The sequence below is a fragment of the Microcystis sp. 49638_E5 genome (assembly GCF_021300285.1).
Lineage (GTDB): Bacteria > Cyanobacteriota > Cyanobacteriia > Cyanobacteriales > Microcystaceae > Microcystis > Microcystis aeruginosa_C.
The window spans coordinates 115,344-167,551 of record NZ_JAJTDH010000013.1; the positions used below are offsets into that span (position 1 = coordinate 115,344).

A 52,208-nucleotide genomic window follows, 5' to 3' on the forward strand; every position below is an offset into this window, starting at 1 on the left:
GTCGCTTCAATCACATACCAATCTGCTAATTGATTCGGTTGGGAGGATTTGGAGACAAAACGGAGGATTTTTTTATCAAAACGGGGAGAATTTTCGTAGCGATAGATATCCTCCATTTTTTGCGATAAAAACTCGGTATTTAGGGGAGGAGTACCTTTTGCGGGACTATGTTGAATAGCAATTACACTGGTAATCTGTTGACCGGTGCCGCGATTGGGTAAAGTTTCAATATTTAATTCTTTGACTACCGTGGAGGGAAACCATTTCAGGGTTCCTTTGCCTTTTTTGGCAGCATCTTCTAACTGTTGAAATAATAATTTATGTCCATCAAAAGGGAAAAAACAAGACCCACTTACCCAACATTCCCCGGGGTTGCGTTTGCCGTAATGCTTTCTAATTCTTTCCCTAAATTCTAGATAACCTTTCGGGAAAAATAATTTTTCTCTTTGTGTGCGTCTTTCATCTAACGCTGAGGTTCCTTGAGAAGATATCTGTCCCCCCACCCAGTCGGTAATCTCGGTTAAACAGACGGTTTTTCCTAATAATAAAGCTTCGTAGGCCGCACCGGCACCGGCTAAACCACCACCCACCACCAGAATATCACAGCCGACGGTTTGATCCGGTTCTCGCGGAGGGGCTGCTAGGGTGAGGGGAGTGAAAGCTTGCAGGAGAAATAATCCCAGAGAGAGGGATTTGAGGGGAGTAAAGTGATGATTGAAAATTTTAGGGGACATTATTGACAAATATCAATGTTGTGACTGAGAGTTTCCTCTTTATTTGAAGAAGTAGCCAGAGAATCTGTTCCTGAAATCCTGATGGTTTTTTTGGGCGATATTGAGAACTTTGTAGCTTGATGCTGGCTTTTCAAAGATTATACACCTTCAAGCTGACAATCGATCGCTTTTCTGGAAATGTCTTGACAAAATAGAGATAGCCTGATTCGGTGTCATTCCCTTTGTTATTCCCTGTAATCCTTCCTAAGTTAAATGCAAAACAAATCCGGGTAAGACATCTTCCCCGGATAAAATCGCAGGTAAATTAATAATTTCCACACCGTCATTTAGTCGGTAGATTTCCACCTGCTGCTGTTGAGGATTAATCAACCAACCCAAACGTAAACCACTGGCTAAATATTCGCGCATCTTTTCGCGTAAAGAGGTTAAGGAATCAGTACGAGAACGTAATTCAATCACAAAATCAGGACACAAAGGGGGGAACTTTTCTCGCTCTTCTGCGCTTAAAGCTTCCCATCTCTCCCGTTTTATCCAAGCAACATCAGGAGAACGATAGCCTCCCTTTGGTAAACGAAAAATTGTCGAAGAACTAAACACCTCACCAAGTTGAGTTTGCTCGTTCCATACCCCCACTTTAACAATCAAATTAGCTTCCTGTTTACCAGTATTTCCACCCACGGGAGGCATAATTAATAATTCTCCTTTTTGATTACGTTCTAAATTCCATGTTTGATTAGCCTGACAGAGATGATAAAATTGTTCATCAGTCAAATTAACTGTCTCTAGATTTAACACTACAGTTTCCATCGCTTCTCCTTCTTGCTACTTTATAAGAATGGCTATATCATTGGGTGCATCTCAACCTATTTACCTAATTGACTCTCTAAAAATTCTGGACAATTGGGGTTAGTAGTGTCTAGGGAAATTAGATAGGGTTGTTCTTTTTCATGAAAAGGTTCTGTTTGCTCAATTTGGGCATTTAAAACCTCGATAGTAGCGTCAGAAATATCACCTTTTCTAGCGGCAATCCGTTGTTTTAAAACTTCTATCGGTGCGTGACAATGGACAATATGAAAAGGAATCTGTAAATTTTGGGCATAGGTTAATAAGGGTTCTCGCCAAGCATATTTATCGTAGCGTGCATCGAGAATAACCGGATAACCTAAAGTTATTAAAATTCGGGCTAATTCCGCCAGTCTAGCGAAGGTTTTTTGACTCATTTCGAGACTATATATGTCTAGACTTCCTGTTTGATTTAAGTCAATTCCAGCCAAATGTTTGCGAACTGCATCGGAACGAATCTGAATAGCATTAAGATTTTTAGCAATTACTTTCCCTATGGTACTTTTACCCGATGCAGAAAATCCCGACATCAGAATTAATCTCGGTTTCTGCGGTTGTGTGTAATGCCAAGCTAATTGATAATAATCCTGTGCATTGGCTTTAATTTTCTCGGAAAAAGTGTCACCATCAAGCAGAAAACTATTGACTTTTGCCCTCACATATGCTTGTCTGGTCAGGTAGAGAGGCAAGACTTTTAACCCCTCCCAGTCGGCGGTTTGTTCTAAATAAGTATTGACAAATAAATTAGCGAAATCTTCTCTCCCTCTAGCGGTTAAATCCATCGCTGTAAAAGCAATATCATACATGACATCAACGAAGCGAAAAGATTCATTAAATTCTATGCGATCAAATAATTGTATTTCTCCCTGCCACTGACAGATATTATTTAAATGTAAGTCGCCGTGACATTCGCGAATCATCCCTTTTATTTGTCTTTCCTCTAACCAATCTCGGTGTTCTGCGAAGAATTTATCTGTATAAGCTTTTGTTTCATCGTATTGTTTTTGGGTTTGGACAAAATTAATATATTTCTCGGTTTGTTGGTAGTTTTCATCAAAAGCTTGTTTAACAATTTCCAAATTGCCAAATTTAGTAATATAGGAATTAGTCACAGCTTGCCGATGAAATTGCGCCACTTTTTCAGCCAAAGATTTTATAGCTTTTTCCGTTAGTTCTCCCCGTTCAAAAATTTTACTCAGTAAACATTCTTGGGGAAACTGATTCATTTTTAAGATGTATTCGATCGCCCTTCCTTCTCCATTTAAACTTATGCTACCCTGTTCTTCATTAATTGACAAAACTTCCAGATAGATATTAGCGGCAACTTTTTTATTTAACTCTAGTTCCTGTTCTAGATAATATTTTCTCTTTTCTAAAGTGGAGAAATCTAAAAAATTATAATTAACCGGTTTCTTGACTTTATAGGCATAATCTCCTGTCAAGAAGATAATTGAAGCATGGGTTTGGATAATTTCAACGGGAATTTTGACAGAATGAGGATAAAAGTCGGGATTTTTTAATTCTTCGATTAATTGGTTGCTATCCATAGCAAGAACTCCTCTGGGGTGCATCTTATTTTTGTAAATCTACTAAGTTGGGATTTTTAAAGGGAACCCCTCGGTTAAAATTGGGCGTTATTTCTGATTTTAAGTAGGTAGGTGTTAAAAGTTGTCAGATGCCCCCCTTATTAAGGGGGGATTAAGGGGGGATCCCCCCGCCTATCGGCACCCCCCTTATTAAGGGGGGATTAAGGGGGGATCGGCACCCCCCTTATTAAGGGGGGACTAAGGGGGGATCGGCACCCCCCTTATCAAGGGGGGCAGGGGGGATCGAACCTAAAATCCATTTTTAATTTAATTATAACCAGCTACTTAACAGGTCGCGCAGTTTCAGATGTCCGTGCAGGAAGTACCTCTTCCAAACGCTGGAAAGCATTAGCTTGACAAGTGGGATGCTGACACTTGGGCATACATTTGTACCAGTTTAAGGATCACTGATAAGTAGTCGTGCAAAATTAATTTCCTAGTCGAGACTCCGAGACTCCGAGACTCCGAGACAGCTATCAGGGATCAGATTTGAGTTTTTAGTTCACTGTTTACTGATCACAGCAAAAAGCGTTCAACTGACGGCTTAGATGTGTAATTAATTTTGCTTAGGTACTTAATTGCTGATTGTCGGTAAACTGTTGACTATCTAAATTACTCGTTAAGACTGCATGGGAGCGGGGTCAGCTTTAAGCGAAGGAATTAGGGGTACAGTTAGCTGGAGATAATTTTGGCACCGGCTATTCCTACTTAAGTTATATGGCTCTCTTATTCTTTGTGTGATAGGTTTAACTTAATATAGAAGCGATCAATCTTTGTGTCCTTTGTGTCTTTGTGGTTCGTTCCAGTCGCTCACTAGCAGGACTGTGTCTTAGAATATATTTTACCCACCAAACCCAAGAGAGCCGTTATAATTATAAGTCCCCCCCCCAAGAGTTTGAAGATCGATCGAACTCTTATCCAATATTTACCATCAAAAACCAAGCATTGAGCCATGTCAACGACTATGATCAGCCTAGGGCAGAATTTGAAGAAGTACAAGGATTTTGGTTTACCCAGGCCTTGAAACCAGAAGATGTGACACAATTACTGTTAAGTAACAGTTCCGAATCACACCTAACACTTTATTCAGAAGATAAATTAACTTCAAGACGAATAAGCCATGACTTTTGAGGGATAATATTAACTTATATTTTTAGTTTTGTCGAGGTGCCGAAAAAATGATTAATAGTTCATCTAATTCCCGTTATCTCCTCATTGTGGAAGATCCTCAAGGTAGAAGAACAATTCCCCTAGAAGAAATGAAATATTCTCTCGGACGTAAGTCCGATAATCAAATTGTTCTTCGCTCCAAACACGCGTCTCGCTATCATGCGACTTTAATTAAAAAGAGTATTGATCGCCAAAAATTTTCCTATTGGATTCTTGATGGTGATTTAGAGGGAAATAAAAGTCATAATGGCATTTATGTCAATGGGTCTAAATGCTTAGTTCATGAATTAAAAGATGGTGATTTAATTAACTTTGGCTGTGATATAAATGCCAGTTTTCATTTAATAGCCAGTCAAGAAAAAATAGAGCAAGAACCATTTAAAAGTCTAGGATATTCACAAGGGAAAATGACGGAAAATGAAACCCATTCTAGCCCGAATGACCTCCATGCAAAAAGTACCTTAATTCTCCATCAATCCCCATCCAAAATCATTAGTTTTGATAGCAAGATTCAAGAGGAATATTCTTCGGTTGTTCTCACGGATTTACCTAACCGTTCTCTCTTTAATGAATATCTCTCAAGTGCTATTAATAATGCCCAGAAAAATAATAAACTGATCGGACTGTTATTAGTGGACGTAGGGCGGCTAAGAAATGTCAACAATAAACTAGGTTATCGACTGGGAGATAAACTATTAAAAATCTTAATTGAACGTTTAAGAAAAAGTTTGCGATTAGAGGATATGGTCGCCCATTGGAGAGGGTATGAATTTATTATCTTGCTGCCACAAATTAATGCTGCTAATGATTTAGAAAAAGTTAGTCAAAGAATTATTAAAACCCTAGAAAGTAATTACGAAATCGAAAATCACTCCCTAGTCGTGCGATTAAGTTTAGGTTCAGTTATCTATCCCACCGACGGCACAGACAGGAAAGTCATATTACAGAAACTGGAGGAAAATTTAGTAGCAGTCAAGAATAATATAAATAATAACTCCCAGATAGAGTCAGTTAATGTTCACCCCAAAAATAATCGTAGTTCTAAAGTTGAATATTTTCTCTATCAGGCAATGAGAAATAATGAATTAGCTCTTTACTATCAACCGCAAGTTAATATTACTCAGGGGCAAGTGGAAGGATTAGAGGTATTATTGCGCTGGTTACACCCTCAATTCGGATTAATCGCGCCTAATCGTTTTTTACCCTTAGTCGAAGAAAGCGAGTTAATCCTTGAGCTTAATCGTTGGGTGCTAAAAAATGCCTGTCAACAGGCACAAATATGGCAGCAGCGAGGGTTATTATACACTCCCATCTCGATCAATCTCTCCCCACACCAATTGCGCGATCCCCAGTTGTTCACCACCCTAAAAGAAGTCTTGACTGAAACCAAAATCGGGCCTTTCTTTCTGGAGATGGAAATAACCGAGACAAGTTTACTGGAAAATAGCCGCGAAACTGGTCGAATTCTTGGGGATTTGCAGAAATTGGGTATTAGTATTACCCTCGATGATTTTGGCAGCGGCTACGCTTCGATCGCCTATCTCGGTCAATTTCCCGTGAAAAAACTGAAAATAGAGCAATCCTTAACGAAAAAACTGACTAATGCTCCCCAAGATACCCGTTTTATCTCGTCATTGCTGGCGATAGCGAAAATTTTTAACTTAATAGCGATCGCCAATGGAGTAGAAACCCAACAACAATTAGAAATCCTGCAAGAATTAGGTTGTGAGAGAATGCAAGGCAATCGCATCAGTTGCCCCTTAGCAGTGAAGGAAATGACTACATTTCTCCACACCCACCGCACCCTCTCAGTTGGGGATTAGGAGTCAGGAGACAGGGGAGAGGAGACAGCTTTTGTGTATTCTCCCCACTCCCCAATTCATAATTCATAATTCCCACTGATAACTGATTTTGGTCACTGATTCCGGTATGATCTGAACAGATTATCTAGTATCAAATACCTACTCATTCTAGCGTGAGGCTCTTGCCAAACCTGTCAGCAGCAGAAATTTGTGGCGGCGGGGTACTGCTCGATCCAGAGTCTGGTTTAATTACATACTATAGGGTTAACAATTAGTTGTGTATTTAGAGGGAAACTATGGCCAATAAGCCAGAGCGCGTGGTTCTAATCGGTGTAGCTGGGGACTCCGGTTGTGGGAAATCTACTTTTTTACGTCGTTTGACCGATTTATTCGGGGCCGAGTTTATGACAGTGATCTGTTTAGATGACTACCATTGCCTCGATCGCAAACAGAGAAAAGAGGTGGGTGTCACCGCACTCAATCCGAAAGCGAATAACTTTGACCTGATGTACGAGCAGATTAAAGCTCTCAAGGGAGGTCAAGCCATTAATAAACCTATTTATAATCATGAAACGGGGATGATCGATCCCCCCGAAATCATCGAACCGAATAAGGTAATCGTGATCGAGGGACTACACCCCTTATATGATGAACGAGTCCGGTCTCTATTAGATTTCAGCGTTTATCTCGATATTAGCGATGAAGTCAAAGTTAACTGGAAAATTCAACGGGATATGGCCGAGCGCGGTCACACCTATGATGATGTGATGGCGGCCATTAATTCTAGAAAACCCGATTTCAGTGCCTATATCGATCCCCAAAGACAGTACGCTGACGTGGTGATTCAAGTGCTGCCCACCAAATTACTTGAAGATCACGAAAGTAAATTACTGCGAGTCCGTTTAATCCAGAAAGAAGGGGTAGAAAACTTTGAACCCGCTTATCTGTTTGATGAAGGTTCCACCATCGATTGGCGGCCCTGTGGTCGTAAATTGACCTGCACTTATCCCGGTATTAAACTCTACTATGGTCCAGATGGCTTCTTGGGCAATGAAGTGTCGATTCTGGAACTAGATGGTCAATTCGATAACCTAGAAGAAATGATCTACATCGAAAGCCATTTGAGCAAAACTGGCACTAAATACTACGGTGAAATGACCGAATTACTGCTCAAACACAAGGATTATCCCGGTTCCACCAATGGTACGGGTTTATTCCAAGTATTGGTCGGTCTCAAAATGCGTGAAACCTACGAAAAACTAATGGCAGCCGAAGCAAAAGTGGCAGCGTCAGTCTAGTTTCTAGTTTTCACCGAACTGGCATCCTATATGGTTAGGATGCCGGTTTTTTTTAATCCACTAATCCCGATCGCAGGGCCAGCACTGCCGCTTGAGTCCGATCATCCACAGAGAGTTTATTTAAGATATTGCGGACATGGGTTTTCACCGTGCCGATGGTGATATAGAGTCGCTCGGCAATCTCGGCATTACTACAACCGGCGACAATCAGATCGAGAATTTCTAGCTCTCGTCCCGTTAGGGGCGCATTTTCCAATAATTGACGATATTCTGGGTCAAGGCCGTGAATTGCCACTGTTTTCGACCTAGCAGCCACACCCACGGGAACTGTTTGGCGCACTTGTTTCAGGATAATATTGGCGATCGCTGGGTCAAGCCAATGATTGCCTTCGTGGGTGGAATAAATCGCCTCGATTAACTTATCAATACTAATATCCTTCATACAGTAGGAATCAGCCCCAGCAGCAAAAGCCGCTAAAACCTGTTCTTGGATTTTGTGCATGGTTAGCATGAGGATTTTCGTGGCCAGGGGGTCTTCGCCCCGATTTTGTTTGAAGCGTCGCACTAACTCGATCCCATCGATCATGGGTAAACCTATATCGATGATCGCCACATCGGGTTTAGTCTCCTCTAGCAGTTTCAGTCCCTGTAATCCACTGATCGCTTCCCCTACGACTTGAATTCCCTCCCGATGCTGGAGAGCCGCCACTAACCCCATGCGCGTTAGATCGTGATCTTCTACAACGACAACCCGCACTATATTCATATTTTTTGACCAGTTTTGCCGAAGTAAGTGATGATTTGATAATTTTGGCTTTTCGATTATTCGAGCCGCTCATTAACATTGACTTCACTCTTTTACTCCTTCTCTGAATTCCGCTTTCTTATTCTTCATTCGGCAATCCCCTTTTTCCGGTTGATTTTATTGATACTTACTAAAAGCAGAGATGGCAAATATACTTAGCCTCCCCTAAAATATACTCAAATCTACCCAAATCACCCAGAATTTTCTGCTTTAATTATTTCTTTATAATATCATACAAATCTCGATTATGCAAGGATTTGGCTTTTCTGGTTTCTGTGTGGAAACGAGGCCTATACTGATAGTTGATTTATTCACCAAAATAGCCCTAAAAGTCTTTCCCAGTAAACATTTCAGAATTTCATCGGCAAAAAATGTCACACAAAGTCGAGAAGAGCCAAGATAATTTTAAGAAGAATAGATCTTTGAGCTGCTTGGATTTTCATAGAATAGAACCAAGCTCTGGTTTAATTAATTGGCTCTCCCAGCTTTGGTGGGTAAAATGTATTCTAAGATACATTTCTCCTAGCGAGGGGGTGGAACGAACCACAAAGACACAAAGGACACAAAGATCGATCGATCCTATGTCAATAAATAATTTATGGTTTCTTGATTTAAGTAATCAATCATTAATTCAAACTATTCTATTGATAACTAGATAGTTTCTCAAAATTACTCTAGTCCTTTAGTTTATGGATAGAGGTAGTTTTTGTCTATTTTTCGCCCTTGGCCGTCACCTCCAATGGGATTGAGGCGGAATTTTTCCCCACTGTGCCAATGGATATAAACAAATAAAAATGGTGTCAGTAGGGAAAAAGCTTACCCTCTAGGAATCCTGTAAAAAAATTAATTCAGCCGGTGTTACCGCTCCTTTTTCCGTGATGATAGCGGTGATTAAAGCGGCGGGAGTAACATCGAAAGCGGGGTTATAAAAGTTAACATCTCTAGGGCAAACGGTAGTTGTCCCCACCTGATAAATTTCGGCACGATCGCGCTGTTCGATCGGTATCCCCGTACCATCCTTAAGGGAAAAATCCACCGTCGATAGGGGGGCAGCCACATAAAAAGGCAGATTATGAGCTTTTGCCAGCACCGCGAGGGAATAGGTGCCGATTTTGTTAGCCGTGTCCCCATTGGCCGCAATGCGATCGGCCCCAACAATCACCGCATCGATCAGTTTTTGCTGCATACAGTGGGCCGCCATGCTATCGGTGATCACGGTGACGGGAATTCCCTCCCGCAGACATTCCCAAGCGGTTAATTTTGCCCCTTGCAACCTTGGCCGGGTTTCGTCTGCATACACTTGTATTAATCTTCCCGCCGTCCAAGCGGAACGAATTACCCCTAAAGCAGTACCATAACTGGCCGTGGCCAGGGAACCAGTGTTACAGTGGGTTAAAATTGTCAGTTTTTCTGGTTGATCTGGCAGCGCCAATAAACCATGATTACCGATCGCCCGACAGGTTTCCACGTCTTCTTTTTGGATATTGTGGGCAGTTTCCAGGAGATTTTTGCTAATTATTGCCACTTCTGAGCCACTTTCCCTGGCCACTTTTAACATTCGCTCGATCGCCCAGAATAAATTCACCGCCGTCGGCCGGGTTTGGGCTAATCGATCGGCTATTCTAGTTAAATCGGCCAGAAACTGCTCTTTCTGGTTGGTTTTAATTTCCTGCGCTCCTAAAACCATACCGTATGCAGCCGCTACCCCGATCGCTGGGGCGCCGCGGACAATCATCGTTTCGATCGCCCGGGCCATGGCTTCACTGCTGGTGATCTCAACTTCCCCATACTCCATGGGTAAACGGGTTTGATCGATCAGCCAGACTTTGTTATCTTGCCAACGCACGGGATAGATTGAGTTACTCTCGGCAGTGTTTGTGGTCATAATTAGTAATCTCCGTAATAGTTGAAAAATTGGTTTTTTTTAAGAGGTCTAGTCCCGTGCGCTCTAGTTACTTTAAGCGAGCGAGCTTGGATTCTGGTTATAGCTAGATTAGGGTTTAATCTTATACATCCCGAATTTTATCCTTTTTATTCTTGTCTAAGTTTTTGGACTCTTTCTATCTCTTTTCTGGTCGGTTGTAGAGTTTTTTTTGCGGGTGATTCTCAAGCGTTCGGCTATTCTTGCCACTGTGGCCACACTTAACACTATACCGGTTCTTTCTAGGAATAGTTTCGATAGTTCGGCTAGAGTTGCGTCATTATTTTCCTCAATCAAATCACCAAGGGCGATCATCTGTTCTGACGTAAGTTTTAAATGACGGCCACATCGATAAGTCTTCGGTCGAATATCTCCCGTTTCTCGAGATTGCTTCAAAAGCTTTTGTACGAAACTTAAGGTTACGCAGAATCTTTTCGCTAATTGTCTTTGAGAGATGGGTTCGTTATAATAACAGTCTAGGATTTTCTGACGGAACTCTACTGGATAGGATTTCATTTTTTGTACAATTTAGCTATCGATAACATTATACTCATTGAAGACATTATGCTGCTGGGTCGATTGTACCCAGTAATCAGTAGTTCAAAAGTCAATACAAGTGCTTTAGGGTAAGGGTTTGCTGATTTTTATGCAGGAAGTTCGGGAATCAATAAAAATAATCTCCTGTCTCCTGACGGCCGACAACTGATGTTTACTTTTCCTCTTGTCTTCTTGCTGCTAATTGGTCTAAAATTTCGGCGTGAACTTGGCGAGTAATTGGATAAAAATAGGCAAGAATTAAGCTAATGATCAGAAAAAATGCCGGTAAAGGCGCAATTGCTAGGCGAATTGCTATTAAAGCACTATCCGGCTGCAGGGGAATTGCTTCTCCTGGTATTCTTGGTTTAAAACCCGATGTTTCTAGAGCAATACCGACAAGAAATAACCCCAAAGCTAAACCAATTTTTTGCAAAAGTACCATGAAAGCATAAAAAATACCTTCTCGACGTTTTCCTGTTTCTAATTCGTCTAATTCAATCACATCAGGAACCATTGACCAAGGAATTAAATAGGCCACAGATACGCCAAATCCTGCCAAAACTGCCAAAGTATACATTAAAGTTATTTCTCCTGGTTGGAGCAAAAATAAACCGATTTGGGCAATAATCCAGAATGTCATCCCTAAAAAATAGACTATCTTTTTGTCTAATTTCTGACTAACTGCTTGCCAGAAAAATAACATCACTAAAGCTGTTCCCTGTACTGCTAAAGCGACTAAACCCGATTCTGCTTCCGATAGTCTCATGTAGCTGACAACGTAGTAAACCAAAATCGAGGCGGTTAATTGTACTCCCAACCAAGCACAAAGATAGATGCCAATAACGTATAAAAAGGGACGATTACCAAAAACTATTTTTAATTGTTCTTTCAGGGGAATAGTTTCGGTATTATTATCTGCTTCTCTCTGTTTAATTGCCGCACCATCCCTGAGATGATTTTCAGTTTTACCATAGTAAATATTTAACCCAGAAACTATCCCTTCTATTCCTAATAAAATTGTAGAAATAGCGATAAAATCTCTGGGATTAACCCCAATTTTTCCTACTCCATAGACAAAGGAAAGCGCACCGATAACTATAAAAGCAATTGCCAAAACTTTTTTCCGAGCGGGATTAAGAATCGCTTTTGCTCCTCGTTCTTGTAAAACTAAAGCGCACCAAATAACTGCTATAATCGACATTAAAGCACAAACTACACCTAACAATAAAAAAGCTTTATGGAGATCGTTGGCATAGGAGGATGAGACGAGAATATAGAGAATTAATGAGAGAATGCTACCCCCGATCGAAAAGGCAAAACGAAAACTATTTAAGCGGGTTCTCTCATTATAATCATGAGTTAATTCAGGGGTGAGAGCCTGGTAGGGAAGATTGACTACCGTGTAGGTTAAATTAAAAATAATGCCGATAAAAATATAATATAAAAATAACCATAATTGGTTATTAGTCGGGATTAACCACAGTAAAAAATAGCTAATTCCGAAGGGAATCGACCCCAATAACATCCATGGTAAGCGACGACCCCAGATAGTACGAGTTCGATCGCTCCACATCCCAATGATCGGATCGTTAATAGCGTCAAAAATTCTCACCACCATCAGCACACTACCGGCTAATCCTGCCGATAATCCTGCCACATCAGTCAGGAAAAATAGCAGGTAAAATACCGAGATATTGGCAGTGATAGCCGGTCCCAAATCACCAGCACCATAGGCGATCTTTGTGGTTAAATTGAGTCTTTCAGAAGTCAAGTGAGCCATAAAAGCAATTACAGAGATTAAGTAGGTAGGCACAATTATTTGTAGGATGGGTTAGCGGTAGCGTAACCCATGCGGGCGTTGGGTTTCATGCTTCAACCCAACCTACGTTCATTTTATATTTAATTCCACCACCGGGGAAAGAGAAATAGCTTTATCTTTGGCATCCGAGAAAATTCTGACTATTCTATCGCCTTGGTCAGCATTATGAGCTAAACTGGCTAATATCAGTTATTTTAGCTATCAGCATCCGAATTTCCCTGATTCTGGCAGTTACACGCAAGAAGAGCCACAAGATTGTTCTTTTTCGGACTGTTAGCGGTTAGGATCTATTACTTGGGAAACGATCGAAATAGATCAAGAAAGTGTGATAGTACAGATCAAAGATCGGGGAAAATTTTTTCGCCAAACCCAAAACTTTTTGACACTGACGTTCTATGATGCCTCATATATTCCTATTTTTAGAGATTTTTTCCCAAGAAGGTGGTATTCAATCCTATATTAAGGATGTTCTGCAAGCCTATCTCACTTTACCCGATTCTGAAGCGGCCGAGGTTTTTTTACTGCGGGATGCCCCTGATTGTCCTAATCCTTTTAAAAATCAAGGTATTACCTTTCATTACCTGAAAAATAACTCAGCAACTCTCGGACGCATCCAATTAGCCCTTAAGTTTTTAGTTTCTCTCCTCCAGAAACGTCCCCAACAGGTTTTTTGTGGTCATATAAATTTAGCCCCCCTCACCCGTCTTTACTGTCAAGCTTTAGACATACCCTACACCGTCCTCACCTACGGCAAAGAAGTCTGGGAACCTTTACCAAATTCCCAAAAACAGGCCCTGCAAGCGGCCGAATCGATCTGGACAATTAGCCGTTACAGTCGCGATCTTATGTGTAAGGCTAACGCTATCGATCCCAAAAAAGTAGCAATTCTCCCCTGTGTGGTGGATGAGGAAAAGTTTAATTTAGGTGAAAAGTCCTTGACATTAATCAAAAAATATGATATAGAAAATGCCAAAGTTTTATTAACAGTGGCCCGATTGTGGTCGGGGGATATCTATAAAGGGGTAGATGTTACCATTCGGGCCATGCCGACAATTCTAGAGACTTATCCCGAAGTAAAATATCTAGTCATCGGACGAGGGGACGACCTCCCAAGGTTAGAAGCTTTAACCAAGCAGTTAGGAGTGGATAAACAGGTAATTTTCGCCGGTTTTGTCCCGACGGAGGAATTAGCGGACCATTATCGTTTGGCCGATGCTTACGTTATGCCTTCCCGGGAAGGGTTCGGGATTGTTTACCTAGAAGCGATGGCCTGCGGTATTCCCGTGATTTCTGGAGATGAGGACGGTTCAGCAGAGCCGCTCCAGGATGGTTTGGTGGGGTGGCGCGTTCCCTATCGAGATGCCGAAAAGGTGGCTAAAGCTTGTTTAGAAATTTTGTCAGGTCAGGATCAACGTTGTCACCCGCAATGGTTGCGTCAACAAACTCTAACTAAATTCGGGAAAAAGACTTTACGAGCAAAATTAGAGCAGTTAATCTAAATCCCTATGCTCTATGTTAGTGCGGGTTTTGAGGCGCATCCCAGAGCTGCACGGGTAGGAGACCCGTTTTACATAGATTCTCTAATTTTATCTGTGGGCTAGGCTTCTAGCCCGTCCTTCCTGTCATTCAACCAGTTTACCTAAATTACACTAAATCCGGTTATTAAAAACTGCTGATTGTCGGTATTCCTGCAAATGTAAGATGCACCAGGTCAATTTATTGCGGGGGAACCTAGGAGCGAAGGTGATAATTTCGGTCAAAGAAATAAGTAGAGGTAGAACCTCGCTTATCTGCGTTGCCAGCTATAACCTTGCAACCAGTCAAAAATATTTATATAACCCATAACTATCTTAAACATAAAAATCAATAAAAAATGATGATTAAATACCCCTTGACGTCCCCCCCCTTTGTGATATTTTTTGCTGTGGGATATTGGCGCAAAACTAGCGTTAAATATGACCATAATTTTCTCCTATTACTGTCATCGAATCCATGAAAAAATTACTGACAATGTTAACCCCCTTGACTCTGATGGGGTTGGCCGGGGTTACTCCTGCTCAAGCGGCAATAGTAGCTGGTTGGAATCAATTTACCACTGATGGGGCATCTTACCCCAAAGCGGCGGATACGGTTGGCACGAATATAACCAGCACTGGGTTAAACACCGCCGGGATACGTCATTTATCCTCACAATTTGTAGGGTTCAATTTTGCTCTTGGCGGTTTTGGTACTGCTTCAGATGGCTCAACTGGCTCATGGAATACAGGTAGCACTGTTAATACCAACCAATACGTCGAATTTGCCGTACAACCCGGTGCAGGTTTTCAGGTCGATTTTACTAACTTACAACTCAATGCGAAGCATGATGACACGCAGCTAGATTTGGTCTTGCGCTCTAGTGTTGATGGGTTCACCAGTAATTTAGGGACAACAGTTAGCTTAACAACTGCCTCTAATACCTACAGCTTTGACCTAAGCAGTTTAGCACCCCAAACCGGACCGGTGCAGTTCCGTCTCTATGGACTGAATGCTGACTCCTCCACTGTCTTCTTCTTTGGTGAAAACTCCACTAATGTTGCCGGTGGTGGGTTTGTGGCTCTTAATGGGGATATCACTCCTACTCCAACGGTTTCAACCCCGGAACCTAGTGGTATAGTGAGTTTAATCGCTGTTGGTGCGTTGGGTGCTGCTTCTCTTCGTCGTCGGGGATAAATTATCCTTGGCAGGGGCAACTACAGAGGGTTTGCCCCGATATCTTGATATAATCGGGAGTGATAGGTCAATTATCTTTTCTGAATAGAGGAAATATGCAGATAAAAGACATGACTCCCCAAGAGTTACAAAGTTTAATCCGTAATACAGTAGATGATACTCTAGATGAATACTTTGGTGATCCGGATGAGGGAAAACAAGTTAAAGAATCTTTTAAAGAAAAGTTATTAGAAATCCAACAAAAAAGACTACAAGGAAGAGCGACTATTCCCGCAGCTGAGGTGGATAAAAGATATGGGATAGAACCTTAAATGAGCTATTCTGTTACTTTTGAACCAGAGTCGATAACTGATTTAGATTTGATCACAGATTTTAAGTAGCTGGTTATAATTAAATTAAAAATGGATTTTAGGTTCGATCCCCCCTGCCCCCCTTGATAAGGGGGGTGCCGATAGGCGGGGGGATCCCCCCTTGATAAGGGGGGTGCCGATAGGCGGGGGGATCTGAAAGTTTTTAATACCTACCTACTTATCAGACTGAGGATTCTTAATAAAATTAAATGGTTAGCCATCAACTTTGAACAGATAACCCCCCTTCCTCTTACGAGAGAATGGTCAGGGTTTTACAAATTAAGAGTAGGAGATTATCGGGTTATTTATGAATTTGATCGAGAGAGTAGGATAATTATTATTATTAGAGTAGGTCATAGAAGTGAAGTTTATGACTAAATACTTACTAAAATAATTGGGATCAGCAATAAGCTAATACCCATTTTAAACGCCTATCCTTAGAATAGCGAGATTATTTTCTAGTAAAAATTGCCAAAAATAGCCCAATTATTGACAAAATTATGGCAGCATAAATCGAGCGGTAGCCCTGATTAATTACGGCACGGCATATAATAAAAAACGGTCTCCCTAAACCAGTTGCTAAAATCGCCGCCATGGACAGTCAATTACTCGATAAACTCGGACAATTACAAAACCTCTTAAAAACCAGCGAAAAAGCGCTGATTGCCTATTCTGGGGGCGTGGATAGCACCCTAGTGGCAAAAGTGGCCTATGATTTGCTAGGGAGTCAAGCATTGGCAATTACGGCGGTTTCCCCCTCCCTACTGCCGGAAGAATTGGAAGAAGCGATCGCTCAGGCCGATTATATCGGTATTCGGCATGAATTGGTGGAAACCGAGGAAATGAATAACCCCAATTACACCAGTAATCCCGTTAATCGCTGTTATTTCTGCAAAAGTGAGCTACACGACACCCTTAAACCGCTCGCTCTCGCTCGTGGTTATTCCTACGTCATCGATGGCGTTAATGCTGATGATTTAAGGGATTATCGTCCCGGGATCCAAGCCGCTAGAGAACGCGGCGCTCGTTCACCTTTGGCGGAAATTGCTATCACAAAAAGCGAAGTTCGTCAACTATCTCGTTACTTAAATTTACCTTGGTGGGATAAACCGGCGCAACCCTGTTTAAGTTCCCGTTTTCCCTACGGGGAGGAAATTAGCCTGGAGAAATTGCAAAGAGTCGGACGGGCGGAGATTTATCTGCGAAAATTAGGTTATCGTCAATTACGGGTGCGATCGAGCGGCGATACGGCACGGATTGAATTACCGGCAGCAGAAATCCCCGACTTTATTAATCGGACAAATTTAAGCGAATTAGTCGCTGATCTGCAAAAATTAGGCTTTATCTATGTCACCCTCGATCTAGAAGGTTATCAAAGCGGCAAGCTTAATCGAGTCCTCTAGGAGGGAGGTGATGGGGGAGTGGGAATTATGAATTATGAATTATGAATTATGAATTGGGAAGTGCGGGGAATAAATCAAAATAATCTCCTGACTCCTGAATACTGGCTCCCGTCTCCTGTCTCCCGTCTCCTGATAACTGGTCACTGATAACTGATAACCGGTCACTCGATCGGATATATTAAAAAAGTGTTAAAAAGCTGGGGAGCAGACTGATGAACCTTTTTCTAGGGTCCCTAAGTCTTTACCCTTAAACCTCTAATTGCCAAGGCGAGGATAGATGAGTCAACTACAAAATGCCTTTACCCTATTCCTGAGCCTGTTGGTGGAAGCGATGCCTTTCTTGCTGCTAGGGGTGATTCTCTCTAGTATTCTTTTAATATTTGTCGATGAACGTCGCCTAGTTGCCTTGATGCCTCGCAATGCTGTTTTAGGAGCATTTGTGGGGGGATGTATTGGGTTTTTGTTCCCCGTCTGCGAGTGTGGCAATGTACCCGTGGCGCGACGTTTACTTGTGCAAGGAATGCCGAATGCAGTAGCGGTTAGTTTTCTCTTAGCAGCGCCGACAATTAACCCGATTGTTATCTGGTCCACTTGGGTAGCTTTTCGCGATCAACCGGAAATTGTTTTCTATCGAGTTATCTTTTCTTTGTTCATCGCTACGGTTATCGGTATTATCTTTAGTATCCAAAAAGATCCCCGACCGCTCCTCCAAACCTCTTTGGCAAAAAGCCTCAATTGGCAACCGGAAACACCGGAAAAAGAATCTATCCCACTACTACTACAATCCGGTTCTTTTCTGATCGGTAATTCTGGCAAAACTTTGCGCTTAGATGAAAGTTTTGCCGCTACTGCTGTCCTACCAGCAGTGCAAGCAATCCCGATGAAAAGGCGCTGGTTAACTTTTCTGGAAAACGTGGTGATGGAATTACGCGAATTAGGAGGAGTGTTAATCTTAGGAAGTGCTATAGCGGCCGGTTTACAGGTGTTTGTTCCCCGGGAATTTGTTCTTAATTTGGGTCAGGATCCGATTACTTCGATCTTGGCCATGATGCTGTTAGCGGTAATTGTTTCGATTTGTTCCACGGTTGATTCTTTTTTTGCTCTCTCCTTTGCCTCTAGTTTTACCAGTAGTTCCCTACTGGCTTTTCTAGTGTTCGGTCCAATGATTGACCTGAAAGGTATTGGTTTAATGTTGTCTATTTTTAAACCGAGAATGTTAATTTATCTCTTTGCTTTAGCAGCGCAAATGACTTTTTTACTCACCTTGGCTCACAGTTATTTATTTTAGGTCAGTACCTGGATAGTTTTTCCCATGAATTCATCACGTCTAAAAATAATCGTCCCGCAATTTATCGATATTATTGCCCTAATCGGTTGGGGTTCATTACTATTTAAATACTGGATAACTGGACAGTTAAATTTACTGATCCATCCTAATTATTTTTTTCTGGTTCTCATCACCAGTATTGCTTTATTTATTCTGGGAATAGTCAAGCTTTGGACATTATTAAAGCAGTGGCAAAAAAAGATTAATTTAGATAGTAACGATAATCGATCGCATATTACCATTCTTCCTAAACATTTTGGCTCAGGTTTATTAGTAATAACTGCCCTTTTAGGTCTATTTATCGCCCCGCAGCCCCTCAGTAGTCAAATCGCATTACAGAGGGGAATTAGTGAATCTTTACCCCTAACTCGCGTGCAAACTCAATCCTTTGGCACTACCGTTAAACCAGAGGAAAAAAGTTTAATTGAATGGGTAAGAACTTTGAATGCTTACCCCGAACCTGATGCCTACACGGGACAACCGGTAAAAGTCACAGGTTTTGTGGTACAATTACCCCAACTACCCGATAATTATTTATTAATTAGTCGCTTTATTCTTACCTGTTGTGCCGTGGATGCTTATCCCGTGGGTTTGCCAGTGAAACTATCAGGAAGTCGCAGTCAATATCCCAATGACACTTGGTTAGAAATCACTGGAGAAATGACCACGGAATCCTTACCCGTAGAGGTGGGAAAATCAACCACCAGAAGACAATTAGTAATTAAGGCTAAATCGGTGAAATCTATACCCACTCCTGTGGATCCCTACGGATATTAACAGTTAACTGTTATCAGTTGTTTCTAACCATCTACTATAATGATCAAGACCTTACAACTACAACCGATTGATAAATTAGCGATAACATTAATTGTATCCCTAACTTTAGTAATTGGTGGCTTAATTTGGTTGGGTAATAGCTGTGGTAATCAATGTCTTTTACAAACTGGTCCAAGAGTCAAGGAATTTAGCTGGGAAAATCGAGAAATTGGTGCGGAAGATCAAGCATTTATTATCACTTTTGATCGCCCCATGGATCATGCTAGTGTAGAAAAAAATCTAGTGATCGATCCTCCGCTGCCGGGGAAGTTTAGTTGGGCCGGAAGACGATTAGCTTATACTCTCACTTCTCCCATTCCCTACGGAGAAAAATACCATCTGCAAATTGAAGGTGCGCGGGAACAATTTCCCAGCGGTAATCGATTAGGACAAACCCTAGCAATCTTTGAAAGAGAATTTAAAAGTCGCGATCGAGCTTTTGCCTATATTGGCACTAATGGGGAAGAACAGGGAAGATTAATTTTTTATAACCTGACCGAGGAGAAAAAAACCCTCTTAACCCCCGCAGATTTGACCGTTATGGCTTTTGAATTTTACCCTGATGGTAAAAAAATTCTCTTTTCGGCCGTGGCGAAAAATCAGGGAGTACAGGGAATTCGTGAACTGCAGCTTTACCAAGTTGATAGCAGTCAATCCCCTGCAAAAATTGAGTTAGTGCTAGACAATAAAGATTATCAAAATAATCACTTTGATTTAGCTAAAGATGGGGAAACTATTGTCGTGCAGAGAATTGAGCGCCGCAATCCGATTAACTTCGATTTATGGGCAGTTAAATTGGGGGAAAACCCCCAACAATTAAACATCCAAGGCGGGGAATTTTTGATTGCACCTGATAGTAAAACTTTGGCTGTCACCCAGGGGGAAGGAATTGCGCTTTTGCCTTTAAAATCAGAAACAAAACCCCTAGATTTTTTACCAAAATTTGGGCGAATTTTGAATTTTTCTGCTGATGGTACGGCTGCGGCAATGGTGAATTTTAATACTGATAATGCCAAAATGCGTTATATTCGATCGCTTTTTTATGTCAATAATCAAGGATTACAAAAACGCTTACTCAATCTACAAGGTTCGATTATAGATTGTCAATTTAATGCCACTGGTAGTGATTTATATTGTTTGTTAACTGAGTTAGTTACTAACAGTCAAGAGTACAAAGAAAAACCCTATTTTGCTAAAATAGATGTGAAGACTGGTCAAGTGACTCCCCTACTGGAATTAGCCGATTATCGTGATATTCACATTAGTTTATCTCCCGATAGTTTAGCGATTATTTTTGATCAACTTCGCACCAGTTATGATACTAATCCGACTAATCCCTTGACTACTGACTCAGGAGAAACAATTATCAGTGGTCGTTTGTGGATGTTAATTCCTCCCCTACAAGATGGAGTGAAAGCAAGTAAATCTGATTTAATGGAATTACCTCTAGCGGGAATTCGTCCCCAGTGGATGCCATAGAATTACCATCATTAACTTAGGAATTATTTCGATGCTGTCAAACTCAGAAAAATTAGCCAAATTGCGTCAGTATTTTGCCAGTGGTTCCACTCGTTCTTATCAATTCCGTCGTCAGCAGTTAGAGAAGTTAAAACAGGCAATCATTAAATATGAAGCAGAGATATATCGAGCTTTATATAGTGATTTAAAGAAAAGTCCCGAAGATTGTTGGATTACTGAAAATGGCTTCCTTTTGGTGGAAATTAATACCGCTTTAAAAAATTTGCGCTCATGGATGCAACCCAAAACCGTTAAAACTAATCTTTTAAATTTTCCCTCCTCCAGTCAGATTATTCAGGAACCTTTAGGAGTGGTTTTAATTATTGCTGCTTGGAATTATCCCCTCCAATTGTTATTAGTGCCTTTAGTCGGTGCTATTGCTGCTGGTAACTGTGCGGTATTAAAACCGAGTGAATTTGCCTCAGCGACGGAAAAATTAGTAGTTAAAATAATTGAAGAAATATTCCCAGAAGAATATGTGTTAATTGTCTCGGGAGATGGTGCGGAAGTAATTCCGAATATGTTAGACAGTTTTACCTTTGATCATATATTTTTTACTGGCAGTACAAGGGTAGGAAAAATTATTTATCAACTAGCGGCAGCAAAGTTAATTCCCGTTACTCTAGAATTAGGGGGAAAAAGTCCCTGTGTTATCGAAGCTGATGCTAATATTTCCGTGGCAACCCGTCGCATTGCCGTGACAAAATTCTCTAATTGTGGTCAAATGTGTATCGCAGCTGATTATGTTTTGGTACATCAATCCCAGCAGGAGAATTTGATCAGAGAATTAGCTAATACTATTGTTAATTTTTTCGGTGAGAATGCCAGATTAAGTGCTGATTATGGTAAGATAATTAATGAGAAACAATTTGATCGCTTGATTGACTTGCTCCAAGATGGTGAGATTGTTTTTGGAGGCAAAACCGATCGAGAAAATTTATATATTCAACCAACTTTATTAACTAATGTTTCCCTCGATGCTCCTATTATGCAAGGAGAAATATTCGGTCCAATTTTACCGATCATTGCCTTTAGCACTTTTGAGGAAGCTTTAGCAATTATTGCTAAAAACCCTAACCCTCTAGCTTTTTATCTGTTTACTACCAAGACAAAAACCGAAAAGAAATGGTTAGAATCAGTCCAGTTTGGGGGAGGTTGTATTAACAACAATAGTTTTCATTTTACTAATCCTAGTTTACCCTTTGGTGGTCGGGGAAATAGCGGTATTGGTAGCTATCATGGTCGTTTTTCCTTTGAGAATTTTAGTCACCAAAAAGCGATTATGAAAACACCTCTTTGGTTCAATCCCGCTTTAAAATATCCGCCTTTTAAGGGTAAATTAGGCTTATTTAAGTTATTAGTTCGGTGAAAAGCTATAGTTTAGGTTAAGGCTTTTAAGAGAGCTTGAAATTTAAGCTGAATTTCTGCTAGTTCTTTTTCCGGATCGGAACCGGCAACAATACCCGCACCGGCGTATAATCGCGCTCGATCGCCTTTAATTAAGGCCGAACGAATACCAACAATAAACTCACTATTATTTTGACAATCGATCCAACCCAAAGGAGCGGCATAAAGAGAGCGATCAAAGGTTTCATAATGACGAATTTGTGCTAAAGCGATCTCGGTGGGAACCCCAGCAACAGCAGGAGTGGGGTGTAGTTGGGCAACAATTTCGAGGGGATGGATGGAGGGTTTTAGTTTGGCATGGATAGGAGTCCAGAGATGTTGAATATTGGAGAGTTTTAACAATCTAGAAGGAGAATTTTGCGGATTTAAGCCAATTTGTCGCAGTTTTTGGTTAATAAACTCACTAACGGCCCGATGTTCCCGTTGTTCTTTTTCACTAGCGAGGAGTTTATTGGCAAAGAGAGCATCTTCGATCGCATTTTCTCCCCGGGGAGCGGATCCCGCTAAAGCATCGGTGATTAATTGCCCCTGATGGACAGTTAACAAGCGTTCGGGACTAGCGCCGATAAAATGATCTCCCCGTCCATTGCCGAGGGAAAAAGTGTAGCAATCGGGATGACGCTGACGCAAATTATCGAGACAGTTTACCAGATGAAAAGGACGGGGAGAAATCACGTCAAGAGCGTGAGCAAGGACAATTTTGCTCAAATTTTGAGCCTGGATAGATTGGAGTGCATCGGCAACAGCCGCTTGAAAATTATAGGTAGGATGAATATAGTAACTACAGGAATCCTGGTGGGGATTTTGTCGGCAATTGCTCGAGTTATTTTGGATAATTTTGAGGTTATTAATAGTTTCTTCGAGGGAGTTTTCTATTTCTTTTTCGCTGGTGATTAGGAGATTGGTCAGGAAAAAATATTCCGACTGTTTTTTGATAATTTGAAACTTAGGCAGGGTTAGGGTAGCTGAGGGAAAGGGGGTAGCTATTTCCGAGTCGAAAAAAGTGAAACTACAAAAGATGCGGGGAGTAATCTCGCTATAGTTATCAATTTTGATAATTCTTTGTTGACAGTTTTCAATAAATTTTTGAGCTTTTAAAAAACGTTGTTTACCGTGGAAAGTGGCAGTAAAGGCGATTCCGTAGCCGAGAAAAGCGGTTTCTTGTTCGGGATTTTCCCAATAACAATGGGTGGGATAGCTAGGGGCAATCCGAGAGAGAATTTCTAGGGGATCAAGGGGGGAAATTTTTTGACAAAAACTAACGATCGACGGATTTCCCTTTTCTGCGGCTAACAGTTGCGGGTTGAGGATAAAGTCATAGAGGCCGCGAAGATCAGCAATCGGACTATCAGGATAGGAAAGGCGAGGAACGGCAGAAGTCATGTCAAGTTTTTTGTATTTTTTGCAAAAAAACCATGATTAATGGTATGTAATCCCCACAGATGTGGCCAGAGTCAAGGCTCTCTTTTTAACTATGATATCGGAGAAAGGGTCTTTAGGCAGAAAAGGAGCGAGATATTTGTGACGATTAACCGCGTTGGAGACAAATGAAGGCTTAAAATCTCCAGAGATGGCTATTATTTAAATGGGCAAAAAAATTAATTTAATAACTGCTACTTTACAAGTTTGTGGAAATTGCCGCCACGGGACAAGTGGGGATACATTGTTCACAAACCACACAACGGGAACGCAAAAACTTAAGACGAAAACTTTCCGGATCAAGGGTTAAAGCTTCCGTGGGACAAACTCCCGTACATAAGCCACAATCGACGCATTTTTCTTCATCAATGACGATTTCGCGACTAACTTGGGAAACGCCAATATTTTGTAATTGTAACCATTTGATCGCCGCTTCTAACTCATCGATATCTCCCGATAATTCTAATACTAATGTTCCCACTTGATTGGGGGCAACTTGGGCGCGGATAATATTAGCGGCGACGTTAAAATCCTTCGCCAGTCGATAGGTAACGGGCATATGGACGGCTTTTTTGGGAAAAGTGAGAGTAACTCGTTTTTTCATGAGGATAGGATAGGATAGGAATAATTTTTGAGAGACTATCCATGACAGCCACCACACCCACCAATAAAATCAGAAATCTGCTGCTGGCAGTAACGGCAGTTATCCTTAGTGTAGCGATTTTCTTCGGGTTTCAAACCACCGCTAGTTCTGTATCTTTGGAAGCGCAAGCGGAAAAAGCGACACCTTTCGATCTTGCCCTCAGTAATGGTAAACCCACCCTAACAGAATTTTATGCTAATTGGTGTACCAGTTGTCAGGCGATGGCCGCTGAAATTGCCGAAATTAAAAAACAATACGGTAATGCCATTAATTTTGTCATGCTCAACGTTGATAATAATAAATGGTTGCCGGAAATTCTCCGTTATCGTGTGGATGGTATTCCCCATTTTGTCTTTTTAAATAATCAAGGACAACCAGTTGCCCAAGCGATCGGAGAACAGCCAAAATCAATTTTAACTGCTAATTTAGAGGCACTTTTAACTAATTCTACCCTACCCTATGCCACCACTACGGGACAGACTTCTGATTTTAATGTCCTTGTGGGTGCTAGTCAAACCGATCCTCGCAGTCACGGCAGTCAAGTTAAGCAGTAATCAGTAATCAGTTATCAGTTATCAGTGGAAAGCTTAGGGCTGAAAGCTATCATTCAAAAGTTAACTATCAATATAGCGCTTTTCACGTTACTGAGGTATCGACAAGTTTTGCCAACAAAGGGTTTAAGTCCCTTGCCCATGCCTCATTCTGATGAAAGCTGCTATAAGTACATTTCATTGACTGAATTTTTTAACTATGGCGATTATTGTTCAACATTTGACCACAGGTAACGAATATATATTCCTAGGAGTTAGTGGGGGTGAAAGTAAGAATATTTTACCCACTAAAATGTTAGGAGATTTCTTCGCAACTGAGACTCCAGATAAATCTCGATCGCTGACGGTTTGTGACGATCAAGGACGGATTCTTTGGTTTCCCGTCACAGAAATGATCGTGGTGGAGGTAGATGGTCAAAAACCCGAAGAATTATTACCAGAAATTATCCCCCCCGAACCAATACCTTTACAATTAGATAAAGAGAATCAACCTCAGTCCCCAGAAAATCAAGGAAACATCGATGAATTTGCCGAAGATGACGATTGGATCTAAAATTAAATACCTAATTTTAGCGGGAATAATTGCCCTATTTACCATTGGCTTTAATTCCCTCTATTCTGTTTCTCAAAACTCGATCGCTTCCTTCCCCGTTGCCGAAGTTAAACCCCAATATCTTAACGATTGGACACTGGAATTAGAGGCAGAATTTCAACAAAGGGCTAAGGAAGTTATTAACCATTTTGCTCAGGCAGAAAGTTATGGCAATTTGTGGGGAGAAAACGAGAAAAGATCCTATCCTATGGCCATGTTTGATTTCTTGGCAGGAAACCAGCAAAAAGCCCTAGATTTCCTGCAACAGGATGACCCACAAACACAAGAACAAGCCCACACTGATTATATAGATTATTATTTTTCTTTTACCCTGAAAGGACAAATTAGAAAATATTTTCTTCTCGGAAAGTATCTCGATCCAGTTTATCGTCAGAGAATGTATAATGCGGCGAAAATTTGGACAGAAACCGACCCTTTACAACGGCCCCACCCTGTCCACGGTACCGGCCAAGGAACGGGTAATGATTGGAGTATAACAAGACGGGGTTTATGGGTAGATAGTCGCAATACTGATAACCTGCGGGCGATGCGCGAAACATCAGTTTATCTGATGGCCGAAGAAACCGGAAATGAAGCAACTCGTCAAATTTATAAAAGTAAAATTAAGCGTTACGTTTCAGCTTTATATAACATCGGGATGGGAGAATGGGATTCAGAAGTTTATCACGGTCACACCTTTGCTCCCTATCTCAATCTCTACGATTTTGCTCAAGATACGGAAGTTAAACAATGGGCAAAAATGACCTTAGATTGGTTATCCATGGCCGCTAGTGTTAAATATTATCGCGGCGGTTGGGGTGGCCCTGTAAAACGTGATTATGGTGGTAGTAATGGGGTAATGCGATCGGATTCTGCCCGAACTTTTTGGTTATACTTTGGTGATACCCCCGTCGCTAATAATCGCCCGGAATTAGACTCTCTTTATCTAATTACCAGTGGTTATCGTCCTCCTTTGGCAGTGATGGAATTAGCCCGAAAAAACTTTAATAAACCGGTAGAAATTCTCGCCAGTAAACCCCTGTATGAACACTGGAAACCGGGCAATAATCAAAGTCCGGGTTATTGGGAAACTCAATTTATTGGGGCTAGTTATCAAATGGGTAGTCTGGCGGGAACTTTCCCTGATGGCGATGTGGCCCCGTTTAAATTAATGGCCTTTAATCAACACAAAGGTGTGGATTTTTTTGTGGCTAACACCGGCAAAAATGGCGTAAAACCGGGCAAAAATCCCGGGGATGAAATCGGACAATATCGCAATCTTTTAATCTGGTTACGACCAGCAGATCAAGCTTTTTTCTGGCAATTACCGAAAACTGCCAAGGTAGAAAAAGATAATAATATCTGGTTTATTCAATTAGAAAAAACTTGGTTAGCCCTGAGATTAATAAATCTTTCTTCTCCTGAAATGATCGAGATTCCTAATTCCCCTTATCCCGATGATAATACTTACCAAGCTTTACCCACAGGTAACAATTATGCGGGTTTTGCTCTGGAAGTGGGGGAAGCGGCAACCCAGGGTAGTTATGAGAATTTCAAGAGCATATTTAAGCAAAAAAGTCAAGTAAATTTAACTCAAATTAACCAAGGCAGCCTCTTATTTAAAGGCAGTCAGGGACAGAGTTTACAATTTACCTATAATCAAGTCAATTTACTGCCGATGTTAATTCGTAACGGTCAAAAGCACGATTGGTCAAAAAATTTCGCCCTTTATAACAGTTTAAGTCGAGATAACTCTCCCGTTTCTTTGGGATGGAAAGAGGGCAAATTAACCGTCAAAGCAGGGAAATATCAATTTTCTAATGCTTTGATTCTGTCTTCTCCTTAAGTTAGATATTCTGGACTATTTATGAGGATTGCTGGATAAATCTAAAAACCTTTTTGGCTAATACTTTTAGACTTTTTGTCAATCAAAAAGTACCAGTTCTGGGAGTGATCGGGGGAAAATTAAGGTACTTTTTCTCTGAAAATTAGGTAATTGATCAGATGAGAATCTGTAAAAACCTACACCCCACACCCCACACCCTGTCCCCACGAAAAACTTTTTCAGCAGACCCTGTTTATGAGGATTGATCAGACCATTTGCGCTTGATTTAAGAATTCTTGCAATTCTTCTCCTTCGATTACTTCGGTGGTCAAAAGATTAGCAGTAATGGACTCTAATAAATTGCGGTTGTGACTGAGAATTGCTAGGGCTTTTTGGTAACTAGCGTCGATAATTTGTTTAACTTCTTCATCGATCGCTTTGGCCGTATTTTCCCCGATCGAACGGCGGGGACTACCCTGATTATTACCTAAAAAATTAGCCTGTCCTGTTTTATCGTAGGCTAGGGGTCCCAGGGATTTACTCATACCATACATTGTCACCATTCTTTCAGCAATATCCGTCGCCCTTTGTAAATCATCGGAAGCGCCATTAGTGACACTGCCAAAGATTAATTCTTCGGCTGCCCGACCGCCCAATAACATAGTAATTTGTTCTTTAAATTCGGTTTCTGTCATCAAAAAACGGTCTTCCGTGGGAATTTTCAGGGTATAACCCAAAGCGGATAAACCCCGGGGAACGATAGAAATTTTCTCGACGCAACCCCCCCCCGGCATGACAGCACCAACTAAAGCATGGCCAACTTCGTGATAAGCGACGATTTTCTTTTCTTTTTCCGATAAAACCCGACTTTTCTTTTCTAAACCAGCGATAACTCTTTCTATCGCCTCTTTAAAATCAATTTGACTGACTTTTTCCCGATTATTGCGGGCAGCCAAGAGAGCGGCCTCATTGACGAGGTTGGCTAAATCGGCACCGGCAAAACCAGGGGTTTGGGTGGCGATCGCTTTGAGGTTAACATCTTCACCCATCTGGACTCGTTGGGCGTATATTTCCAAAATTGCCAATCTTCCCGCTAAATCGGGACGATCCACCAAAACTTGGCGATCAAAGCGCCCCGGACGCAATAAAGCGGCATCAAGAGTCTCTGGGCGATTGGTGGCGGCTAAAACGATGACAACGGCCTCTTTGGGGCTAAAACCGTCCATTTCCGTCAAAAGTTGGTTTAAAGTCTGCTCGCGCTCATCATTGCTGCCGCTAGTTCCCGATCCCGAACTTCTCGATTTACCGATCGCGTCCAATTCATCAATAAAAATGATGCTAGGGGCATTTTTCTTCGCTTGGGCAAATAGATCCCGTACCCGGGCTGCCCCGGTCCCGACAAATAATTCCACGAATTCCGAGGCCGAAATGCTAAAAAAAGTCACTCCTGCTTCCCCCGCGACCGCTTTTGCTAAGAGAGTTTTTCCCGTCCCCGGCGGTCCGACTAAGAGAACACCCTTAGGAATACGCGCCCCAATTTTATTAAAGCGCTCGGCATCCTTGAGAAATTCGACAATTTCCTTTAACTCGGTTTTTGCTTCCTCGGCCCCGGCCACATCACTGAAGGTAATCGGATATTTTTCGTCGTCTCCGTAAACTTTAGCGAGATTTTTATTAAAAAGCAGCGATTTACGCGTGTCATCGTTGCGATAGAACAGAAACTGCATGGCGGCGACTAAAATTAAGGGAGGAACCACCCAAGCGAGGAGAGTGCTGATCCAACTGTTTTCGGCTACGGGAATCGCCTCGAAGATTACGCCTTTTTGCTGTAATAGTTGGGGTAATTGGGGGTTATAAACTGGAATCGTGGACAAGACTCGTCCGGAGACTAGATTACTGCTTGGTTTGCTGGCCAGAGAACTAGAATCACTGTGAAAGGGATTACTTGATTCTGGGGGATTAACGGGGGGATTACCCGGAATAGCCAGGGATTCTAAAGGATTTTTTAATTGATAAAAGATGACTTGATTGCCAATTCTGACCCTACTGATGTCGCCCCGTTCCACTTTATTGATAAATTCGCTGTAGGGTTCGAGGGGAATATTGGATAATTCTGAGGGACGAGGGATAAGAAAATAGCCTAAAGCGGCAACACCAGAACAAATGATCAGGATTTTGCCTAACAGAGGCAAACCCGACCAGGAAAATTGATTATCTTCTTGATTAGTCATAATTTTTAGGGTGGGTGAGAGTGAAAATGCAAAGTTCATACTAACAATTCCCTATCTCGATCGCCTTACCGATGGGATAGGATAGAGGATGGAATACTTGGTAGCGAGCGAGCGACAAACGAGAGAAATCCCATGAATTTAGTTAGCTTAGAGAACTTTCTCGATAACACTTCTTTTTTAGTCCTGTTTTTAACCATGCTGGTTTATTGGGCTGGGGCAGCCTTTCCTAGCATACCTTTGTTGCCGGGCCTGGGCAGCACGGGAGTGGCCATCGCTAACCTCTGTATCGCCGCTTTATTGGGAGCGCGTTGGTTAGAAGCGGGTTATTTCCCCATTAGCAATCTTTACGAATCTTTATTCTTTCTCGCTTGGGGTGTAACTGCGGTTCATTTAATTGCTGAGTACACTAGCCGCAGTCGCCTGGTGGGGGTGGTGACGACTCCTGTAGCCATGGGGATTACCGCTTTTGCCACTTTGTCTTTACCAGGAGAAATGCAAACTTCGGCACCCTTGGTTCCGGCTTTAAAATCGAATTGGTTGATGATGCACGTTAGCGTCATGATGTTAAGTTATGCTGCTTTGATGGTGGGTTCCCTGATGGCGATCGCTTTTCTGATCGTTACTAGAGGTCAAAATATCGAGTTAAAAGGCAGTTCCGTGGGTACGGGAGCCTATCGTCTGCAAAATAAGTTATCTACCACTCTTTCGGCTCCAATTTTCGTGGAAACGGCTAACGGTGGCACAACCGCCCTTTTAACTCCCACCTTAACAGCGATGGCGACTCTTTCGCCCCAACGTCTTAGCTTGGCGGAAACCCTCGATAATATCAGTTATCGGGTCATTGGTCTCGGTTTCCCCCTTCTCACCATCGGTATCATCGCCGGGGCGGTTTGGGCCAATGAAGCTTGGGGTTCCTATTGGAGTTGGGATCCAAAAGAAACTTGGGCGCTAATCACTTGGTTAGTTTTTGCTGCTTATCTCCATGCCCGCATTACCCGGGGATGGCAGGGAAGAAAACCGGCTATTCTAGCAGCCAGCGGTTTTGTTGTGGTTTGGGTATGTTATTTAGGGGTGAATCTTTTAGGTAAAGGTCTTCATTCCTACGGTTGGTTTTTCTAAATCAGTTATAGGGGGGCAAACCTGCCCCTCCTGACTTGAAAGAGGGTGTAGGAATTATAAATTATGAATTATGAATTATGAATTATGAATTGGGGTGTGGGGTGTGGGGAGTTTTCTCAGTGAACTGATAACTGATAACTGATAACTGATAACTGATAACTGTCTCCTAACCCCACCAAGAAACTTTTTCAGTAAACCATAAATAATTACAACTTTTCAAAAATTATAAAAAATGATCGAGCAGAAAACTACTATTAAAAATCTGGCTTTAATTGCCGGTGTGCATGGCAATGAACTAACTCCCGCTTATTTGGTTAAATACCTGCAAAACTCAGCTAATCTCCTGGCCCGCATCAGTTTTCAATCCCACAGTCTCATCGCCAATCCCTTGGCCCTAAAGCAACGGGTTAGATATGTCGATACGGATTTAAATCGTTGTTTTAACCGAGCAGATTTAGCCAATCCTAATTATCGGCAACACGAGCAACTAATAGCGAAATATATCTATCAACAAATCCAAGAAAAATCCATTGATTTATTAATAGATATTCACAGCACCACATCTAACATGATGCTGGCGATTATTTATTCTAACCCCCATCCTTGGCTATTAAAACTCTTTACCTATCTGACTAAAATTAATCCTGAGGTGCGCTTAATTTATCATCCCGTCAGCGAGGAAGAAAATCATTTTCTTAAAGGAATTTGTCCCCTAGCTTTTACCCTAGAAATCGGTCCAATTAACCATGGTGTCATCTGTCCCTATCTTTTTCGTCAAACCGAAACACTCATCTATCAAATCCTAGACTATATCGAACAGGAAAATTATCTCGCTGCCCATCTCGATACTTTCGGCGAATCCCTAACAGTTTACCAACGTTTAGGCTCGATCGATTATCCTCGGGATGAACAGGGTGAAATTAAAGCCATGTTACATCCTCAGATTCTCCAACGAGATTATCAGGCAATTCAACCCAATCAACCGATTTTTCTAGGATTTGATGGTCAGGAAATTATCTATCGTGGGGAATCTACATTATATCCTATCTTTGTTGGAGAATCTTCCTATAAAGAAAAAGGAATCGCCCTTTGTTGGACAGCAAAAAAACAAATCGATATTAATTAGTACCTCCACAGCAGTTTTCCTGACAAAAAACAGGTCTAAATAAGGGAAAAGCCAACATGACCTTTACTTCTGATTCTCTTTTAGCTGAACGTTACCAACTGCAACAACGCCTAGGCAATACCGCTATCGGTCGTCAAACCTGGTTAGCTACTGATCTATTATCCCAAGAATCGGTAATTATTAAACTCCTCGCTTTTAGTCCCCAGATGGAGTGGGAAGAATTAAAATTATTTGAACGGGAGGCAGCCGTCTTAGCTTCTCTCCATCATCCCCGTATTCCCCGCTATCGCGATTATTTTTCCCTCGATAAAAATCAAGGTGACGGGATTCCTTGGTTTGTGCTTGTACAAGATTATATACCGGGAGAATCTCTAAGCGATCGCTTAGAAAGGGGGCAACGTTTCACCGCTACGGTAATTCGAACTATTGCCCAAGAAGTTCTCGAAATTCTCATCTATTTGCAGGAATTATCGCCCCCAGTATTACATCGAGATATTAAACCTAGTAATTTAATTATTAACTCGGAAAATAACGTTTATTTAGTAGATTTTGGCGCAGTCCAGTCCCGCGGTGCAGTAACAGGAGTTACTTTTACCGTGGTGGGGACGAGTGGTTATGCACCCCTAGAACAATTTTGGGGCCGGGCGGTTCCCAGTTCTGATTTATATGCCTTGGGCATGACTTTAATTCATTTATTGACGGGAATTGTCCCGATAGAATTGCCCCACCGCGACTCTAAAATTCAATTTCGCCAACTGGTGACAATCGATGATGATTTAATCGATTGGTTAGAAACTATGACCGATGTAGCGGTAGAAAAGCGGTTTAAAAGTGCCAGAGAAGCCCTGAAATTTCTCCAACATCCCTACTATCGCCAAGCCTCAAGTTTAATCGATCCTAAGAAATTACCAAAACCTCCCCACAGTTCCATCCGTATCGCTAAACATAAGGATAATTTAGAGATTAATTTACCCCCAAAAATTAAGCTACCTTCCGATGCGCCTACTCTCTGGTCTTTGGCGATTTTCCTTACTATCACTGTCTTTATCTCCCCAATTATTACCTTTATTATAGCTCTGATTGGTTTTATTTTTTTGCGGGAGATGCAGTTAATTCTTACCCCTCAAGAAGTTTTAATTAAATATAAACTCTTCAATTTTATCTACCAAAAATTTGCTTTCAAAACTCAAGACTTATGGGGTATTTTTCTTCATAGCAATGGTACAGAAGCTAACTATCAGATTCGTCTGCGGACGGCTAAAAATTATTATCTTATCGGTCAGAATCTCCGCGAGGATGAATGTCTCTGGTTAGGACAGGAAATCCAAGATTGGTTAAATTTTATTAAATACAGTGTTTCTCATCAAGAGGAAGTGTAACCTGACACGGTATTATCTCCTGACTTGAAAGAGGGTGTAGGGTGTGGGGTGTGGGGTGTAGGGAAGGAAACCTCTTTCATCTGTGGGGGTGAAAATTTTTTCATCGGGACTGACTCCCCAAAAGGAGAACTTTGTACCTCACCATTAAGATAAATGAAAATCAATTCAAGAAATCTTGGGAATTAGTCGGTAGGCATTTTCCCTTTTTTAACCTTAATCTTGCAGAGATTACCCTATCTTGATAGAATAATAACTGATTTACATTTTCTTGGATACAGGACGGCAATTATTAAATCGGATTAGGAATTACAAAAAATCAGCCATGAAATGTTAGTTATTAGTGGAGAATAAAAATGATATCTGAAATTTACCAAAAAGTCAGCTTGTTAGTTTTGTATCAAGGGGTTTTTGATAATGCTATTGGCCAGGCATTTATTACCCTATTATCTACGGATAATATCGCCGATTTTCTAAAAGCCTATGGTCAATGGTTTCAAGCTTTAGCATCTAAAAATATTAGTTGGAATGATTTTCTAGTCGAACAAATTTTATTAGATGACAATCCCTTTAGTCAACAGGTACAGAAAAAAAGTGTTTGGGAGTTACCCGAATCTTTAATTAATGGCGTGAAACAGGATTTATCTATCCTCCAATCTCTCTATAATTCTAGCATTTATAGCCTCAGCAATTCGACAATTTTTGAACGAATTAAATTTCTCAGTTTCCCCGCTTGGGAAGTGGACAATAAATTAGAAAGTTTTCTACATTCTGGTTTAGATTGGACGGAATTAGTCGAAGATCTAGCCGATTATTATCGCGAATGTGGTACAGGAATTTTTGCCCGTTATCAAGCTTTAAGGTGGCAAGAAGGCAGATTACAAGGGATTACTCATCCCGATCCCGTGCAGATTCAAGAAATAGTCGGTTATGAAATGTCCAAGGAAACCTTGATTAAAAACACTGATTTTTTATTAGCAGGTTATCCCGCTTTAAATGTCTTACTCTATGGCAGCCGTGGTTCGGGAAAATCTTCTCTAGTCAAGGGATTATTGCAAAAATATCATAGTCAGGGATTGCGCTTAATTGAAGTGGCAAAATCGCAATTAAAAGACCTACCATTAATTATTGAAATCCTGCGAGATTTACCACAGAAATTTATTATCTTTGTCGATGATTTATCCTTTGAAGAAGACGATGAAGCTTTTAAAGCTTTAAAGGTTGTTTTAGAGGGAAGCATCACCGCTAGACCGAAAAATGTCGTAGTTTATGCCACTTCTAATCGCCGACATTTAGTCAGAGAATTTTTCGCCGATCGACCACAACCAAAAGATGGGGATGAAGTGCATAATTGGGACACAGTACAAGAAAAATTATCCTTTAGTGATCGCTTTGGTTTAACCCTAACTTTTGAACCCGCTAATCAAGAAAAGTATTTGAAAATAGTGCGTCATTTAGCAAGTTTAGCTAAATTAGAAATTAGCCTAGAAGACCTAGAATTTCATGCCAAACAATGGGCAACCCAACATAATGGGCGATCGGGAAGAACTGCTAGACAATTTATTGATTTTCTACAGGGGGAATTAGGATTAAACAGGTAGCATTAATTGTGTTATCATTAAATAAAAGAAGCTCTGATCTAGAAAAATGTTGACTTCATCGTCTCCCAAAACCCTCCGCTTAGAAGAATATCGTAATTTAGAAACTAGCGCAGAAACTAAACACGAATATCACGACGGGGAAATTATCGAGATGACAGGGGGAAGCATCAATCATAATAGTATTCTCATTAATCTTATTGTCCTGCTAAAATTAGCTTTAAGAGGAACTAATTATCGTCTTCAATCTAGCGATCTACGTCTATGGATACCCCAATATAATCGCGGTTTATACCCAGATTTAATGATTATTGCCGGGGAACCATTATTGAGTGATAATCGCAACGATGAAATTTTAAATCCCTGTGTAATTATCGAAGTTTTATCCCCTTCCACCTCTAGTTATGATCGGGGTGATAAATTTCGTTATTATCGTTCTATACCCCAATTAAACCAATATCTTCTCGTCAGTCAAGGGGAGATACTAATAGAATCCTATAGCAAAACATCAGACAATAATTGGTTACTGCAAGAATACACCCCAGCAAGGGGAATTATATCCCTAGATTCTTTAGGAATTAGCTTAAATCTTGTCGATATTTACGAAGGAGTTGATTTTAATCTCAAATCCTAACTTTAGCTATCTTTTAAGAAGACGTACTAAAAATAATTTTACCATCTTTTACCGCCACTAAACGCAAAGTTAAGGGGCCAGCCGTATTAGTTTTACTAGCAGCAATTGCCTCAAGTGTCTCGATAGAATTACCCGACTTTTTCACTTGACCAATAAAGTTAACTACCGTAGTTAATAACCCATCTTCCACTTGAATTGACCCTAAAACTCCCGCACTTCTAGCGCGAAATTGAGCCGAAGCTAAGAGTAAATCTAAACGCTTTTGTAGGTCTTCTTCCGTCATATTTTGGGGATCAATGGAAACGGCAGCGATTACCTGTTTCTCCTCAAAAACTCTTTGATTGGGAACCACATCAGCAAAGACACGAATCTCGCTTTCTCCTAAGACATAATTACCTGCTGAAAGGATTCTCACCACATATTCTTTACCGTCCTGTAATTGTTGACTTAACTGTTCTACCTGTGCTTTTGTGATCTTAACTAAACGCTGGTCAAAATTAGGCTGATTCGGTTGGGTGGCACGGATAGCATTTATATTCGCTTCTCGCAATAACTTATCAATAACAGCGACAATAGCTTGGGGATCAACAATACGAAAAGCTCCAAAAGATAACACCTGTCCGCGGAAAATAGCGATTTGTTTTTCCCGCAATTCTTGATAGGTTTGATAGTATTGTTCTAAAACTTCTACTTCCCGCTTAAGAAAAGCCATTTGGGTTTCTAAATCTTTTAATTTTCCCCCGCGCTGTTCCAAAGCTAAATTTTTATCCACAATCGATCGATCGAGTTCTCCAATACGTTGATCCCGGCGATCAATTTCTAGCTGTAGGGTTTTTTGTTGGGTTTCCAACTGTTGAAGTCGCGCTTGTCTGGTTGTTAATAACTTTTGTTGATTAGCTAACTCTTTATCTCTAACTTGAACTGTGGTTTGTAGTTGATTTATCTGACTAGAAAGAATTGATTTTTGTTGGGACAATTGATCCCGTTGACTGATTAACTGTGCCTTTTGATTAGTTAAAATAACTCGTTCATTATTTAAATTAGCCACTTCCTTGCGGAACTTTTCCAACTGTCCCGAAACTAACCGCAAACGTTGACGAGAAGCTTGATAATTTTTGTTAAGAACCTCTAGACGTTTCTGCACGGCTATCTGTTCACTTTTAGCCGTTTTTAACGCTTTTTCCACCTGATTTTTTTGCTCGGTGGTTTTTCTTACCTGTCTTTCCAAATCCTTAATAGCAGCACGACGTTCATTTAACAGGCGATCCAGTTCAAAAACTCCTTGACGCAGGGATTTACTAGAAGCAAACAAGACAATTAAAGTGGAACCGGCGATCAAAATTCCCGTTACAATCGTCATTAAAGTTGCGGTTTGTTTCGGACGCAGATTAAATAAACGCATCCTTTTCTTACCGATACGGCTACCTATGCGATCGCCAATCACCGCTATCAGACCACCTAAAACCACGATGGCCAAAACCAAAATATAAGCGCTAGTCATCCAGAATTTAAGTAAATTGTTGACTGAGAGCGACGGGATTATGGACGGTAATTTTCTTCTTGTAAATTGAGACCATTTCTTGATCCCGCAGCTCTCCCAATAAACGGGTGACAGTGACGCGGGTAGAACCGATCGCTTCTGCGATCGCTTGGTGAGACAATTTTAGATCAACCCGGATACCATCGGTGGTGGGAACCCCAAAATCACGACAGAGAATCAATAAAAAACTGACCAAACGGGAACCCATATCCCGGTGAGCCAAGGTTTCGATCATCATTTCCGTTTGCAAAATCCGCGAGGACAACCCCTGCAGCATCAACATTGATAAATCGGGATTATTGCGGAGGGATCTTTCTACCTGATCGATCGGGGCCGAGAGTAATTCTACCGGAGTAAAAGCCACGGCATGATAAAAACGATCCGATCGCTGGCCGGTGAGTAAGGATAGCACACCAAAGACGCTATTTTCCCGCAGTAGAGCCACGGTAATTTCCTCTCCCGCTTCATAGACTCGCGACAACTTAACGGCTCCTTTCAGCAAAAAATAGACTCTTTCGGCGGGATCTCCAGGGAAAAAGATCGTTTTGCCACGCTCGAACAATTCCACCACCGGGGGGAAATTGCCGCTGCCGATTCGACGGAACACATCTGCTAGGGGTTTGTCTTGTATTAGGGATAAGTCCATCTCACATCCAAAAAAGGGGAAAATTGTTTTTATTATGCAACGAGTGTCACCTCTATTAAACATAACCGCTGCCTAAACTGGGAAAAGTTTTGGGCGCTTTTTGCCAGACAATGGGGGAGGGGTGATCATTGCTGCCCCGTTATCTGTATCCCTATTATACCGAATCTCGCTGGGGTCGGCTATTGGGGAGATTTTTGTAAGAGAAACGAGAACTATGTTAGATTTAACGGGAAAAAACGCCCTAGTGACAGGAATTGCCAATAATCGCTCGATCGCTTGGGGAATTGCCCAACAACTCCATCAAGCTGGTGCAAATATCGGTGTCACCTATCTCCCCGACGAAAAGGGCCGTTTTGAGAAAAAAGTGCGAGAATTGGCCGATGAACTTAATCCCGCTTTTTATGTCCCCTGCGATGTCCAAAATGACCAACAGGTAGAAGATACTTTCGCTACAGTGGCGGAAAAATGGGGTAAACTGGATATTTTGATTCACTGTCTCGCTTTTGCCGATAAAGAGGGTTTAACGGGCGATTTTACCGCCATCCCTCGGGAAGCTTTCACTAAATCCCTAGATATTAGCACTTTTTCCCTAACCCGTCTAGCTCGATCGGCTAAACCTTTGATGACGGAAGGGGGAAGTATTATCACTCTTACCTATCTCGGCGGTGTCAAGGTAATTCCTAACTATAATTTAATGGGGGTGGCAAAAGCCGGTTTAGAAATGAGTGTTCGCTATTTAGCCGCCGAATTAGGTGGCCAAAAGATCCGAGTTAATGGTATTTCCGCCGGTCCAATTCGCACCTTAGCATCTTCGGCCGTGGGAGGAATTCTTGATATGATCCATCATGTGGAAGAAATCGCTCCTTTACATCGCACGGTGACACAAATTGAGGTGGGAAATACGGCCGCTTTTTTAGCCAGTGATCTTGCTAGTGGTATTACCGGACAGATTATTTATGTAGATTCCGGTTACGAAATTATGGGAATGTAGTTTTAAGTAGGTAGGTGTTAAAAATCATCAGCACCCCCCTTATTAAGGGTAGTAGGGTTGATTCATGAATCAACCCTACTATGAATCAACCCTACAATGAATCAACCCTAGGATCAAGGGGGGATCAGCGCCCCCCTTATTAAGGGGGGATCAAGGAGGGATCAGCGCCCCCCTTATTAAGGGGGGATCAAGGGGGGATCAGCGCCCCCCTTATTAAGGGGGGATCAAGGGGGGATCAGCGCCCCCCTTATTAAGGGGGGATCAAGGGGGGATCAAAACCTTCTCAACAGGATTTAGTATAACTTTTGGATATGGATAAAGCTGGCATTTCTATTACTTCGCTTCAAATAATTTCCAAATCTCTTTAATAGAAATAAAGATACCGAGAACAGCAGCTAACAAAAGAAGGATTTGACTATCCGAGCCAAGGCAATTCTGAAAATTTTCATCAGTTAACACTTTATGGACGACCTTAGACATTGCCAATACAGCCGATAAACTTAACCCAGAAACAAAAAGAATTTCTAGATAAGATTTATTGTTTCCCCGTCTTGGCTGTTTTTTTGTAACCAGCGCCACGCTTGCGGTAATAACCAAGGTTCCGATTAACAAAAGAAAGTTTTCAATGTTAACAATCTTCATCAAAAATTTATGCTGATTTTGCTTTCCTAAAGGTAATATACCATCCGCAGCCCGCCGCTAATATCGCACCAATAACCGCACCGTAAACTCCCGCAATCGATCCTCCTAGGGCCGCACCTCCCACCGTTACCACCATCAGGCGATCGGCTTTATCCCAAAATCGAGGGGAATCAGCACCCTCGCGATCAAGGGGGATCCCCCCGCCTGTCGGCACCCCCCTTATCAAGGGGGGCAGGGGGGATCCAGCTAATTTTTGGGCAGTTTTTACCCAATCTTGGCTAGGAATAACATCATTAATAAATAGGGACTCGAAATCTAAACTATCGGGAAAAGTGACGCTTAAACTTTTGGTGCGTTCTTGGTTAGCATAGGCTGCGTCTAACTCTTCGATCGCTTTTTTATAAGCTTTTTCTAGGGGGGGAAAATCCTTGACAAGTTGCCGCAATTGTGTTGCTGCCTGGGGTTGTTCTTCCCTTAATAATCGTTCAATTTCTTTGAGCGATCGCTGTAGATATTCTGGCAAGGGTTCAGTCTGCTGTGCGAGGGCGATTAGCAGCGCTTCAAGATCGATAATTGTTTTGGGAATTTCCATAAGTTAGTCCTGTCCAGTCAGGGTATAGGCCGCCCAATGGTAAGGATCACTATATTCTGTTAGTTGATCTAGCCCTATTGTACTGCCTTCCTTCAAAGTATTCGCCGCCCTCACCTCCAGTCGATCGACCCCTTCCCTTAGGTCGGGAAGTTGTCCAAGTTGCTCGATCCAGTTAGCTAGTTGCTGCCAAGTGATATTTTTTAACCAATTTTGTGTATTTTTCAGAGCTAGGGCCGGGGATTCACCCGCTAATAATCTTTGATAGAAGTTAATCATAAACCAAGCACTAGAAATCTCCTTCACCGGCCAGAGGGTACTGACCACATTAGTCGCACCCGCTGCCAAGAAAGCACTGACGAGGCCGACGTATTCGGTAGTAATGCCATCCTTACCGGTGAGAGCGGTTTCACAGGCAGCCAGACAGACGAGACGGTAACTAGAGAGGTTGAGCTTGTTGATATCCCGGACAGTTAATAAACCATCGCTAAGGGCGATCGCAGACTCCTGGGGACGAAAAGAGTCATAAAAGCCGTGACCAGTGAAATGAAAGGTTTTATGGGCATTTTCGAGGGCTTTGCGGACGTTTTCCCGTGATGCCTTTTTCGGGCTAATTCTCTGGCTCGGTTGCAGGATATGGCTAATAATCGCTGATTCCAGTTGGGCGAAATCCATGGGTTTTTGTTCCGTTTTGGGGTCTTCGACGCTGAGGAGGGGAGAATAGGAGGAATCGCCGGACTGGGGACGCAAACCGACCTGAGCAGAGGGGAGATAGGTGGCGGTGTATTTTTCGGGGAAGAGGGTATGTAGGGGGAAGCGGTGCAGATCCCGGTGGGGGATGAGAATCAGGGAATCAACGGAAACCGGCAAAGGTTCGAGAATTTTATCGATCTGTAAAATCCGCTTTAATTGGGCAAAACGGCTGTTAAGTGACAATCTCCAGGGGTGATTTTGTTTATTCTCCGTTTCTTTTTTACTGGCATAGTCAAGGTATTGTTTATCCCATTCAGTTAACCAAGTCCGAAACTGTCGCGCCAGTTGACGGCGTTGTTCTGGCTCGACAATGACCGGATCAGCCTCTGGGGTGATAATAAAGGTGGTGAGATTGTCCTCGCTGAGATACCAGTAAATAATCGCCTTATTCGGATCTGTCAGGCTTTGGATAGTGGCATAATCGGGACTGGTGGGGTTTTCTTGCCAATTATCGAGAATCCAAGTCAAACAACGATTTTTATAAAATTCTGCCTGTTCAATTGCGTCTAGGGGATGATTTTCCTCGATCAGTAAATCGATTTCTAGGTGACTAAAACTGCTGAATTTTCTCTCAAAAGCCGGTTTATCCCGTTTCTGGGCGCGTAGTCGGGTAAAAAGGTGGCGCCCCTGTTGTTGATAGAATCGCGCTTCAGGGATTTCCTGTAGGGAAAGATGAGCGCGGATCAATCCTTGCAGAATTTCTAAATGATCTTCGGGGAAGTCTTTTTCGCTGAGAATCGGTAAAGCGGTTTGATAATGTCGGATTGCTTCGCGCCAATAGGGACTAGCATTCTCTTTATACTGGGAATGTTCCAGATAAGCTTGCCCTAGATAGCGATAAATTTGCCCCCACGGAGGCGATCCTTGAATAAGGTGGGGAAGTGCCTCCCGGAGGGCGAAAATATGGGGTTCTCGGTCATTAAGGGCTACTATCGGTTTACGGTAAATGAGAGCTTCTAGACTAGGAGTAGAAATACGATTTTTACTCAGAGAACAAACGGCCCACCCTCGGCCGTACCAAGCTTCATGATAATCGGGTTTAATTTCTAAAGCTCGATCGTAGGATGCGATCGCTTCTTCTAATCTGCCTAAATCAGCTAACGCAATCCCTCGGTTGTACCAAGCTTCATGGTAATCGGGTTTAATTTCTAAAGCTCGATCGTAGGATGCGATCGCTTCTTCTAATCTGCCTAAATCAGCTAACGCAATCCCTCGGTTGCCCCAAGCTTCATGGTAATCGGGTTTAATTTCTAAAGCTCGATCGTAGGATGCGATCGCTTCTGCCAATCTGCCTAAATTAGCTAACGCAATCCCTCGGTTGTCCCAAGCTAGATGGAAATCGGGTTTAATTTCTAAAGCTCGATCGTAGAATGCGATCGCTTGTTCAAATCTGCCTAAATTACCTAACGCAAACCCTCGGTTGTTCCAAGCTAGATGGTAATCGGGTTTAATTTCTAAAGCTCGATCGTAGGATGCGATCGCTTGTTCAAATCTGCCTAAATTATATAACGCAACCCCTCGGTTAGTCCAAGCTTCATGCTTATCGGGTTTAAATTCTAAAGCTCGATCATATGATGCGATCGCTTCCTCAAATCTGCCTAAATTATATAACGCAACCCCTCGGTTGTACCAAGCTTGATGTAAATCGGGTTTAATTTCTAAAGCTCGATCATATGATGCGATCGCTTCCTCAAATCTGCCTAAATTACCTAACGCAACCCCTCGGTTGATCCAAGCTTGATGGAAATCGGGTTTAAATTCTAAAGCTCGATCATAGGATGCGATCGCTTGTTCAAATCTGCCTAATTTATGCAACGCAATCCCTCGGTTGTTCCAAGCTTGATGGAAATCGGGTTTAATTTCTAAAGCTCGATCATATGATGCGATCGCTTCTTCTAATCTGCCTAAATTAACTAACGCAAACCCTCGGTTGTCCCAAGCTTCATGCTTATCGGGTTTAATTTCTAAAGCTCGATCATAGGATGCGATCGCACCGATAAAATCCCCATTCATGTATTTCTGGGTTCCTTGCTCAAACCAGAATGCGGCATCCTGAACCACTTCCGTTAAATCCGTCTCCTTTGGGCATAGATTTTCCCCCTCCACACTGGAAACATCCCTCACCGCGTCGCGTAACTGGAGGCTAATCCGTTGGGATACTTCCCCCAGATTTCCCGTCATCACCTTGCCTAAAGCCGCCAGATCCCGCCCTAAAGTTTGATAATCTTCCGGATACTGTAGCCATTCCTCGCTTTTGACCCCTAACCACCGCGCCAGCTTTTTATCGTCACAATGGCGACTGTATAGCCATCCCCGTAACCCGCCGGTAGTGGTTCCCGCCGCCACCTGCTCGAATAACCCCATCAATATCCCTTCATATTCCCCATCGCTGGGTTCTGGAGGAGTATTTTCGACTTTTTTGGGGTTAATTGCCTTCGGACTGGCAATAAAGAGCGATTTTAGCCAATTCCAGAGCTTTTTTAGTAAGGATAGCATCGGAGAAAGGGGGAAAGAAGATAAGGAAATTATATCTCTACTGCCGAAAGTCGTCCCTCTACCGGTTCAAATTCGTCCTCTAATAGCCAATTTTCCGCTTCCTCCTAACTCGCACGGCTCTCTTCTTCTTTGTCTGATCAGTTTAACTGAATGTAGTGATCGATCTTTGTGTCCTTTGTGCCTCTGTGGTTCCTTCCACTCTTCTTTGTCTGATCAGTTCAACTGAATGTAGTGATCGATCTTTGTGTCCTTTGTGCCTCTGTGGTTCCTTCCACTCTTCTTTGTCTGATCAGTTTAACTGAATGTAGTGATCGATCTTTGTGTCCTTTGTGCCTCTGTGGTTCCTTCCACTCCCTCGCCAGCAGGACTGTATCTTAGAATACATTTTAACCAGCAAACCTAAGAGAGCCTTCGCACCGGTGAATACCACATAGGGGTTTTCTGCATCGATCTAATTTTTTCTAGAATGGGGAGAAAAGTAATTGCCATCAATCCATGATTCAGAGTATCTCGTCCTCTTGGTTGTCTGAGTATTCCTCGGCAGTTGCCGCGGGAATTTGCGCTATTTTAGTCTTTTTTGGTTGGTTATGCCTACACCTTAATCTGATCGGCCCGGCTTTCATCCTACTAGCGATCGCATATCTGGTGGGAGGATACGAAAGTACCCAAGCAGGATTGACGACTTTATGGGAGGAAAAAGAACTGGATGTGGACCTGTTAATGATTGTAGCGGCCTTGGGGGCGGCGATTTTGGGACTCTGGGATAGTAATTACTATCTCATCATCGATGGAGCCGTTTTAATCCTGATTTTCGCTATTAGTGGTGCTTTAGAACAGATTGCCATGGCAAAAACCGATCGCAATATTCGTTCTCTCATGGCCATGACTCCCGATACTGCTAGATTAATCACGGGAGACAGGGAAAAAGAGGTTCCTATCAAGCAATTACAGATCGGTGATACAGTTTTGGTCAAACCGGGCGAATTAATCCCCATTGACGGCCTTATTATGGAGGGAAACAGTCCCATCAATCAAGCGCCAATTACCGGAGAATCGCTTCCCGTGGATAAAACCATCGGTGAAGAAGTCTTTGCGGGAACTCTCAACGGTGCGGGAGTGCTACGTTTAAAGGTGGAAACTCCCCCCGAAAGTCGCTTAATTGAGAGGGTGATTCGTTTGGTAGAAAAAGCGCAAAATGAATCCCCTCCCTCCCAACAGTTTATCGAAGGTTTCGAGCGAGGTTATGCGAAAATTATCGTGATTTTGGGCTTAATTTTCGGGATTTTACCGCCTTTTTTCTGGGGTTGGACTTGGGAAACCACTATCTATCGGGCCTTAATTTTTCTCGTGGTGGCTTCTCCCTGTGCTTTAATGGCCTCAATTATGCCGGCTTTGTTATCGGGTATCGCTAACGGGGCAAAACAGGGGATTTTATTCAAAAATGGCGCAAGATTGGAGATGATCGGCCGCATACGAGCGATCGCTTTTGATAAAACCGGCACTCTCACCCTTGGTAAGTTGCAAGTGGTGGAAATTATCCCTATCCATGCAGTCAGCGAAAATGAGGTGTTAGCGGTGGCTGCATCCCTAGAATCCTGTTCGGAACATCCCATCGGATCCGCTATTACCGCCACAGCCAGGGAACGTGGTATAAATTTCTTCAGTGCTAATCAGGTGCAAGCGGTATCAGGACGGGGTATCACGGGAAAAATTGCCGATAAGTCGGTATCTGTGGGCAATTTTGCCTATATTCGTGACCATATTACTGATCTTGACCAGAATATCCTAGCTATCCGCGAACGTTTACAAAAAGAAGGCAGAACCCTCGTCTGGGTAGTACAAGAGAATCAGATAATCGGGGCGATCGCTGTGGCCGATAGCCTGCGGGAATCGGCAGTTAATCTGGTGAAGCAGCTCAAAAAGATCGGTATCGAACATATCGTTTTAATTACGGGTGATAATCAACAAAGTGCCGATAAAGTTGCTGAAAAACTCGGTATTGAGGAGGTTTACGCTGATTTACTGCCCGAAGATAAGTTAACCGTTATCCAAAATCTCCAAGAAAAATATCACACTGTCGCTATGGTGGGGGATGGCATTAATGACGCGCCCGCTTTAGCTATGGCTAATGTGGGGATTGCCATGGGAAAAGCTGGTAGTGATGTGGCCTTGGAAACGGCCGATATTATCCTTATGTCCGATAATTTAGCCAAAATTCCCAGCGCGATTAACCTTGGTCGTCGTGCCAATCGCATCGTTAAACAGAATATCACTTTCGCCCTCGCGTTTATCGGCATATTGCTAATAGCCAATTTTGCCGGTGATATAACTTTACCTCTTGGTGTCATCGGTCATGAAGGATCGACGGTATTAGTGACTCTAAGCGGTTTAAGATTGTTCAAATAGGGATAAAAATACAGAGAACTATGGGCGAAATCCAGGCAATCCGAGGCACAAAAGATATTTTACCGGCGGAGGTCGGTTACTGGCAGTGGTTAGAGGAAACTGCCAGCAGAATTTTAGGGACTGCGCTGTATCAAGAGATACGAACTCCCATTTTTGAACAGACGCAACTTTTTGAACGGGGTATCGGCGAAGCGACGGACGTGGTAGGTAAAGAAATGTACACTTTCCTTGATCGCGGTCAACGTTCCCTGACTTTGCGACCAGAGGGAACGGCTGGGGTCGTTCGCGCCTATATTGAACACAAATTACAGGCCGCCGGAGGAGTACAAAGACTCTGGTATAAGGGGCCGATGTTTCGTTATGAACGTCCGCAAGCGGGTAGGCAGCGACAGTTTCATCAAATCGGGGTCGAATTGTTGGGAAGTGATGATCCTAGGGCGGATGTGGAAGTAATTACCCTTGCCAGCGAGATATTAAAAGCTGTGGGGCTAGAAAACCTAAAATTAGATATTAATTCCCTGGGAAATGCCCAAGATAGGCAAAATTATCGTCAGGCCCTACTAGATTATTTGACTCCCTACAAAGCTGATTTAGACGCGGATTCTCAACAGAGATTAGAAAAAAATCCCCTGCGAATTTTGGATAGTAAGGACGAGAAAACCAAGATTATCTGTAAGAATGCCCCCAGTATTCTTGAGCATCTCGGCAGTGATTCTCAAAAGCATTTTGAACGGGTGCAATCTTTACTAACCGATTTGGGAGTTATCTATAATCTTAATCCCTGTTTAGTGCGAGGATTGGACTATTACACCCATACGGCCTTTGAAATTCAGTCCGATGATTTAGGCGCTCAAGCCACGGTTTGCGGTGGTGGTCGTTATGATGGTTTAATAGCTCAATTAGGCGGTCCAGACACACCAGCAGTGGGTTGGGCAATCGGTTTAGAACGTCTGATTATATTATTACAACAAAAGCAATCTTTATCTTTTTTGGTTCCCGATTTTTATCTTGTCTCCAAAGGAGAAAAAGCTGAGGCCCGCAGTGCGGTGTTAGCGCAACAATTACGCGGATTGGGGTTTAGCGTCGAGTTAGACTTAAGCGGCAGCGCTTTCGGAAAACAATTTAAACGGGCCGATCGAGCTAAGGCCGTGGGCTGTATAATTTTGGGGGATGCTGAGGCTGAAAATGGCACGGTACAACTGAAATGGATGGCCACCCAAGAACAAATTAGTCTAACCCAAGCGGATTTACTGACACAAGCAGGGGAATTAAAAGCGCAAATCTCCCGGCACAAATCCTAAGTTTTAGCGTCATGGGCAAACATTAGGCTCTCTTATTCTTTGTGTCCTTTGTGTCTTTGTGGTTCATTCCACTCGCTCGCTGGCGGGACTGTATCCTAAAATACATTTTACCCACCAAACCTAAGAGGCCAAACATCAGTCCTAGGCTAGGATTATGGAATTTATACTGCAAAAACAAGGGGAGAATCACGGACGCACAATTTCTACTAATTCCCTAGAAATTGTCTCGGGAAACTATCGTCTTTTGGCCCGTCTGGATTCTCCTTTTGCTCATATTGAAGTGCGTATCGATTACGAATCTCCCCAAAGTAGCGAACGATATACCCATTATTATCGATCGGATGCCGGGGGTTGGCTAGAAATTTTTTCCTATCGAGATTTAGGAATAGGTAGCTGGAATATTCGCTGTTATGGGGATATTCTGGCAGAATTGGGGGGGCAAGGTTGGCAAGAAGTGTTAACTTTAATTGTTACTCCTGTTAAGATCAATTATCTGGCTCAATTAGAACAGTTAATTAAAACCGAAATTGAACCTTTATTAGCACTAGAATCCTCTGCGGAGATGATAAAATTAGAATTTGCTGATTTAACCAATAATTCTGCCTTTGTTTTTGATTTATGCCTACCAGAGGAAACAATGACTGCTAGAGAAGGGGTAACTCTAGAACTGCCAGAACCTGCTAATATGAAAAAGAGCCTTCAAAGTTTATCTAATCGCAATTCTGCACCCCTACCCCCGAAAATATCCGGTTCTAATTCTCGCCGAAAATCACCGCAACTGCCCCCAATTCCTAAAAATAAATAGGGTTTGCTGAATAAATGTGAAATATAGACGAGGTAAGGATTTTATACCTTTTGCCCATCAAAAAGTGCCGACCCTTGGAGTGATTGGGGGGAAAATTCAGGTACTTTTTCCCTGAAAATTAGGTAATTGACCAGATGAAAATCGGTAAAAACCTACACCCTACACCCTACACCCTGCCCCCAGAAAAAACTTTTTCAGCAAACCCTATGTAATGATGAGGTGAGGCAGCAACTTAAACCTAAGATTTTTTCAAGAACTTCTGACGAACTCGCGAGATTAACAGGTCTAATTCAGGTAACTTCAATAACATCGCACCGAGGAGGAATAAACCCACCGCTACGGTCGAAGCAAAACCCAACTGTAACAATTGTAAGAAAATATTACCAGCACCGAAAACCTTTTCCCAACCCCAACTAGCTCCCCAACTAGCAACACCAGAAAGTATTGTAATTACCGTTAATCCCAATAAGGATAAACCCCATTCTCCTAGAGGTAAACCCCCTAAACGACGATTTAAAATCACCGTAAAAATGCCCATAGAAAGGATATTAACCCCCACGGTTGCTAAAACAATCCCCGGAGTACCAAAAGGTCTATACAAGAGGAAATCCAGCACACCATTGAGAAAAATATTCACCATACTCACCTTAAAGGGAGTGTCACCATCACCCAAAGCATAGAACACTCGTACTAAAACATCGCGACCGAGATAGAAAAACATCCCGAAACCGTAGGCCATTAATACGGGAACCACCTGTTCCGAGGCAGCCAGATTAAAGGCACCCCGTTGATAGATAACTCGCACTACCGGGAAAGCGAGGGCGATAAAGATAGCGGTGAAGGGTAACATGGTTAAAGCGGTCAATAATAAACCCTGACGGATTCTTTGCTTCAATTCTCCCCAATTTTCCGGTTCCGTCAGTCGAGAAAATATCGGCATAAACGGCACGAGAATCATGTTGGACATGATGCCCAAGGGCGTGAGAACGATAAAACTGGCGTAACGCATGGAAGCGGCGGCATTTTCGATAAAAGAAGCGAAAAAGAGGTCAGTATAAACGTTAATATGCAACATTCCCGAAGATAAGGTCGCCGGAATCATCACCCGCAACACCTCCGACACCCCCGGTATCCGCCAATCCCAACGAAATGTTAATTTTCCTAAACCTGCCTTGACTTGTGCGCCCACTTGTGCTAACCATTGCCAGAGCGCCCCGACGAGAGTACCGCCGGCGAGGACAAAACCCCCCAGTTGCACATATTGCGGCTCATCAATGCGATCGCCAACGAACCAAGCCAGCAAACCCACCCCGATAATCACCGCCACACTGGAAAAAAGCGGACTGAGACTCGGTAGCCAGTATTGGTCTGCCGCGTTGAGAGTACCGAAACCGATGCCGATTAAACCAGCTAAAACCGCCATGGGGGCCATAATTTGCAGTTGTTGAATGGCCATACTACGGGTGGCGGCATCTAAACCGGGGGCGAGAACATCGATAAAAATATTGGCAAAAACGATTAAAAAGACGGTGACAGCTAATAAAATCGCGCTGACTAGGGTGGTGACAGTCTCGACAATCGGCGCGGACTCGGATTTATCTCTTTTGGCCAAAACACTGACCAAAGCGCTGTGAAAGGGACCGTTAATGCCACCGAGGAGAATTAACAGAAAACCGGGGATAACGTAGGCAAAAGCGTAGGCGTTCACCACTGGCCCGACACCGTAGGCAGCGGCGATTACCTGTTCGCGGACCAAACCAAAAACCTTACTGATTAAGGTGGCAACGGCGACAATTCCAGCAATGCCGGCTAAGGAACGGGTAGCTTTCTTAGTAATGATGACACCTCGAAAGAAAACAACTGCATTGATTGATTCTACCCGTTTCTGTGTTCCCGCAGAAACGCGCTCTCTAGTTGTCAAATTTAATTTGACTGGAATGTATAAGACCCATTTCTCCACAGACATCCGTATAATACCAAGAGCCAACCGAACCATAAATATTGATGGTTCTACTCTTGATCACGAAAATCGCCCGTTCAAGAAAACTTAACAATGCCCACCAGCGATCGCAGTTGCCAAGGCTAAAGCGATCGCGGTTTTAAAGTTTAATTAAGATAAAAGTGTTTCTAACGCAATCGCCAAAGGTTTAAGGGTGCGAGGGATTGATGTTACAATGTCTTCAGAGGAAGGACTGATTGGGGCTTCTGATCAAGAGCAATTAGCTTATGCTTTGTCGCAAGGCTGAGTGGTTTTCACGTTTCATGTATCTGATATTGGCAGCAGCGATCGCCGATGATTAAGTTTTGGTTTTTAAATTTAAGATCAGTTTTGGAGACATGAAGAAAATTTGGCAAGGTCTTTTTTCTGTGGTTATTTAGAGGTAGAGGTTGAATTAACCGATGAGCGAGAACAGCATATTATTGATCGCCATCCGGGTACATTACCCGATTATGAGGAGCAATTAGCCCAGACTTTAGCTGATCCAGATTTAATTCGTTCTAGCGATCATGATGAAAAGGCGTTGTTATTTTCTAAGTGGTTTTCAACGATTCGGACGGGACGATTTTTAATTCTGGTGGTGGTTTCCCAAACTGCTCTTAGTCGTCATTGGATCGTGACTATATACACAGCCCGAAAAATTACAGGGGGAATAATGGTATGGAAAAAAATCTAACTTTTCGCTATGACCCGACGGGAGATATTCTTTATGTAGATGTCTGTTCTCCCTATGCAGATCAAGAGTCGGAGGAGATTGGGGATGAAATTGTCGCTCGTCTAAATCCGACTTCTGGGGAGATTGAGAATTTGGAGATTTTATTTTTCTCGAAACGCTGGAATCAATCCTTACCGTTACAATTGCCGATTGATGCTGCTTTTCGATTAGTGGGATAATGGGACACCCCCTACGCAATCGGCGATCGCACTGTTTTGACAGTTCAAGCAACGGCAAGATTGGTCGGCATGGCGTAACGTAATATTATAAAAATATGTCGTATTCAAGAGTAAAAAGACTTGTTAGATAGCATACTCAGTCTAAAAAAAATTGAATTTGATGACTGAAGGTAAATTTTTAGCCTACATTAACATCAGCAAAAGCCAAGAGGTTACTAATGACTCAAGCGATTCGTCAAACAATTTTTGTTCAGTCAGATGGTCGTCTAGAAATTCAGTCAGATCAGCTTTTCCCTGGGAGAAAAGTAGAGGTTATTATTATTCTGGAAGATGACCCTGAAATTACATCAGCAGAAGCTTTAGAATTAAGAGATTAGAAGATTTAGGTAATCCAAAGAAATGGATAACTGGGGTTGAAGCAGAGGAAGAGATTGATGAGGATGAGTTAAGGGAATGGGTGAAAAGTTGTGGCTACTAAAAGTCATTATTTCGTGCAATGGGTAGCTGATTTTCAAAATGATTTAGTTTGTTTACCTGCCGAATTGCAGGCTCGTTGGTCGAAGTATCAAAAACTTCTAGCGATAGACCCCTATCAAACTTTGGGGTGGCCTAGTCATCATTTAATTGGTAAGTTGCAGGGGTGTCGTGCTATGGAAATTGATTGGAATATTGTTAGTTAGGGCTGGCTGAATAATGGTAAAACCCTTTTAAAATAAGGCTTTTGACCTGTTAAAATCCGATGTTCATGCTGCGAAAATAGGATTAAAACCTTCAAAAACCTTGCATTATCCCTTTTGGAGTACAAAAGCTGGTACAAAAAGAGAGGGCAACAAAGCCTGAAACGACCGACGACCGGCTACTGACGACCGGCTACTGACTCCTAACCCCACCAATAAACTTTTTGCCGCAAACCCTAAGTAGGGGCTGCTGAAAAAGTTTTTCGTGGGGGCAGGGTGTGGGGTGTGGGGTGTGGGGTGTAGGGTTTTACCGATTTTGAGGTAGTCAGTTACCTAATTTTCAGGGAAAAAGTACCCTTATCCAACAAGGTTTTTAGATTTATTCAGCAAACCCTAAGTAAAATAATCTACAAGATCACCCTAGTAAACTTCATCGTGGGTTCCAAGAGATTCCAAAAGAATGGCTTGCTGATTTTCATGATCAACAAATTTAAAGATAATTCTCAAATCGTAGCCTGCATTACAAGCATAGGATTCTTTGAGTTCCCCTTTTAATTTGTGGGTTCTTAATCTAGGTTGAAAAGGGTCTATTTGCAATAATTCTAAGGTGTCTTGAATATTTTGAGCGAATGAAGGCTGTTTTTTGATAATTTTACGAGCGTTTCTAATAAACACATTGGAGCGCAATAACACAAAACTTATGCAAGGATCTCTTCCATTAGTTGTTGAGGGGTTGCGGATTGGCATTGACCTTGAGCGTATTCCTGTTGAGCTTCTTCAATGTCTTTAATTAATTCGGCTCTTTTTTGATCTCGCAGGCGACTTTTCAAGATGTGAATAAGTTGTTCTTGAGCTTCTGGGGGAAGTTGTTCGGTTGCGTCTAGTATTTCTGCAAAGGTGGCTTGAGTCATGGTTTTTTTAGTTGGTTATGGTGGTCTTTGGAGCTAATTATAGCAGTAAAGATAGGATGGGTTAGCGTAGCGTAACGCATCCCACCAGATTTGCGATCGCACTGGATGAAAGGGTTTCTCAGGCGATCGCCAAAGGTTTAAGGGTGCGAGGGATTGATGTTACAATGTCTTCAGAGGAAGGACTGATTGGGGCTTCTGATGAGGAACAGTTAGCTTATGCTTTATTGCAAAGATAATGGCGATCACTGATGCTTCTACGCGCTGTGCTAACATCTTCAATATTATAGCAATTCCATTTGATACGTAAATAGAGCTTGCTATGGTAAAATAAAAACGTTCTGCCAAGAAATGAAAGAAAAAAGCAAATGGAAACCAATCAAAATGAAAGAGAAAGAC

At 42.2% G+C, this 52,208-nt stretch carries 47 protein-coding genes and 1 pseudogene (1 of these 48 only partly in view); 28 read left to right on the forward strand and 20 right to left on the reverse strand.

Annotation, left to right across the window (positions count from 1 at the left end; all coding sequences use genetic code 11):
* From LW728_RS06120 to LW728_RS06130, 3 genes are all read right to left on the reverse strand, one after another.
* A protein-coding gene (locus LW728_RS06120) for an FAD-dependent oxidoreductase (protein ID WP_287765713.1) crosses the window boundary here: on the reverse strand, positions 1–734 show its start. It extends 1,318 nt beyond the left edge of the window; 734 of the gene's 2,052 nt are visible here — the first part of the coding sequence; the start codon lies at positions 732–734; the stop codon falls past the left edge of the window.
* A 243-nt stretch (positions 735–977) separates the two neighbouring features.
* Entirely contained in the window at positions 978–1,541 is a 564-nt protein-coding gene (locus LW728_RS06125) for a Uma2 family endonuclease (RefSeq protein WP_004163842.1), read from the reverse strand.
* Positions 1,542–1,597: 56 nt separating this feature from the next.
* Positions 1,598–3,124, reverse strand: a complete 1,527-nt coding sequence (locus tag LW728_RS06130; RefSeq protein ID WP_287765716.1) for a bifunctional aminoglycoside phosphotransferase/ATP-binding protein — start codon at positions 3,122–3,124, stop codon at positions 1,598–1,600.
* Positions 3,125–4,341: 1,217 nt separating this feature from the next.
* On the opposite strand from LW728_RS06130, the gene LW728_RS06135 reads away from it, so the two are divergent.
* Positions 4,342–6,156: an EAL domain-containing protein gene (locus tag LW728_RS06135; protein WP_287765719.1), complete on the forward strand. Its 1,815-nt coding sequence runs from the start codon at positions 4,342–4,344 to the stop codon at positions 6,154–6,156.
* Positions 6,157–6,431: 275 nt separating this feature from the next.
* Positions 6,432–7,433, forward strand: a complete 1,002-nt coding sequence (locus tag LW728_RS06140; RefSeq protein WP_002740086.1) for a phosphoribulokinase — start codon at positions 6,432–6,434, stop codon at positions 7,431–7,433.
* A gap of 52 nt (positions 7,434–7,485) precedes the next feature.
* Here the strand turns inward: LW728_RS06140 and LW728_RS06145 are convergent, their stop codons facing one another.
* The 4 genes from LW728_RS06145 to LW728_RS06160 form a co-directional block, all read right to left on the reverse strand.
* The gene (locus LW728_RS06145) at positions 7,486–8,199 is read right to left on the reverse strand and encodes a response regulator (RefSeq protein WP_287765721.1); all 714 of its coding nucleotides are present in this window, start codon (positions 8,197–8,199) and stop codon (positions 7,486–7,488) included.
* An 862-nt stretch (positions 8,200–9,061) separates the two neighbouring features.
* Entirely contained in the window at positions 9,062–10,123 is a 1,062-nt protein-coding gene (gene mtnA, locus LW728_RS06150) for an S-methyl-5-thioribose-1-phosphate isomerase (RefSeq protein ID WP_287765724.1), read from the reverse strand.
* 156 nt (positions 10,124–10,279) lie between these two features.
* Positions 10,280–10,675 carry a helix-turn-helix domain-containing protein gene (locus LW728_RS06155; protein ID WP_004163831.1) on the reverse strand — a complete coding sequence of 132 codons (396 nt, stop codon included), beginning with the start codon at positions 10,673–10,675 and terminating at the stop codon, positions 10,280–10,282.
* Between the two features lie 193 nt (positions 10,676–10,868).
* On the reverse strand, positions 10,869–12,476 hold the full coding sequence (locus LW728_RS06160; protein ID WP_287765772.1) for an MFS transporter: 1,608 nt from the start codon (positions 12,474–12,476) through the stop codon (positions 10,869–10,871).
* A gap of 434 nt (positions 12,477–12,910) precedes the next feature.
* On the opposite strand from LW728_RS06160, the gene LW728_RS06165 reads away from it, so the two are divergent.
* Entirely contained in the window at positions 12,911–14,014 is a 1,104-nt protein-coding gene (locus LW728_RS06165; protein WP_004163826.1) for a glycosyltransferase family 4 protein, read from the forward strand.
* 287 nt (positions 14,015–14,301) lie between these two features.
* Here the strand turns inward: LW728_RS06165 and LW728_RS06170 are convergent, their stop codons facing one another.
* Positions 14,302–14,478: a hypothetical protein gene (locus LW728_RS06170; RefSeq protein WP_287765728.1), complete on the reverse strand. Its 177-nt coding sequence runs from the start codon at positions 14,476–14,478 to the stop codon at positions 14,302–14,304.
* Between the two features lie 29 nt (positions 14,479–14,507).
* Between LW728_RS06170 and LW728_RS06175 the strand changes: the two genes are divergently transcribed.
* The 8 genes from LW728_RS06175 (at position 14,508) to LW728_RS06210 (ending at position 22,010) form a co-directional block, all read left to right on the forward strand.
* Positions 14,508–15,227, forward strand: coding sequence for a PEP-CTERM sorting domain-containing protein (locus LW728_RS06175; protein ID WP_287765729.1), 720 nt, complete (start codon positions 14,508–14,510; stop codon positions 15,225–15,227).
* A 95-nt stretch (positions 15,228–15,322) separates the two neighbouring features.
* Entirely contained in the window at positions 15,323–15,538 is a 216-nt protein-coding gene (locus LW728_RS06180) for a hypothetical protein (RefSeq protein ID WP_002760368.1), read from the forward strand.
* Between the two features lie 192 nt (positions 15,539–15,730).
* Positions 15,731–15,955, forward strand: coding sequence for a type II toxin-antitoxin system RelE family toxin (locus tag LW728_RS06185; RefSeq protein WP_353845702.1), 225 nt, complete (start codon positions 15,731–15,733; stop codon positions 15,953–15,955).
* A gap of 215 nt (positions 15,956–16,170) precedes the next feature.
* Positions 16,171–16,980 (forward strand): ATP-dependent sacrificial sulfur transferase LarE, encoded by an 810-nt coding sequence (larE, locus tag LW728_RS06190; protein ID WP_043997874.1) that lies wholly within the window; start codon positions 16,171–16,173, stop codon positions 16,978–16,980.
* Between the two features lie 277 nt (positions 16,981–17,257).
* Complete coding sequence (locus LW728_RS06195; RefSeq protein WP_002780568.1) at positions 17,258–18,268, forward strand: permease; 1,011 nt, start codon at positions 17,258–17,260, stop codon at positions 18,266–18,268.
* Between the two features lie 24 nt (positions 18,269–18,292).
* Positions 18,293–19,084 carry a TIGR03943 family putative permease subunit gene (locus LW728_RS06200; RefSeq protein ID WP_287765732.1) on the forward strand — a complete coding sequence of 264 codons (792 nt, stop codon included), beginning with the start codon at positions 18,293–18,295 and terminating at the stop codon, positions 19,082–19,084.
* Positions 19,085–19,123: 39 nt separating this feature from the next.
* Positions 19,124–20,602 carry a hypothetical protein gene (locus LW728_RS06205; RefSeq protein ID WP_287765734.1) on the forward strand — a complete coding sequence of 493 codons (1,479 nt, stop codon included), beginning with the start codon at positions 19,124–19,126 and terminating at the stop codon, positions 20,600–20,602.
* A gap of 31 nt (positions 20,603–20,633) precedes the next feature.
* A complete protein-coding gene (locus LW728_RS06210; protein WP_287669911.1) occupies positions 20,634–22,010 on the forward strand; it encodes an aldehyde dehydrogenase in 1,377 nt (458 codons plus the stop codon).
* A gap of 11 nt (positions 22,011–22,021) precedes the next feature.
* Here the strand turns inward: LW728_RS06210 and LW728_RS06215 are convergent, their stop codons facing one another.
* Positions 22,022–23,431: an isochorismate synthase gene (locus LW728_RS06215; RefSeq protein WP_287669909.1), complete on the reverse strand. Its 1,410-nt coding sequence runs from the start codon at positions 23,429–23,431 to the stop codon at positions 22,022–22,024.
* Between the two features lie 235 nt (positions 23,432–23,666).
* A complete protein-coding gene (locus LW728_RS06220) occupies positions 23,667–24,071 on the reverse strand; it encodes an NIL domain-containing protein (protein WP_287669907.1) in 405 nt (134 codons plus the stop codon).
* A gap of 41 nt (positions 24,072–24,112) precedes the next feature.
* Here LW728_RS06220 and LW728_RS06225 point away from each other — a divergent pair, with 41 nt between their 5' ends.
* The 3 genes from LW728_RS06225 (at position 24,113) to LW728_RS06235 (ending at position 27,099) form a co-directional block, all read left to right on the forward strand.
* The gene (locus LW728_RS06225; RefSeq protein ID WP_004163817.1) at positions 24,113–24,664 is read left to right on the forward strand and encodes a thioredoxin family protein; all 552 of its coding nucleotides are present in this window, start codon (positions 24,113–24,115) and stop codon (positions 24,662–24,664) included.
* A gap of 196 nt (positions 24,665–24,860) precedes the next feature.
* A complete protein-coding gene (locus tag LW728_RS06230) occupies positions 24,861–25,214 on the forward strand; it encodes a hypothetical protein (RefSeq protein ID WP_004163816.1) in 354 nt (117 codons plus the stop codon).
* Entirely contained in the window at positions 25,183–27,099 is a 1,917-nt protein-coding gene (locus tag LW728_RS06235) for a hypothetical protein (RefSeq protein WP_287765736.1), read from the forward strand. Before LW728_RS06230 ends, LW728_RS06235 begins: the two co-directional genes overlap by 32 nt.
* 41 nt (positions 27,100–27,140) lie before the next feature.
* On the opposite strand, the pseudogene LW728_RS23350 reads toward LW728_RS06235, so the two are convergent.
* Together LW728_RS23350 and ftsH are read right to left on the reverse strand one after the other, a co-directional pair.
* Positions 27,141–27,324, reverse strand: a pseudogene (locus LW728_RS23350) (hypothetical protein).
* A 20-nt stretch (positions 27,325–27,344) separates the two neighbouring features.
* The gene (ftsH, locus tag LW728_RS06240; protein WP_287765739.1) at positions 27,345–29,309 is read right to left on the reverse strand and encodes an ATP-dependent zinc metalloprotease FtsH; all 1,965 of its coding nucleotides are present in this window, start codon (positions 29,307–29,309) and stop codon (positions 27,345–27,347) included.
* Between the two features lie 132 nt (positions 29,310–29,441).
* On the opposite strand from ftsH, the gene ccsB reads away from it, so the two are divergent.
* The 5 genes from ccsB (at position 29,442) to LW728_RS06265 (ending at position 35,162) form a co-directional block, all read left to right on the forward strand.
* Entirely contained in the window at positions 29,442–30,428 is a 987-nt protein-coding gene (gene ccsB / locus LW728_RS06245) for a c-type cytochrome biogenesis protein CcsB (protein ID WP_004163813.1), read from the forward strand.
* A gap of 232 nt (positions 30,429–30,660) precedes the next feature.
* The gene (locus tag LW728_RS06250) at positions 30,661–31,554 is read left to right on the forward strand and encodes an aspartoacylase (protein WP_287765741.1); all 894 of its coding nucleotides are present in this window, start codon (positions 30,661–30,663) and stop codon (positions 31,552–31,554) included.
* A gap of 56 nt (positions 31,555–31,610) precedes the next feature.
* Positions 31,611–32,933, forward strand: a complete 1,323-nt coding sequence (locus tag LW728_RS06255) for a serine/threonine protein kinase (RefSeq protein WP_004163811.1) — start codon at positions 31,611–31,613, stop codon at positions 32,931–32,933.
* A 353-nt stretch (positions 32,934–33,286) separates the two neighbouring features.
* Positions 33,287–34,531 (forward strand): ATP-binding protein, encoded by a 1,245-nt coding sequence (locus LW728_RS06260; protein ID WP_287765744.1) that lies wholly within the window; start codon positions 33,287–33,289, stop codon positions 34,529–34,531.
* A 46-nt stretch (positions 34,532–34,577) separates the two neighbouring features.
* On the forward strand, positions 34,578–35,162 hold the full coding sequence (locus tag LW728_RS06265) for a Uma2 family endonuclease (protein ID WP_287765746.1): 585 nt from the start codon (positions 34,578–34,580) through the stop codon (positions 35,160–35,162).
* Positions 35,163–35,175: 13 nt separating this feature from the next.
* Here the strand turns inward: LW728_RS06265 and LW728_RS06270 are convergent, their stop codons facing one another.
* Positions 35,176–36,663 carry a DUF3084 domain-containing protein gene (locus tag LW728_RS06270; protein WP_287669893.1) on the reverse strand — a complete coding sequence of 496 codons (1,488 nt, stop codon included), beginning with the start codon at positions 36,661–36,663 and terminating at the stop codon, positions 35,176–35,178.
* Positions 36,664–36,670: 7 nt separating this feature from the next.
* Positions 36,671–37,348, reverse strand: coding sequence for a global nitrogen regulator NtcA (gene ntcA / locus LW728_RS06275; protein WP_002793163.1), 678 nt, complete (start codon positions 37,346–37,348; stop codon positions 36,671–36,673).
* Positions 37,349–37,562: 214 nt separating this feature from the next.
* On the opposite strand from ntcA, the gene fabI reads away from it, so the two are divergent.
* On the forward strand, positions 37,563–38,339 hold the full coding sequence (gene fabI, locus LW728_RS06280) for an enoyl-ACP reductase FabI (RefSeq protein ID WP_002760333.1): 777 nt from the start codon (positions 37,563–37,565) through the stop codon (positions 38,337–38,339).
* Between the two features lie 333 nt (positions 38,340–38,672).
* Here fabI and LW728_RS06285 read toward each other — a convergent pair whose 3' ends face one another.
* Genes LW728_RS06285 through LW728_RS06295 form a run of 3 tightly spaced genes read right to left on the reverse strand, consistent with a single transcriptional unit; the run spans position 38,673 to position 42,819 of the window.
* Complete coding sequence (locus LW728_RS06285; RefSeq protein ID WP_287765749.1) at positions 38,673–38,981, reverse strand: hypothetical protein; 309 nt, start codon at positions 38,979–38,981, stop codon at positions 38,673–38,675.
* Positions 38,982–38,988: 7 nt separating this feature from the next.
* Positions 38,989–39,573 carry a hypothetical protein gene (locus LW728_RS06290; protein ID WP_287669889.1) on the reverse strand — a complete coding sequence of 195 codons (585 nt, stop codon included), beginning with the start codon at positions 39,571–39,573 and terminating at the stop codon, positions 38,989–38,991.
* 3 nt (positions 39,574–39,576) lie between these two features.
* The gene (locus tag LW728_RS06295) at positions 39,577–42,819 is read right to left on the reverse strand and encodes a CHAT domain-containing protein (RefSeq protein WP_287765751.1); all 3,243 of its coding nucleotides are present in this window, start codon (positions 42,817–42,819) and stop codon (positions 39,577–39,579) included.
* Between the two features lie 495 nt (positions 42,820–43,314).
* On the opposite strand from LW728_RS06295, the gene LW728_RS06300 reads away from it, so the two are divergent.
* The 3 genes from LW728_RS06300 to LW728_RS06310 all read left to right on the forward strand — a co-directional run bounded on the left by LW728_RS06300 (position 43,315) and on the right by LW728_RS06310 (position 47,331).
* On the forward strand, positions 43,315–45,225 hold the full coding sequence (locus tag LW728_RS06300; protein ID WP_287765753.1) for a heavy metal translocating P-type ATPase: 1,911 nt from the start codon (positions 43,315–43,317) through the stop codon (positions 45,223–45,225).
* A gap of 20 nt (positions 45,226–45,245) precedes the next feature.
* Entirely contained in the window at positions 45,246–46,526 is a 1,281-nt protein-coding gene (hisS, locus tag LW728_RS06305) for a histidine--tRNA ligase (RefSeq protein ID WP_287765756.1), read from the forward strand.
* Between the two features lie 154 nt (positions 46,527–46,680).
* Positions 46,681–47,331 carry a hypothetical protein gene (locus tag LW728_RS06310; protein WP_287765758.1) on the forward strand — a complete coding sequence of 217 codons (651 nt, stop codon included), beginning with the start codon at positions 46,681–46,683 and terminating at the stop codon, positions 47,329–47,331.
* Between the two features lie 238 nt (positions 47,332–47,569).
* On the opposite strand, the gene murJ is transcribed toward LW728_RS06310, so the two are convergent.
* Positions 47,570–49,297, reverse strand: coding sequence for a murein biosynthesis integral membrane protein MurJ (gene murJ / locus LW728_RS06315; protein ID WP_287765776.1), 1,728 nt, complete (start codon positions 49,295–49,297; stop codon positions 47,570–47,572).
* A gap of 382 nt (positions 49,298–49,679) precedes the next feature.
* Between murJ and LW728_RS06320 the strand changes: the two genes are divergently transcribed.
* The 4 genes from LW728_RS06320 (at position 49,680) to LW728_RS06335 (ending at position 50,904) form a co-directional block, all read left to right on the forward strand.
* Positions 49,680–50,006, forward strand: coding sequence for a hypothetical protein (locus LW728_RS06320; protein ID WP_287664670.1), 327 nt, complete (start codon positions 49,680–49,682; stop codon positions 50,004–50,006).
* On the forward strand, positions 49,991–50,224 hold the full coding sequence (locus LW728_RS06325; protein WP_002769319.1) for a DUF2283 domain-containing protein: 234 nt from the start codon (positions 49,991–49,993) through the stop codon (positions 50,222–50,224). The genes LW728_RS06320 and LW728_RS06325 overlap by 16 nt, the downstream gene beginning before the upstream one ends.
* Positions 50,225–50,442: 218 nt before the next feature.
* Complete coding sequence (locus LW728_RS06330; protein WP_287664673.1) at positions 50,443–50,601, forward strand: hypothetical protein; 159 nt, start codon at positions 50,443–50,445, stop codon at positions 50,599–50,601.
* A gap of 90 nt (positions 50,602–50,691) precedes the next feature.
* A complete protein-coding gene (locus LW728_RS06335) occupies positions 50,692–50,904 on the forward strand; it encodes a hypothetical protein (RefSeq protein ID WP_287664676.1) in 213 nt (70 codons plus the stop codon).
* Positions 50,905–51,321: 417 nt separating this feature from the next.
* Here the strand turns inward: LW728_RS06335 and LW728_RS06340 are convergent, their stop codons facing one another.
* Both LW728_RS06340 and LW728_RS06345 read right to left on the reverse strand, forming a co-directional pair.
* Entirely contained in the window at positions 51,322–51,603 is a 282-nt protein-coding gene (locus tag LW728_RS06340; protein ID WP_004163793.1) for a type II toxin-antitoxin system RelE/ParE family toxin, read from the reverse strand.
* Positions 51,600–51,812: a hypothetical protein gene (locus tag LW728_RS06345; protein WP_004163792.1), complete on the reverse strand. Its 213-nt coding sequence runs from the start codon at positions 51,810–51,812 to the stop codon at positions 51,600–51,602. The genes LW728_RS06340 and LW728_RS06345 overlap by 4 nt, the downstream gene beginning before the upstream one ends.
* Before the next feature lie 143 nt (positions 51,813–51,955).
* Here LW728_RS06345 and LW728_RS23355 point away from each other — a divergent pair, with 143 nt between their 5' ends.
* Positions 51,956–52,048, forward strand: a complete 93-nt coding sequence (locus LW728_RS23355) for a hypothetical protein (protein ID WP_287765761.1) — start codon at positions 51,956–51,958, stop codon at positions 52,046–52,048.
* The last annotated feature ends 160 nt before the right edge of the window (positions 52,049–52,208 follow it).

Bases quoted from the DNA above. Each gene is read 5' to 3' on its own strand.
- LW728_RS06135 (WP_287765719.1), top strand. From the start codon at position 4,342: ATGATTAATAGTTCATCTAATTCCCGTTATCTCCTCATTGTGGAAGAT.
- LW728_RS06140 (WP_002740086.1), top strand. From the start codon at position 6,432: ATGGCCAATAAGCCAGAGCGCGTGGTTCTAATCGGTGTAGCTGGGGAC.
- LW728_RS06330 (WP_287664673.1), top strand. From the start codon at position 50,443: ATGACTCAAGCGATTCGTCAAACAATTTTTGTTCAGTCAGATGGTCGT.
- mtnA (WP_287765724.1), bottom strand. From the start codon at position 10,123: ATGACCACAAACACTGCCGAGAGTAACTCAATCTATCCCGTGCGTTGG.
- LW728_RS06200 (WP_287765732.1), top strand. From the start codon at position 18,293: ATGAATTCATCACGTCTAAAAATAATCGTCCCGCAATTTATCGATATT.
- LW728_RS06180 (WP_002760368.1), top strand. From the start codon at position 15,323: ATGCAGATAAAAGACATGACTCCCCAAGAGTTACAAAGTTTAATCCGT.
- LW728_RS06270 (WP_287669893.1), bottom strand. From the start codon at position 36,663: ATGACTAGCGCTTATATTTTGGTTTTGGCCATCGTGGTTTTAGGTGGT.
- LW728_RS06155 (WP_004163831.1), bottom strand. From the start codon at position 10,675: ATGAAATCCTATCCAGTAGAGTTCCGTCAGAAAATCCTAGACTGTTAT.
- LW728_RS06345 (WP_004163792.1), bottom strand. From the start codon at position 51,812: ATGACTCAAGCCACCTTTGCAGAAATACTAGACGCAACCGAACAACTT.
- LW728_RS06220 (WP_287669907.1), bottom strand. From the start codon at position 24,071: ATGAAAAAACGAGTTACTCTCACTTTTCCCAAAAAAGCCGTCCATATG.
- hisS (WP_287765756.1), top strand. From the start codon at position 45,246: ATGGGCGAAATCCAGGCAATCCGAGGCACAAAAGATATTTTACCGGCG.
- LW728_RS06225 (WP_004163817.1), top strand. From the start codon at position 24,113: ATGACAGCCACCACACCCACCAATAAAATCAGAAATCTGCTGCTGGCA.
- LW728_RS06295 (WP_287765751.1), bottom strand. From the start codon at position 42,819: ATGCTATCCTTACTAAAAAAGCTCTGGAATTGGCTAAAATCGCTCTTT.
- LW728_RS06250 (WP_287765741.1), top strand. From the start codon at position 30,661: ATGATCGAGCAGAAAACTACTATTAAAAATCTGGCTTTAATTGCCGGT.
- ccsB (WP_004163813.1), top strand. From the start codon at position 29,442: ATGAATTTAGTTAGCTTAGAGAACTTTCTCGATAACACTTCTTTTTTA.
- LW728_RS06235 (WP_287765736.1), top strand. From the start codon at position 25,183: ATGAATTTGCCGAAGATGACGATTGGATCTAAAATTAAATACCTAATT.
- LW728_RS06170 (WP_287765728.1), bottom strand. From the start codon at position 14,478: ATGGTCATATTTAACGCTAGTTTTGCGCCAATATCCCACAGCAAAAAA.
- LW728_RS06145 (WP_287765721.1), bottom strand. From the start codon at position 8,199: ATGAATATAGTGCGGGTTGTCGTTGTAGAAGATCACGATCTAACGCGC.
- LW728_RS06265 (WP_287765746.1), top strand. From the start codon at position 34,578: ATGTTGACTTCATCGTCTCCCAAAACCCTCCGCTTAGAAGAATATCGT.
- murJ (WP_287765776.1), bottom strand. From the start codon at position 49,297: ATGTCTGTGGAGAAATGGGTCTTATACATTCCAGTCAAATTAAATTTG.
- LW728_RS06205 (WP_287765734.1), top strand. From the start codon at position 19,124: ATGATCAAGACCTTACAACTACAACCGATTGATAAATTAGCGATAACA.
- LW728_RS06325 (WP_002769319.1), top strand. From the start codon at position 49,991: ATGGAAAAAAATCTAACTTTTCGCTATGACCCGACGGGAGATATTCTT.
- LW728_RS06215 (WP_287669909.1), bottom strand. From the start codon at position 23,431: ATGACTTCTGCCGTTCCTCGCCTTTCCTATCCTGATAGTCCGATTGCT.
- LW728_RS06195 (WP_002780568.1), top strand. From the start codon at position 17,258: ATGAGTCAACTACAAAATGCCTTTACCCTATTCCTGAGCCTGTTGGTG.
- LW728_RS06285 (WP_287765749.1), bottom strand. From the start codon at position 38,981: ATGAAGATTGTTAACATTGAAAACTTTCTTTTGTTAATCGGAACCTTG.
- LW728_RS06310 (WP_287765758.1), top strand. From the start codon at position 46,681: ATGGAATTTATACTGCAAAAACAAGGGGAGAATCACGGACGCACAATT.
- LW728_RS06230 (WP_004163816.1), top strand. From the start codon at position 24,861: ATGGCGATTATTGTTCAACATTTGACCACAGGTAACGAATATATATTC.
- LW728_RS06130 (WP_287765716.1), bottom strand. From the start codon at position 3,124: ATGGATAGCAACCAATTAATCGAAGAATTAAAAAATCCCGACTTTTAT.
- LW728_RS06160 (WP_287765772.1), bottom strand. From the start codon at position 12,476: ATGGCTCACTTGACTTCTGAAAGACTCAATTTAACCACAAAGATCGCC.
- LW728_RS06260 (WP_287765744.1), top strand. From the start codon at position 33,287: ATGATATCTGAAATTTACCAAAAAGTCAGCTTGTTAGTTTTGTATCAA.
- fabI (WP_002760333.1), top strand. From the start codon at position 37,563: ATGTTAGATTTAACGGGAAAAAACGCCCTAGTGACAGGAATTGCCAAT.
- LW728_RS06125 (WP_004163842.1), bottom strand. From the start codon at position 1,541: ATGGAAACTGTAGTGTTAAATCTAGAGACAGTTAATTTGACTGATGAA.
- LW728_RS06175 (WP_287765729.1), top strand. From the start codon at position 14,508: ATGAAAAAATTACTGACAATGTTAACCCCCTTGACTCTGATGGGGTTG.
- LW728_RS06210 (WP_287669911.1), top strand. From the start codon at position 20,634: ATGCTGTCAAACTCAGAAAAATTAGCCAAATTGCGTCAGTATTTTGCC.
- ftsH (WP_287765739.1), bottom strand. From the start codon at position 29,309: ATGACTAATCAAGAAGATAATCAATTTTCCTGGTCGGGTTTGCCTCTG.
- LW728_RS06290 (WP_287669889.1), bottom strand. From the start codon at position 39,573: ATGGAAATTCCCAAAACAATTATCGATCTTGAAGCGCTGCTAATCGCC.
- LW728_RS06255 (WP_004163811.1), top strand. From the start codon at position 31,611: ATGACCTTTACTTCTGATTCTCTTTTAGCTGAACGTTACCAACTGCAA.
- LW728_RS06300 (WP_287765753.1), top strand. From the start codon at position 43,315: ATGATTCAGAGTATCTCGTCCTCTTGGTTGTCTGAGTATTCCTCGGCA.
- larE (WP_043997874.1), top strand. From the start codon at position 16,171: ATGGACAGTCAATTACTCGATAAACTCGGACAATTACAAAACCTCTTA.
- ntcA (WP_002793163.1), bottom strand. From the start codon at position 37,348: ATGGACTTATCCCTAATACAAGACAAACCCCTAGCAGATGTGTTCCGT.
- LW728_RS06165 (WP_004163826.1), top strand. From the start codon at position 12,911: ATGATGCCTCATATATTCCTATTTTTAGAGATTTTTTCCCAAGAAGGT.